This is a genomic window from Arthrobacter sp. Ha26, assembly GCF_059091705.1.
On record NZ_JBNHGX010000002.1, the window covers coordinates 558973 to 615852 of the forward strand.

Below are 56880 nucleotides of genomic sequence, written 5' to 3' on the forward strand. Positions count from 1 at the left end.
CATAACGTCCGCCGGAGCCAGGGTGCCGTTGGCGCCGGCGGAGATGATGATGTTGTTCTCGCCGCTGGAATCGACGGCGATGACGGCGACGCCGGTGGGCTCATACGAGGTCCGTACGTGCCCCACGTCCACGCCGGCACGCGCGGCGGAGGAGAGCAGCATATCGCCGTTGGCGTCCTCCCCCACCGCACCCACCAGGCTGACGTTTCCGCCGAGCAGGCTGGCGGCCACGGCCTGGTTGGCGCTCTTCCCTCCCGGATTCACGGCGAACCCGGTGCCGTGCACCGTTTCGCCGGGGCGCGGGAGGCGTTCGCAGTAGATGGTCAGGTCCGCGTTCAGGGAACCGACGACGACGATCCGCCCCGGCTCCCGGACCGCGCCTTCCGCGCCGGTGGAGTCAGCGGGTGTGCTCATTGCCCCACCTCGGCTTCAACCGGCTTGGGGATCAGCAGCGAGGCCGCGAAGGCAGCCACGGTGAGGGCCAACCCCACCACCACCACGGTGAGGTAGGACGCCTTCACGTCACCAAGCGCCGTCGTCGCCACCAGGACGGCGGGCAGCACCAGGAAGCTGAGGCCCGCACCCAGGTTGAAGGCCCCCGCGTTCATGCCGGGCAGGAAGCCGGGGTTACCGGCGGGCGAGAGGACAACGCCGAGTCCGTTGAGCATGATGTTGACCGTACCGGCGTACATGACGCCCAGCAAGACCGTGCCGGCGATCATCAGGGGCAGGCTGCTGAGGCCGAAGAACGCGATGACGGCCAGGGCAGCAATGCTGCCCAGCAGGCCGATCCGCAGCACCTTGGTGTAGCCCAGCACCGGGGCGAGCCTGCCGCTAAGCGGTCCAACGATCCAGCCCAGCAGCGCGTACGGCGTGAGGATGATCAGCGACATCTCGGTGGGGCCGATGCCGAAACCGGGGTCCGCGGCCTGGACGTAGGCAGGGACGATGCCGTTGATGACGGCGAAGATGCCGGTCATGGTCAGGGTGGTGGTCAGCAGCGGCGCCCAGGTGGAGCGCTGGCGCAGGTGCACGGTTTCCACCATCGGCTGGCTGGCCCGCTTCTCAACAGTCCAGAAAGCGTAGAACGCGGCGGCGGATACCAGGACCAGCGCCAGGCTCAACATCAGGGTGCCGGAGGTGAAGGCGCCCACCAGCTTGGCTCCTTCGTTCAGGGCGGTGAGCAGCGCACCCACGGCCACCACGATGAAGAACACGCCCAGCCAGTCCATACGGGTACCGGCGGCGGGCTTGCTTTCGCCGGCCAGGAACGCGATGAGTGCGGTGGCAACGAGGGCCAGCACCACCATGAGCCAGAAGATACTGCGGAAGCCGAAGTGCTCGGCGAAGTAGCCGCCCACGAAGGAGTCGACGCCGGCCACGCCGCCGTTGACCGCAGTAATGAGGCCCATGAGCGTGCCGTACTTGCGCGGGTTGCTGACGGCGGAGCGCAGCATGATCAGGCAGAGCGGCACGGTGGGCCCGCTGATGCCCTGGATAATGCGGCCCACGAACAGCCACGTGACGTCCGGGGCGAGGGCTGCGATGACCGAACCGACGGCCATCAGCAGCATCATGCCCACCAGGACCTTCCTGCGGCCGATGATGTCGCTCAGGCGGGGCAGGAAGAGGGAGAACAGGGCGGCGGCGGTGAAGAACCAAGTCTGGGACAGGCCGATGACGGCCTGGTCAGTGTTGAGCTCCTCGCCCATGGTCACCAGCGCGGGGCTGAGCATGGAAGCGTTGAGCTGGAAGGCGACGCAGGCGGCCAACAGGGCCACCATCAGGGCGGTGACATTGCCGCGGTTGGTCTTGGTATCGGTGAGGGTGGCAGTCATTTACTTGACCCCTCCCACGATGAGGTCCGCAGTTTCCTGGCGTTCGACGCCGGCCGTATCACCTGTGGTGCCTGCCCCGCCTTCGCCGCGTTCGACGTCGTCCGGCTCGCCGATGGCGATCAGCGCGTCGGTGACGAGGTCCCAGAACCGCCCATGGTCCAGGTCCACGGCGACGCTGGTGTGGCAGTCTTGCGGAGCGGGCGCACGGAAGTCGGCAACGGTCATGCCGAGCGTCAGGCTGCCCTGGAGTTCGATGTTGACCGGCACCTTGCGGGTGCTGACGATGCTGGGGTCGATGACGTAGGCAACGGCGCAGGGATCGTGGACGGGCGGGTAGTCGAAGCCCTGGGCGTCCTTGTAGGTGTGGGCGAAGAAATCCATCAGCTCGGTGACGAACTTGGCAGGCCCGGTGCCGATGGCCGCGATCTTTTCCACCACGTCCGGGGTGGCGAGCGCCTGGTGGGTGAGGTCCAGGCCCACCATGACCACGGGCCACTTTTCGTTGAAGACGATGTGCGCGGCCTCGGGGTCGATGATGATGTTGAACTCCGCCACGGCGCTCCAGTTGCCCACGTGGTAGCCGCCGCCCATGAGGACCACTTCCTTGACGCGTTCCACGATGCGCGGTTCCTTGCGGGCGGCCAGGGCGATGTTGGTCAGGCCGGCGGTGGGAACCAGGGTGACCGTGCCGGGCTCGTGCGCCATCACGGTGTCGATAATGAGGTCGACGGCGTGGCGCGGGTCCAGTTCGATGGTGGACTCGGGGAGGGCGGGGCCGTCCATGCCGGACTCGCCGTGGATGTCCGGCGCGGTTTCGATGCTGCGGACCAGGGGCCGGGGGCAGCCGGCGGCGAAGGGGACGCCGGTGATGCCGGCGATGGTGCCCACGGCCAGGGCATTGCGGGTGACTTTTTCGAGGGTCTGGTTACCTACCACCGTGGTGACGGCCAGCAGTTCGATGTCCGGGTTCCCGTGTGCGAGCAGCAGTGCCACCGCGTCGTCGTGGCCGGGGTCGCAGTCAAGAATGATCTTCTTGCGGTCTGGGTTTTGCCCTGTTAAGGACCGGGGATGGGTTTCCACGATGTTCTCCACGTCTTTGGGGCCCGCACTGGCAGCCAGTGACAGCCGCGCGGGGAATTGAAGCGTTCAGGAGTGATCATGGCACCGTTAGCAACGTCACGTCAAACGCTTGACGTTAGCGCAGGTCAAGCGCTTGATGCTGTGTCTGGAGAGCAATAAGAAGCCGGGCACGGTTCCGACCCAATCGAAACCCTGCCCGGCTAAAGTTTCCCCGACCCCGCAGGGTTCAGCTCACCGCAATTCGATCTCCAACGCCTGGAAATCGTCGGCGGCGTGGCGTCCCACCAGCACGCGGAACCTGCCCTGCTCGAAGTTCCAGCCGCCGTCGTAATGGCCGAATGCCTTGGCCGGGATACGGACCTCCACCGAGCCTGCGCCTCCGGGCGCCAGGTGCGTCTCGGCAAAGCCGGCGAGCCAGCGGACCGGGCGCTCCACCGCGGAGTCGGGCCGGTCCAGGTACACCTGCACTACTTCCCGGCCGGTGCGCTTGCCGGTATTTCGGACGGGAACGTGCACCGTGACGTCCTTCCCGGCGCTGACATACTGTGGCGCGTGGGCTGTTCCCAGTTCAAAGGTGGTGTAGCCCAGGCCGAAGCCAAACGGCAGGGCGGGGGCGGCTCCGCCGGAAGCTTCCTGCTTGAGCCACGCGCGGTAGCCGATGTGGATGCCTTCCGAGTACACCACCTTGCCTTCAACCGGCGTGGTGTTCAGGACGGGCACATCGGACAGGGCGGTCGGCCAGGTAGTGGGCAAACGCCCGCCCGGCTCCTTGGCTCCCAGCAGGATATCGGCGATGGCCGAACCAAATTCCTGCCCGCCAAACCAGCCCAGCAGCACGGCGCCAACCTTGTCCAGCCACGGCATCAGGACCGGCGAGCCGGAATTCACCACCACGATGGTGCGGGGGTTGGCTGCCGCGACCGCCTCGACCAGTTGGTTCTGGAAACCGGGAAGGTCCAGGTCCTTGCGGTCGAAGCCCTCGGACTCGATGGCGGCATTGGTACCCACCACCACCACGGCAACATCTGCTGCGCGTGCTGCCGCCACGGCATCGTCGATCTCCGACTGCGGATCGGCCACTACCGTTTCTTCACCCAGCAGGATCGCCGTAAACGGAATGGCCTGCTCGCCGGGCAACTGGTACTCCGCTTCGATCCGGACGCTCTGGCCGGCTGCCGTTTCGATGGCGTGGACGGTCTTAGGCGGGTCAAACAGGGCAGCGCCGAGGACGTCCGTGTCGTCCTCGATCTCACCGTTGAATACCTCGGATCCGTCCAGTGCAAGGCGGATCTGCCCAACTGTGCCGACGCCGAGGTGGTGGACGCCCGCCGTCTCCGCGGTCCAGTCGGCCTCCATCCGGATCGCGGCGGCGCCCTCAGGAATGCCCACGCCAAACCAGATCAAGTGGGAGGCCAGCCTGTCCTCCCCCGAGATTACGGCGCCATCGGCGGCTAGGAAGGAAACGCGCATCCCTGGCACTCCGGAAACGAAATTCCGCAGGGAGGCGCGGGGGAAGGCCTGCAGTCCTTCAGCCACCTTGGCGCCACGGACATAGCTGACGTCAACATCACCGGGAAGGGCGGCACGCAGTCCGTCCAGTGGCGAGACCGTGTATTTCGGCATTACCGTGGCGCTGCCGCCACCCTGGGTACGGGCTTCCGAGGCATTGTGGCCGGAGACTGCAACACTGCCCAGCTGTGCGGCGTCCAGCGGGAGGAGCCCATTCTGGTTGCGGACCAGGACGGCGCCACGGACGGCAACTTCCCGGGCCACGGCCGCACCGTTCAGCGGGGCGGGCGCGTCGGTAACGGCTGGAGTGAACCCCTCGAGTGAGCCGACGCGGGCCGCAAGGCGCAGGATGCGGACCACTTTCTCCAGGATGGCAGCCCGGCTTACCCGCCCGTCCTCGACGGCGGCGACCAGCTTGGGCCCCCAGTGACCTACGGGGCCGGGCATTTCGAGGTCCTGGTGGGCGTTGGCGGCATCCACCGAGCGGACGCCGGTCCAGTCCGAAACCACAACGCCGTCAAAGCCCCATTCGGTGGAAAGCGGGGTTTCGAGGAGCTTGTTTTCGCTGGCGGTGGTGCCGTTGATGGAATTGTAGGAGCTCATCACCAGCCACGCGCGGGCCTCGGTGATGGCGTCCTCGAATGCCGCGAGGTAGAGCTCGCGCAGGGGGCGCTCATCCACCACGCAGTCGGCAATGAAGCGCTCGGTCTCAGCCTCGTTGGCCAGGTAGTGCTTGGGGGTGGCGCCGACGCCCATGGACTGCACGCCGGCCACGTACCCGGCGGCCATCACGGCCGTGAGCCGGGGATCTTCGCTCATGCACTCGAAGTGCCGGCCGCCCAGCGGTGAGCGGTGCAGGTTGATGGTGGGGCCGAGCACTGCGTGGACGCCTTTGCGGCGGGCCTCCTGTCCCAGGACCTGGCCGTAGCGCTTGGCCGTTTCAACGCTCCAGGTGGCGGACAGGGCGGACGACGACGGGAGGGAGATGGAGTCGTGCCGCTCGTCGAAGTCTTCGCCGCGGACGCCCGAGGGGCCATCGGAGAGGACCACCCGGGACAGACCGATTGAAGGGATGGCATGAGTGGACCAGACGTCGGCCCCTGTGAGCAGTTGGATCTGCTGTTCCAGCGGGAGGTTTTCGGCCAGGTTGCGGATGCGTGCTTCCGCGTCCGGTGAGCCTGCGGGCGGAGTGGTCACGGCCGGGGACAGGGCGGGGTTCATTATTTGACTCCTTTGATGCGGGTGACGAGGACTGCGCCGATGATGCCAACGACGGCCCCGCCGATGAAGAGGGCGGGGTAGCCGCCAAGGGTGATGACGGGAAAGGCGATGGCGGGAACCAGCGATTGGGGCAGCGCCTGGGCAATGTTGAACACGCCGAAGGTCTTCGCGTTCTCGCTCTGGTTGGCAGGCAGGAGGTCGGCGATGAGGGCTACATCCACCGCTCCGAAGCAGCCGAGGCCCAGCCCGGCGATCCCTTGTCCAACAAGGACCTGATCGGTGGTGGTGCTGGTGGCGATGATGACGAGGCCAAGCATCATGATGATGGCCGAGGCGATGACCATGCCCTTGCGCTTGCCGATGCGGTCACTGATCCAACCACCTGCCAAGCTGGTCAGGACCGTGCCTGCTGAACTGACCAGGGTGGCCTGGAATACCAGGGCGGTGACGTCCGCTTCGGCAACTTTGAGATGGTCGATAAAGAAGTACGGCAGGTACAGCAGGGCGGCGCAGTAGCCAATGTAGACCAGGAACTTTGTGAGCCACGCCCAGCCCAGTCCCGGATAGGTGCGCGGATTGAAGTAGAAGGAGCCCAGGATCTCCTTCAGGTTCAGCGGCGCAGGCTTGTCGGCGAGGACGCGGTCCTTGAACGTGAAGGCAAAGGCGACGGCCAGCACGGTGCCGATAACGCCGGGCACCACGGCCATCTGCAGTGCGTTGTCGAAGAGTTGCGCCAGGAAGGCGGCGGCAACCAGGCCAATGGGAAGAGTCATTCCGATCAGGCCGGACAGGCGTCCGCGCTCGGCCGGGCCAGCCTGGTCAGGAAGTGTGGCAACCAATGCAGCGAGGGCGGCATTGAAGCTGAGCTGCGTGAAAACCCAGGCAATCAGCACGCCGTTTACATCCGTGGCGGAGCCCAACAGGAAGAGCGATGTGAGCCCGACAAGTGAACCACCGACGATCCAGGGCTTGCGCATGCCAAACCGTGAGGTGGTGCGGTCGCTGAGCCTGCCAAAGAACGGATTGGCAAGCAGTGCCACCAGGGCTCCCACTCCGGCAACCACGCTCAAGGCACCTGCCCGGGCGTCCGGCGTGGTGATTTCAGCAATCTTGATCGCAAGCACCACCAGCGCGGGTGCCAGCACGGCCATCCAAAGACCAGCGCTCGCTATGGGCATGCCGATGACGTAGGCGCGGGGCGCTTTTGCCGGTGCTCCAGATGTGCTGACGGCGGTACCGGCATTGCTGCTGCCCGAGGTCCCTCCGAGCGGAGAAGCAGCGGGATCTTGGGAAATGGTCGTTTCGGCCACATTGCCTCCTGATGAAAAAGCGACCCTCCGTTGGGCCGTGACAAGGAGCCTACACGCAAAAACCTAGTCATACTAGGTTTTTGTCATGGGTGACTGAAATAAACTGGTTTGATGCCACCATCCAAGCCGCGGGGCCAATACGCCAAGGGAGCGGAGCGCCGGGAACAAATCGTCCGCACCGCCACTGACGTCTTTGCCACGGAAGGGTTTGAAGGCGCGGCCCTGAAGCGTGTGGCCGAGCTCGTGGGAGTCAAGGAAGCAACGCTTTTCCATTATTTCCGGGGCAAGCAGGAACTGCTGACAGCCGTCCTGGCGGAACGGGACCGGCGGGGCCTGGACGCGGCAGGAGACACTGAGGTTGGGTTGAGACTCCTCGCGCCCGTGGCTGAACGGAACCGGAAGGAACCGGGCCTCACTACCCTTTACGCCGTAGCTTCAGCCACGGCCAACGATCCCGGGCATGATTCCCACGCGTACTTCCAAGACCGGTACGCCCTGCTGGTGTCAGAGCTGGGTACGGACATCCTTCGCCGGCAGGAGGCGGGTGAAGTGCGCAGCGACGTCCCGGCCGAAATGCTGGCAAGGCTCGTCATCGCAGCTTTTGACGGGCTGCAGCTGCAATGGCTCTATGACAAAAGCGTTGACATGGCCCACGGCCTGACAGAGCTCATCGACGTCCTGATGGCGCCGCCCCCCGGGACCACGCAAGAAACCACGTGACTGTGGGGCGGGCGCGGAGTCAGGAACCGCCGTCGTCCGGCTGCCCGGCCTCTTGTTGGGCCTCCGCCTGGGGATGTTCACCTTCGTGAAGTTCGCCGTTGTGATGTTCATCCTCGTGATGTCCGGCCTTCTGGCGGGCTTCCTGGAGGTGGTGCTCCAACTTCTCTTCAGCCTCCCTCCGGCGTTGCCCGACGGTCCGCATTTGCTGGGTGGTGGGTGCGGAATGTGCGTGCTGGTGCGGTCCGAGGTCCCGCGCGCCTCCCCGGGTGGTATCGCTCATAAGGGCATCGTCCCACCGGAAGCAGCGGACTGGAAGGTCCACCTCATCACACTTTTCCCGTCGCGCTTCCCGCTTCGCACAGTGCACTAAAGGTGCAGTATGATGCACTTATGGACCAAACTACTTCTGCCCTTGCCACCGCGATCGGCGCCCGCGTGCGGCACGAGCGGCAGGCGCGTGACTGGACCCTCGACCAACTGGCCGAGGCCGCGGGAGTAAGCCGCCGCATGGTGGTCAACGTTGAACAGGGGGCAGCCAATCCAAGCGTGGGCACCCTGCTTCGAATCAGCGATGCACTGGGGATCGGGCTGCCGGCGCTGGTGGACGCTCCGCGCCCCAGGCCTGTCACCGTCACCCGAAGCGGCGAGGGCGCCGCATTGTGGACCTCCGGTGCGGGTGGCCGCGGCGTGCTGGTGGCCGGGACGGGGTCACCGGATGTGGTGGAGCTGTGGGACTGGACCCTCGGCCCTGCAGACCAGCATGTGAGCGAGGCCCATGCGTCCGGAACCAAGGAGCTGCTTCAGGTGCGTTCAGGGTCCGTCACTGTAGTCGTTGGAGACGGGACCTTTGTCCTCGAGGCCGGCGACGCACTCTCCTTCCCTGGCGATATTGAGCACTCGTACGCCAACGCCGGCAGTGAGCCTGCGCAGTTCTCCCTGGCTGTCTTCGAGCCCGGCGTTGGCACGGGGCACCATCAGGAGACGGGTGGGGAGCGGCCATGACCCGGAGAACCACCATCCCCGTCCCGCCGTGGGGGCTGGCCGTGACGGCGATACTGTCCGTCCAGCTGGGCTCGGCCCTGTCAGTGAACATGATCGAAACCGTCGGTCCGGCAGGCACTGCCTGGTTGCGCCTCAGCATGGGCGCGGCCATCCTCCTGGTGATTGGCCGGCCGCCGCTGCGCTCCATCCGCCGGCCGGACGTGCTGCCGCTGCTGGGCCTCGGCGCCACCACCGGCGTGATGACGGTGGGCTTCCTCGCCGCAGTGGAGCACGTCGACCTAGGCACAGCCGTGGCCATCGAATTCCTCGGTCCGCTGACGGTGGCTGCCCTGCGCAGCCATAACCGCAGGGCCCTCGCCTGGCCCGCCCTGGCGCTGGTGGGCGTCATCCTGCTCACCCAGCCCTGGCAGGGCAGCTTCAACCTGGCTGGTGTGGCGTGGGCCGCGCTGGCCGCCGCCGGCTGGGGCGTGTACATACTGCTGACGCAACGGATCGGCGACAGGTTCAGCGGCATCGGCGCGCTCACCCTGACGGTCCCTGTCGCCGCTGTGGCGGCCGCCGTCGTCGGGATCCCCCAGGCCGCCGGCCACCTCAGCCTGGACATCCTGGTGGCCGCGGCCGGACTGGCCATCCTGCTGCCGGTGCTGCCGTTCGCGCTGGAGATGCTCGCCCTGCGCCGGATGGCGCCCGCCGCGTTCGGAACACTGATGGCCCTCGAACCTGCCGTGGGCGTCCTGCTCGGGCTGCTCATCCTGCACCAGCAACCCTCCGCCGTCCAGGTGGCGGGAATCCTGCTGGTGGTGCTCGCCGGCGCCGCCGCCCAGCGTGGCGGCCCGCGGCGTCCGCCGAAAGGGCAGGAAGCCAGCCCTGCAGACCTGGACTTCGTGGGCTGAGCGGGGCAGCCCGCCTACTACCATCGAGGTATGGAATCCGCGGAACAGGTGCAGCAGCCGGCGCGTTCGCGGCGGATCACTGCGGCAATGGTGGCAGCCCGGGCGGGCGTCTCCACCGCCACCGTCTCGCTGGTGGCCAACGGCAAAACGGCGGGGCGCGTCTCGGAGGACAATATTTCCCGGGTGCGGGAGGCCATTGCCGAACTGGGCTATGTGGTGGACGGCATTGGCAGTTCGCTGGCCAGGGGCGTGAGCTCGATTGTGATCCTGGTGGCGCCGGATATCTCCAACCCGTTCTTCGCCAAGGTCATCGCTGGGGTCCGCGAGTCCCTCGGGTCTCAGTACCAGCTCCTGCTCTCCGTCACCGACGCGGGCGAGTTCCCCGAGGCCGACGACGTGCGGCGGCTGATGTCGTTGCGTCCGGCGGGGCTCCTGGTGGACGCGCCCAACGCCGGCTTCCTCGAAGACCTCGCGTCGCCGGCACCCCTTGTGCTGCTCGACGCGCCCGGGTTGGCCGCGTATGCGCCGTCGGTGAACCTGGATGTGGCCAGCGGGGCCCGGGAACTGGCAGCGCACCTGGCGGAGTCCGGGCACCGCGAGGTGGCGTACGTGGACAGCGTCACGGGCACCGAAACGTTCAAGCTCCGGCGGGAGGCCTTTTTCGCGGAGGCCGCCGCCCGGGGCCTCACCGTTGGCGCGGGCCGCATCATCAGCACCACCATCGACGTCGGCACGGCGGCTGGGGCGTTCGCCGGCGCCTGGCCGGGGTGGCAGCGTGAGGGGGTCACCGCCGTCGTCTGCGGTACCGACACGCATGCCTATGGCGTGTTGCAGGAGGCACGGGTGGCCGGGGTGCGGATCCCGGAAGAGTTGGCGGTGGCCGGCTTCGATGACCTCCCCTATTCGGCCACGAGCAATCCGGGCCTCACCAGCGTTCACCTGCCCGCCACTCCCCTGGGTTTGAAGGCCGGGGAGCAGTTGCGCCGCCTGATGGAAGGCCAGTCACTGGAGCAGAACGAGGTCACGCTGGAGAGCTCGCTGGTGGTGCGCGGCTCCACTGCCGCCGCGGACCGCTGAAGGTTCCTGCCGCCGTTCTGTCAGTGCCCCGCCGTAAGCTGGGATTATGCCAAGTAACTGGGAGAACCTGGACGCCGACCTCCGCGAGTCCGTGCAGCGGAACGTGGAGATCTACGAGCGCGTCCGGCCTGCCCTGAAACTGGTCACAAGGGATGTCCTGCTGCAGATGCGGGACATGCTCAAGGGCACCGAGGTCACTCCGCTGTTCGTCACCGGGCGCACCAAAACGGTGGAATCGTTCAAGGAGAAGATTTCCCGTACCGAGGAGCCGCTGGAGCCGGGCGGGCCTCCTGTCCTGAAGTTCCCGGACCCTTTCCGCACCTTGAATGACATGGTGGGCATCCGCGTGATCACCAAGCTGCCGGCGGAGAACGCCGCGGTGGCCAACATCATTAAGCGCCAGCGCCAGCTGTTCGACTGCCGCGGGGACCGGGAGAAGGACATCGGCTCCATCGAATCCGGCACGTACGGGTATTCCAGCCGGCACCTCATCCTGCGGACCATCCAGAATGATGCGGTTAAGGAGTACCAGCAGGTCTTCAACCCGGAAGCCCAGCCCAACGGCAGCTACTTTTTCGAGTGCCAGATCCGCACCATCTTTGCGCACGCCTGGAGCGAGATCGAGCACGATATCCGGTTCAAGGCGGAGGACCCGCGGGCGTGGACGCCGCACTTCGACCGGCAGTTCACTGCCACCGCGGCAATGCTGGAAACCGTGGAAACGGCTTTCGCCGACCTGCACGAGCGGTACGAGGAAGTGCGCGGCTTCTGGGATACCGAGGGTGAGGGTGCGGCGCCGTTAACGCCAAACCGGATCCGGGACGTGTGGCGGACCCTGCTCCCCCACGTGGACCGGAAGGTGGACGATGATTGGGGCTGGGCGGCCGAGCTCCTGGCCGCGCATGGCCTCAACCAGACCATGCAGCTGGCCGGACTCCTCAGTGCCAACCGCATCACGGAGGTCCGCAAAGCTTTGGACCACCGCTACTCCCCCGGCCCGGACCGGCTGCTCGATGACCTCCTGCTGTGGCAGTACGGCACAAAACACATCGACCTCACCGCCGAAGCGGTGGACGCCGTCCCGCACCCCCGGCGCGACAGCCTCCTGCGGCGGCTCAAGCAGATCGAGCGGTACCGGCTGACGAAGAAGTAGGGCTGGCTGCAGTCAGCGCTTGTCGCGGTCGTCGAATTCTTCGTCCAGTTCGTAGTGCCGGAATTCGGTTTCGGGGTTCGGTTCACCGTCAACCACTACTTCATGGTCGAGCTGGCGTTGGATCTGGCTGTCCAGGACCTGCAGTTCCTGGTCCGAAACCTGTTCCAGGTCCTCCGGGAACGCGTCTTCTGGAGTGAGATGCAGCTTTTCAGTCATTTTTGGCTTGCCGCTTTCTTGCTGGGCGTAGTCGGTTCAGTGTAGCGGTGCTGGTTGCAGGAGCAGCCCCCTTTTTCCTGTCAGCAAGAAGCACCCCCGGCCGAGCCTCACCAGTCGTGGACCGTTCCGTCGATGAGGCGGTTGTAGGGCAGGTAGGCCTGCTGGTAGGGGTAGGCGGCGGCGGCTTCTTCGTTGAAGTCGACGCCGATTCCGGGCTTGTCGCCCGGGTGCAGGTAGCCGTCCACGAACGTCATGGATTGTTCGAAGACCTCGTTGGTCGCCTGCGAGTGCTGCATGTATTCCTGGATGCCGTAGTTGTGGATCGCCAGGCCCACATGCAACTGGGCCGCGAAGCCCACCGGGGAAATGTCGGTGGGGCCGTGGAAGCCGGACTTGATCTGGTACTGCGCGGCGAAATCCATCACCTTCTTCAGAGGCGAGATCCCGCCGAAGTGGGTGGATGCGGCCCGGACGTAGTCGATCAGCTGTTCCTTGATGATGGTCTGGTAATCCCACACGGTGTTGAAGATTTCACCGATCGCCAGCGGGGTGGTGGTGTGCTGGCGGACCAGCCGCAGCCCCTCCTGGTTCTCGGCCGGGGTGCAGTCCTCGAGCCAGAACAGGTCATACGGTTCCAGCGCCTTGCCCAGCTTCGCGGCCTGGATCGGGGTCATCCGGTGGTGCCCGTCATGCAGCAACGGGATCTCCGGGCCGAACTCGTTCCGGACCGCCTCAAACACCGTCGGCAGATGCCGCAGGTAGGCGCGGGTGTCCCAGTCCTCCTCCACCGGGAACGCGCCCCGCCCGGCCGGTTCGTAGTCATACCGCTCCCCCGAAGCCTGGGCCTGCGCAGCCACCCCGTACACCGCTTTGATGCCGGGACGGCGGTCTGGATCCGGATCGACTTGTACCCCAGTTCCAGGTGCTCCCGGACCGAATCAAACAACGACGGAATATCCGCGCCCGAGGCATGCCCGTAGGCGCGCAGCCCGTTCCGGGACGCCCCGCCCAGCAGTTGGTACACCGGCATGCCCGCCATCTTGCCCTTGATGTCCCACAAGGCCACGTCGACGGCGGCAATGGCCGCCATAGTGACGGGGCCCCGGCGCCAGTAGGAGCTGCGGTAGAGGAACTGCCAGGTGTCCTCAATGCGGTGCGGGTCCTTCCCGATCAGCAGCTGTGCAACGTGTTCCTTCAAGTAAGCGGCAACAGCAAGCTCACGCCCGTTCAACGTGGCATCACCAATACCGGTCACTCCGTCCTCGGTGGTGATCCGGAGCGTCACGAAGTTCCGGGACGGACTCGTCACAAACACGTCGGCGGCAATGATTTTCACGGTTGATACTGGCTTTCTTTGTTGGGGAGAGGAACAGGGTTCGGTGGTCAGCGCTGGGTGGTTCCGCTGGGCGTGTTCCCGAGCAGGGCAAGCTCGGTGCGGCTCGGCAGGCCTTCCCAGTCCCCTGCGGTGCTCACCGCGAAGGCACCCATCACGGCGCCGCGCTGCACGCGGCCGGGCACGTCCTCGCCGTCGAGCAAACCGGACAGGTACCCTGCGCTAAACGCATCGCCGGCGCCCACCGTATCGATACTGGTGACGGGTACGGCCGGAGTTTCCCACTGCCCGTCCGAGGTGTAAACGGCGGCGCCGGCGGCACCGCGCTTCACCACCACCTCGCGGACGCCACGCCCCAGCAGTTCGGCGGTCATTGCCGCTTCCAGGAAATCATGATCCCGCGGGGAAGGCGCGGCGGCTACTAAGGCAAGTTCGTCGTCGGACGCGATCAGGATCGTGGCGTGGCGGACCAGGGGCGAGAGCACCTCCGTGGCTTCTTCACGGGACCAGAGCTTGCTGCGGTAGTTGACGTCGAAGGATACGGTGATGCCCTCGGCGGCGGCCCGCTCGGCGGCATACTCAACAGCCTTACGGGACTCTGGACTGAGGGCAGCCGTGATGCCGGTCAGGTGGAGGATGCGGGCCCCGGACTGCAGGGCGCGGTCCACGTCCTCGCAGTTGAGAGTGGACCCTGCGGAACCGGAGCGGTAGTAGAAGGCGCGGGTGACGTCGGCAGTGCGTTGTTCGAGGAACATTACGCCCGTCCGCCGGATAGCATCCTCGCGCTGCTGCAGCCGCACTCCCTCGGCGCGGAGTTGGCGGAGGATGAACTCACCGTGCGGATCCGCGCCCACAACACCCGCCCAGCTGCTGCTGTGACCGAGCCGGGCGACGCCCACGGCCACATTCGATTCGGCACCGGCCACATGCATGGTCAGGGCACCACCGGCGGACAACGGTCCCGGAGAGCGCAGCGAGACCATCGATTCGCCCAGGGTCAGGAGGTCCACGGCAGGGAGTCCGACGGCGCCAGTCACCTCAGGTGCTCCGCGGCCCGGCCGTTGTACCCGGCAGCCAGGGCGACGAACCTGCGGGCGCGGTCCCGCATCGGTGCCAGGTCGCCGCCCGATGCGGAGTCACCGAACAGCGGGCCCCCGAGCCCGACGGCGATGGCCCCGGCTTCCCAGTATCCTGCTGCCTCGTCGAGGCCAACCCCGCCGACTGCGATGAACGGGATGTCCGGGAATGGATCCCGCACTGCCTTGAGGTACCCCGGGCCGCCAATCGAAGCCGGGAAGAGCTTCACTGCGGTGGCACCGCGGTTCATCGCCTCAAAGGCCTCGCTCGGAGTCAGGGCACCGGCAAGTACCGGTATGCCGCGGCCCGCGGCTTCTTCGATGGAGGGTGCCAGTGACGGCGTGACCACGAACTGTCCGCCGACAGCGGCAACATCGTCCACGTCCTGCTTCGAGAGCACGGTTCCGGCACCGACGAAACAGCCGGCCGGAGCCGCTGCCCGCACCGACCTGATGGCGTCGAGGGCACCCGGCGTGGTAAGCGCAATTTCCACGTAGGTGAAGCCCTCCTCCATCGCAGCCAGCGCGGCCTCCGCCGCCGCCGCGCCCTGCGTACCGCGCACGATCGCGACGAGCCGGCTGTCCCGGATCCCGGCCAGCAGTGCGTCGGGGGTCAGGGTGTTCTCCATGCTCGGTTTCTCCTTGATAGGGGTGTCCATCTCCGTGCCCGGGATTCGGGCTGTCACCATTCGGCGAATGCACCGTCCGGCTGGCGCCAGACCGGGCCGCGCCATGCATGCCCGCGCTTGTCTGCGGCGCGGACCACCGCCTCATCGATCTCTATGCCCAGGCCAGGGCCCGTGAGCCGTTCAATGTGCCCGTCCACAAACTTCAAGGGGGTTTTGTCCACTACGTAATCCAGGACCTCAGCGCCCTGGTTGTAGTGGATGCCGATGCTCTGTTCCTGGATCAGGAAGTTGGGGGTGGCGAACCCCACCTGGAGGCAGGCGGCCAGTGCCAGCGGTCCCAGGGGGCAATGCGGCGCCAGCTGGACCTCGTAAATTTCCGCCAAAGAGGCGATTTTGCGGACCTCGGTGATGCCGCCGGCATGGGAGAGATCCGGCTGGGCCACAGCGATTCCTGCCTGCAGTGCGGGCAGGAATTCCTGCCTGCTGTACAGCCGCTCGCCGCTGGAGACCGGTGTGGTGGTGGAGGAGGTGAACTCCCGGAGAAGGTGCGTGTTCTCCGGGACCACGGGCTCTTCGAGGAAGAACGGACGGTACGGTTCGAGCAGCGGCGCCACGCGGCGGGCATTGGCCAGGCTGAAGCGGCCGTGGAAGTCCACTGCCACGTCCCTGTGCTCGCCCAGCACCTCGCGGGCGGCAGCCACCCGGCGGACGACGCCGTCGAGCTCTGCCACCGAGGCGATGGGGCTCATCCGGCCGCTCGCATTCATCTTGACGGCGGTAAGCCCCACTTCCAGCTGTGCGCTGATCTGGTCGGCGACCTCGTTCGGTTCGTCGCCGCCCACCCAGCCGTACATCCGGATGCGGTCGCGGACGTGCCCGCCGAGGAGCTGGTGCACGGGGGTGTTGAAGTGCTTGCCGGCGATGTCCCACAGTGCCTGGTCCAGGCCTGAGACGGCACTGGCCAGGATGGGCCCTCCCCGGTAAAAGGAGCCCTTGGTCATCACCTGCCAGTGGTCCTCGATCCGGAGCGCATCTTGGCCGATCAGCAGCTCGGAAAGCTGCACGACGGCGGTGCGGACGGTTTCGCTGCGGCCCTCGCACGTGGCTTCGCCCCAGCCCACGATCCCGCTGTCCGTCTCGATGCGCACGAAGAGCCAGCGCGGGGCCACGAGGAAGGTTTCAATCCTGCTGATGAATGTCATTCGTTGCTTAACCCTTGGTGGCGCCGGCGGTGAGGCCGGAGACGATGTACTTCTGCGTGAACAGCGCAATGATCATGATCGGAATGGTGACCACCGTGGCGGCGGCCATGAGTCCGCCCCAGTCGATGCTGGCATAGGAGACGAAGTCGAAGATGGCCACCGGCAGCGTCTTGGTATTGGACCCGGAGAGCACCAGGGCAAACATGAAGTTGTTCCAGGAGAAGATGAAGGACAGGATGCCGGCGGTGGCGATTCCGGAGACGGCGAGAGGCAAGGTGATGAGGCGGAACGCACCAATGGGTGTCAGTCCGTCCACCTGTGCCGACTCCTCGAGCTCGAGCGGCAGGGAATCGAAGTAGCTCATCATGATGTAGACGATCAGCGGCAGTGCCACGAACATGTGGCTGAGGATCAGCACCTCGAATTTGCCCACCATCCGCAGGTTGGAAAACACGTAGTACCACGGCACCAGCAGCGATACGCCCGGGATAACGCGGGCCATCAGGACCACCAGGGCCGAGCGGTGCATGGTGAACCGGCTCATGGCATAGGCCGCCGGAACGCCAAGAACGATAGACAGCGCGGTGGATACGAAGGCCACCCAGAAGCTGTTGAAGATAAAGATGAAATAGTTGTTCCGCTGCAGCACGTTGGCGTAGTTCTCCCCCGTGGGCGAGAAAAACAAAGCCTTGCCGGTGTCGTAGATGTCCACGTTGGTCTTAAAGGAGGCAAGCAGCATCCAGAACAACGGGGCGATCAGGAACAGCACCACAACGATGAGCGCCACCACACGGAAGAGCTTGTAAAGGCGGGTGGGCAGGGGCTTCCGGCGGCGGTGGATCACCTGGGGTGCCGAGGCGGAGGTTTGGCGGGGCGTTGCGACGGTCATTTGCTTACCGCTTTCTTGCGCATGGTCAGCAGCCACATGGAGCCGATGATGATCATAAAGAACAGGATCAGCACCGCTGAGGACAGCCCGTACTGGTTGTAGTCGAAGCTCAGGCCGTAGGCGTAGACGTTCAGGGTCTCCACCTCGTGGAAGGATCCGCCGCCCTTGCCCTTGGTGGCGTACAGGATGTCGAAGGTCTTCAGCGCATCGATGCCGCGCAGCAGGATGGCGACAATAACGGTGGGCATCATCAGCGGCAGGGTGATGAGGAAGAAGCGCTGGAAGGAGTTGGCGCCGTCCACCCTCGCAGCCTCGTCGGGCTCGTCGGACAGTGAGGTCAGGCCGGCCAGAAGGATCAGCACCACCATGGGGGTCCACTGCCACACGTCCATAAAGATGGTGGTTCCGAGGGCGGTGTCCTGGCCCGAGAGCCAGGGCTGCGGCGGGATGCCGATCATGCCCAGCAGCTGGTTGGCGAAGCCGATGTTCGGATCAAAGATCAGGCGCCACATCATGCCCACGGCAACCGGGGTGGCCACCAACGGCAGGAGGATTGCCACCCGGACCCACTTTTCACCCCGGAAGGGGCGCCAGAGAAGCAGCGCAACGCCCATTCCCAGCACTACTTCGCAGACCAGCGCAACGCCCGTGAAGGACAAAGTACGGCCCACGGCCGGCCAGAACCGCTCCGTATCCTTGAGGACTGTCAGGTAGTTTTCGAACCCGATGAAGTCCGTTTTGGCGCGGACCGAGCCCTGCGAATCGGTAAGGCTCAGGTAAAGGGTCCAGGCGAGCGGAAAGACGATCAGGACCCCGACGAAGATCATGGCAGGGGCGGCAAAAAGCCATTTGCGGTGCCGGTTGGCCCAGGCGGAAAAGTTTCCGCTCCTGCTGGGAGGCCGGCCGGCGCTTCGGGCCGGGGCGCTGCCGGGGGCGTTCAATACAGACATGGTTCACCTAAGAGTTGGGGTGAGGTAAGAGCGGGAGCCTGCGGGACGGCACTCAGGTGCCGTCCCGCAGAGCTCTTGATGCGCTTCACGGGTTTCAAGCGCGGCGCCTGCTACTTCTTTTCGCTGTCCAGGAACTTCTGGAAGGCGTCATGGGCCGAATCAGCTGCCGAGGAGGCGTCGGCGCCGGTGATGCTGGCGACGATGGGCTCGCCCACGATTTCGCGGGCCTTGCCTACCGTGACAACCTGGGGCCGGTCATGGCCTACGCCGTTCTTGGCGCTGACCGCGATGGCATCTGCGAGGTCCTTGGGGTAGGTGGAGGTGCCTTCCGCGTTGGACCAGACAGACGCGCGGGGTCCGGGGACACCGGCCTTCTGCGCGGCCAAGGTGCGTTCCTTGCTGGTGGCCCACTGGATGAACTTCCAGGCGTTCTCCTGGTTGCTGGAAGCCTCGTTCACGGCCAGGCCCCAGGACGGGATGTTGTAGGGCTTGGAACCGGCGGGACCTGCCGGGAGCGGCGCGAACCCAACCGTGTCAGCCACCTTGGACTTGGCCGGATCAGTGGCGTTCTTGTAGAGCGAGTCTGCCTCCGTGTAGAAAGCGGCCTTGCCCTGGGTGAAGATGGCCATTGCCTCAGGCCAGCTCATGTCGGTGCTGACGTTGGCGGGACCGTAGTTCCTGATCAGGCCGCCGTAGTAGCCGTAGGCCTTCTTGGCGGCGTCCGAGTTCACGGCCGATTTGCCGCTGGAATCGGTGAAGTCGCCGCCGAAGCTGTAGAGGAAGCTCGAGAACTGGGTGACGGCTGCGGACTTGCCGGTGCGGGCGATGAACCCTGCCACGTCCGGGTTGGCGGCCTTAATGGTCTTGGCTGCGGCTTCGAGCTCCTCCATGGTCTTGGGAACCTGGAGGCCCGCCGTCTGGAGCAGGTCCTTGCGGTAGTAGAGGACTTCGCGCTCAGTGATGATCGGGACGCCAACCACCTTGTTGTCAACGGTGGTGGCCTTGACCGGGCCTTCCTGGTAATCCTTCCAGTCCCAGCCGGAATCCGAGGAGACCTTGTCGGTCAAATCGGCCAGGTAGCCGTTCTTGGCGAACGCCTTGCCCTCCTGGAGGGGGCGGTACATCATCACATCGATCTCATCGCTGCCGGCGTTGAGCTTGACGTTGTACTGGTCGGAGAGCTGGTCTTCGCCGAGCTGGGTCAGTTCCACCTTGAGGCCGCTGGACTGCTCGAATTCGGGGATGGCGGCCTTGATGCCTTCGGTCCAGACGTGGTTGGCCAAGGTGACCCGGACGGTTCCCGATTCCTTGGCGTCATTGCTGCCGCCGCCACCGCTGCAGGCGGTCAGCCCGAGCGAAAGCGCTGCGGCCACTGCCGCGTACTTCATTACTGCACGTCGCTTCATTACGACTCCCTTATTCCAATGGCCGGCCTGCCAGCCGGGGGCGCGGACGCTTCTTTACGTCTGCTCTGAGTGTGAGCATAGGCTCATAAGTCAGACTTAGACAAGCCCTTTCTACCCGGCAGTATGATTTACGAATGAGAATCCCGAAGGTGGCCTCCTCTACGGACCGGCACGCGGCGTTGGTACATACCTTGGGTCTTGCCATTGCCGACGGGCGTCTCGCCCCGCACTCCATCCTGCGGCTCGATGAGCTCGAGGAGCAGCAGAAAGTATCGCGGTCAGTGGTGCGGGAGGCAGCCCGGGTGCTTTCCTCCAAGGGCATGCTGGAATCCCGGCGCCGCTTCGGCACTGTAGTTCAACCGGAAGAAGCCTGGAACCTCTACGATCCGGAGGTGATCCGGTGGCGGCTTGCCTCGTCCCGCCGGCTGGAGCAGCTGCAGTCGCTGAATGAGCTGCGTGGCGCGGTTGAACCACAGGCGGCCCGCCTCGCGGCCGGACGCGTCGGCTGGGATGCCGGCAGTGAACTTGTAGCCCTTGCAGCACGGTTGTGGGCGGCAGGCCAGCAAGGGGACCAGGAGGAATTCCTCCAGCTTGACGTGGAGTTCCATGCAGCCGTGCTCAAGGCCTCAGGCAACGCCATGTTCGCCCAACTGCAGAACCTCGTGACCGAGGTCCTGACAGGCCGGACGGAACACGGATTAATGCCGCATCTTCCCCATCACGAAGCCCTGCAGCTGCACGTGGATGTCGCCAGCGCCATCCAGCGCGGGGAGGCCGCTGCAGCGCATACGGCCATGAGCAGGATCGTGGAGCAATCTACGGAAGAGATGAGCCAGATCTGGTCCAGCAGCCACGACGATGGCAACCATCAGCCTGCCCCTTCAGACCAGGCATGAAGTAGGCTGGCCTGCCGGCGACGAATCGCGGCCATCCAGGCTCAGAGATCGTCGTCAAGCCGGGCCGTGAGTATCCTGTTGGCGGTGACCTGCAGGATGCCGAGCGACTCCTGGATCAGGGGCGAAGTGATGCTGCCCTTACGTACCGCAGCGACAATACGGCGGGCGGGTTTTCCCTTGCCCGTAATGCGCAGTCTGATCACGTTTTCGGCGTTGTGCAGGGGCGCCAGCCGCGGCAGCAGGCCTACACCCAGGCCCGCACCGACGAAGGCGATCTGGGTTTCCCATTCAACGGCCTCATGAGCAATCCTCGGTGTCACCCCGACTGCCGTGAACGCCGCGGTGAACAGGGCATGGTAAGTGGAACCGGCGGCCTCGGTGATCCAGGGATCGGACGCCAGCTCTTCGAGCGTCACCGTTTCCCGCGATGCCAGCGGATGGTCGGAAGGAATGATTACGTCCAGCGGATCGTCCAGCAGAACGGTCTGCTCGAAGCGCGGGTCGTCCTCAATATAGGTGTCGGACTGCATCGCGACGATGACGGCGAGGTCGATTCGTTCCGCAACCAACAAGTCGAAGCAGCGGGCCGGGTCAGCCTCGAGTACCTGCACCTCCAACAGGGGGCGTGTCGAGCGCAGGGTGGCGGCCAGCGGCGCGAGCAGCTGTGCCGCCGCAGTGGAGAATCCGCCAAGCCCAAACCTGGACTGCACCTGGTCTCCGGCCTGCATGGCGGCGGCGCGCAAGCTCTCCCATTCCGAAATGAGCGCGTCCGACCCCTCCACCAGATAGCGGCCTGTGGCCGTCAGCCGCACCCCCCGGCCGTCCTTCGTCAGCAGCTGCATTCCAAGCACACGCTGGAGCTCCCGCAATTGCGCGGAGACGGCGGAGGGAGAGTAGCCGGTAAGCTCCGCGGTGGCACCAACGGTGCCACACCGGGCAAACACCCGAAGTGTTATTAGCCGTGGATCAATCATGCACTCATTATGCAGGGTTATTTCCTAAATCTTGCGCTTTTGTTGCAGATCGATCGTCCCTAATCTCGTGACTAGAAGCTTTTCGTAACGCCGGTCACCCCACCCGCTTCGTGGTCCCCGGAGTCCACCAGTTACTCAGCCCTCCCGGGAGGAAATACATGTCTACTCAAGTGAACGTACCCCTCAATTCGCGCGGAAAACTCGCTTCATCTTTGCCTGCAGAGCAGCTGGCGGAGATTACCGAGTTGTTCGCGTTCCGGCGCAATGGGTATTCCCTCGATGCACCCTTCTACACCGACCCGTCGGTCTTCAAGATCGACATGGAAGCCATCTTCGGCCAGCACTGGATCTTTGCCGGCAGCGTTGCCGAGCTGCCGGAGCCGGGCGACTACATCACTGTCGACTACGGCCCCTACTCCCTGATCGTGCTGCGCAACGACGACGGAGGCGTGAACGTGCTGCACAACGTGTGCCGCCACCGCGGTGCCCGCGTCCTCACGGAAGCTGCCGGTTCCACCGGAAACCTGGTCTGCGGCTACCACTCCTGGACCTACTCCCCGGAGGGCAACCTGATCCACGCCTCCGCTCCCGGTGAAGCCAAGTTCGACAAGAACTGCTTCGCCCTCAAGCGCGCGCACAGCCGTGAGGTTGCCGGCCTCATCTTCGTCTGCATTGCCAACGAACCGCCCGCCGACTTTGACGAAACGTCAAAGATCTTCGAGCCCTACCTCGCGCCCCACGACCTGTCCAAGACGAAGATCGCCTACCAGCAGAACATCATCGAAGAGGGCAACTGGAAGCTCGTCATGGAGAACAACCGTGAGTGCTACCACTGCGACGGCCACCCGGAGCTGGCCTGCTCCCTCTTCCCCACCTGGGGCCTGACCGAGGGCCTGATCCCCACCCACCTCGAGGAAGTGTGGGACCGCAACAAGGAAGCCCAGGCCTCCCTCGAGGAGCGCTGCCGCCGCTACGGACTGCCCTACGAGGTCGTCGAGGAACTCGACACCCGCATTGCCGGAATCCGCATCTCCCGCGAGTCCCTGGACGGTGAAGGCGAATCCTTCTCCGCTGACGGGCGCCGGCTCTCCAAGAAGCTGCTCGGCGACCTGCCGGACTTCCGCCTGGGCCGCTGCTCCATGCACCTGCAGCCCAACAGCTGGTTCCATTTCCTCGGCGACCACGTCATCACCTTCGGCGTCTTCCCCATCAACGAACACCAGTCGCTGGTCCGCACCACCTGGCTGGTGGCGGACGACGCCGTGGAGGGCGTGGACTACGACCTCGACAAGCTCACCTACACCTGGAAGCAGACCAACCTGCAGGACAAGGCGTTCGTGGAACTGTGCCAGCAGGGTGCCGCCAGCCCCGCCTACGAGCCCGGCCCGTACATGAAGAGCGAATACCAGGTGGAGGCCTTCATCAACTGGTACGTCCAGCGTGTGCAGGAGCACTTGGCATGATTGACGTCCTCACTGAGACGCCCGTCCGGGAACCACAGCGTATCCGCGGCCTTGAGATGCCGTGGAACAGGGTGATGGGCAGCATCGAAGGACCCGCCAGCGCTGCCCGGGCCCTGGGCCCGTGGCATCCGCAGGAGTTCATGGCTGAATGCGTCGAGACCGTTCCCGAGGCCGGCGGCATGATGACCTTCGTGTTCCGCCGCTGCGACGGTGCGCCGCTGGCGTTCCGTCCCGGCCAGTACGTGAACATCGCCTTCCCGGTCAACGGTGAGGACCAGGAGCCGGTGGACCGCAGCTACTCGCTGTCCAGTTCGCCCACGAAACCGTGGACCTTCAGCGTTACCGTCAAGCGCGACTCCGGCGGACTGGTTTCACCGTGGGTGCACGAGCACGTCAGGCCCGGCACCGTCCTGGACATGCTGGGACCCGTTGGGGCATTCCACCTGCCCGATGCCGACAGGCGCGCCCGGTACCTCTTCCTGGCCGCCGGCGCGGGCATCACCCCCATTATGTCGATGTTGCGGACCATCCACTCCCTGCCCGGGACCGCCGACGTTGTGGTGCTTTACCACGGCGCGGAAGCCGGCGGCTTTGCCTTCCACAGGGAGCTGGCCTACATCGCTTCCGTGGACTCCCGCGTCAACGTCTTCTACGCCCTGGGCGACCGCGGCAGGCCCGAGGACTGGGAAGGGTTCAGCGGAAGGCTGACCTCAGCCATGATCGAGGAGGTGGCCCCGGACGCAAACGGCCGGCAGGTGTACGCCTGCGGCCCCGAGGGTTACCTGAACACCGCCACTGAGCTGCTCAAGAAGGTGGGCGTCGACGACACCTCCATCTACGTGGAGTTCTTCTCAGGTGACCGGCAGACCCTCCTCGAATACCAGGCAGAGATCGCCCTTGCATCGGACATCGCTGAGGAGATCGCTGAGGAAATCGCGGATTCTGCCGAGGACTACTACGAAAGCCAGCCCGCCGCGTTCGGGCTTTACGAGCCCGGCTACGACGAGAATGGAACCCTGCAGGCCACGGGGCTGCCGCTGGAAAACGCCGACGCGGGTGCACCGGCTTCTACAGAGGCAGCCGTTGCAGGCACGGCCGCGTCGGAGGCCGGGACCCCCGACGCATCCAGCTTCGACACCGTGGGAACGGGAAGCCTCACCCTGTCCTTCATGCGCACCGGAATCAACGTGCGGATCGACCCTGAGGAGCACATCCTTGAGGTGGCCCAGCGCGCGGGCGTCCGGATAGGCGCCAACTGCAAGGAAGGCATGTGCGGTTCCTGCAAGGTGGTCAAGCTTTCCGGAGAGGTCGAGATGAACCACCAGGGCGGTATCCGGGCACGGGAAATCACCGCTGGCAAGTTCCTGCCTTGCTGCTCCACCGCGCGCACCGATATGGTGATCGACGCCTAGACGGAGTCTCCAGCCCTCGGGAGCACCAACATCTGCGGCCGCGGACCAGCACATGGTCCGCGGCCGCACCTGCGCCCCGGCAGGTCTGTTCTTAGGGCACGGGATCCCCGGCATTCCCAGAGTTAATGTCGGCTGGACATGTCGCCACAGATGTCATTGCCTACCAGCCCCGCTCAGCGAGGCGGTGGGGTTGCGCGATCTCGTCCACGTTGATGCCCACCATGGCTTCGCCCAGGCCCCGCGAAACCGCAGCGATGACGTCCGGATCGTCATAATATGCAGTTGCCCTCACAACGGCGGCTGCACGCTGCGCGGGGTTGCCGGACTTGAAGATGCCGGAGCCCACGAAAACACCGTCAGCGCCGAGCTGCATCATCATGGCAGCGTCGGACGGGGTGGCGATGCCGCCGGCGGTGAACAGCACCACGGGAAGCTTGCCGGTTGCAGCAACTTCCTTGACCAGTTCGTACGGAGCCTGCAGTTCCTTCGCCGCGACGTACAGCTCGTCTTCGGGAAGCGCGGCGAGCTTGGCGATCTCGGAACGGATCTGGCGCATGTGGCCGGTGGCGTTGGAAACATCGCCGGTGCCGGCCTCGCCCTTGGAGCGGATCATGGCCGCGCCCTCGTTGATGCGGCGCAGTGCCTCACCGAGGTTGGTGGCGCCGCAGACGAAGGGAACGGTGAAGTTCCACTTGTCAATGTGGTTGACGTAATCGGCCGGGGTCAGGACTTCGGACTCGTCAATGTAGTCCACGCCCAGTGACTGCAGGACCTGGGCCTCAACGAAGTGGCCGATCCGGGCCTTGGCCATGACAGGGATGGACACGGCGTCGATGATCGCATCGATCATGTCCGGATCGGACATGCGGGACACGCCGCCCTGGGCGCGGATATCGGCTGGAACGCGTTCCAGGGCCATCACGGCCACGGCACCCGCGTCTTCGGCGATGCGGGCCTGTTCGACATTGACGACGTCCATGATGACGCCGCCCTTGAGCATCTCGGCCATACCCCGCTTCACGCGGCTGCCGCCTGTGAGGACAGTGGGCTCGTACGGGAGTGGTTTTCTGGTCATTTCTCGCTCCAAAAGGGGCCGGGCGCCTAAGCAGGCAGGCAGCTGTGTTTACGGTAAAGAGCCCCGGGCATCCATGGACACCCGGGGCTGGAGGCAACTTCAGCGGTTCAGCACTCGATGACGTTCACGGCGAGGCCTCCGCGGGAGGTTTCCTTGTACTTGGTTTTCATGTCGGCTCCTGTTTCGCGCATCGTTTTGATGGCTTTGTCCAGGGAGACCTTGTGGCTGCCGTCGCCGTGCAGGGCCAGGCGGGCGGCGTTGATGGCTTTGACGCTGGCGATGGCGTTGCGTTCGATGCAGGGGATCTGCACCAGCCCGCCCACCGGGTCGCACGTCAGGCCCAGGTTGTGTTCAATGCCCACCTCGGCGGCGTTTTCCACCTGGGCAGGCGTGCCGCCCAGCACTTCGCAGAGCCCGGCGGCGGCCATGGAGCAGGCGGAGCCCACCTCACCCTGGCAGCCCACCTCGGCGCCCGAGATGGAGGCGTTGATCTTGAACAGGATCCCGACGGCGGCCGCAGCGAGCATGAAGCGGACCACGCCGTCGTCGTTGGCGCCGGGTACAAACTTCACGTAGTAGTGCAGTACCGCCGGGACGATGCCCGCGGCACCGTTGGTGGGGGCCGTGACGATGCGGCCCCCGGCCGCGTTCTCCTCGTTAACCGCCAGCGCGAACAGGTTCACCCATTCCATGGCCCGCAGCGGGTCCGTCTCGCCTTTGTCCGCCGTCAAGGTCTGGAATAACGACGGCGCGCGGCGGCGGACATTGAGCCCGCCGGGAAGGATTCCTTCCGCGGCGCAGCCGTTGTCCACGCACTCGCGCATCACCGCCCAGAGTCCCAGCAGTTTTTCCCGCAGCTCCGCTTCGGTCCGCCACACCAGCTCGTTGGCGAGCATCACGTCGGAGATGGACATGCCTTCGCGGCTGCAGATTTCCAGGAGCTCGTCCGCGGTGTTGAACGGGTAGGGAAGGACTGTGGAGTCGGCCACCACGCGGTCGCCGGCGTCTGCGTCCCCGTCAACCACGAAGCCGCCCCCAATGGAATAGAAGCTTCGTTCGCTCAGCACGGCCCCTGAATGGTCCAGCGCCCGGAACGTCATCCCGTTCGGGTGCGCCGGGAGGGTCTTGCGCCGGTGCAGCACCACGTCCTCGTCCCAGTTGAAGTCCACCCGGTGGCCGCCGTCGATCCAAAGTTCGGCGTCCAGGGCGGCGGCTGCCACCTGGTCATCGGCGGTGGAGGTGTCCACGGTTTCAGGATCCAAACCCTTGAAACCCAGGACCACGGCTTTGTCCGAGCCGTGGCCCCGCCCGGTGGCGCCAAGGGATCCGAACAGTTCGGCCTGGACCCGCGTAGTGGAGCTCAGGTGTCCGTCGCCTTTGAGTCCGTCGGCGAACAACTTCGCTGCCCGCATCGGGCCCACCGTGTGTGACGACGAGGGCCCGATGCCAACGGAAAACAGGTCCAGGACACTGAGCGCCATTTAGGGGACCTCAGGGGAGGCGTACTCCCGCATCGCGTCGAGGAGCCAGCGGCCCAGGAAATCGGCGAACGAGGCGCGGGGGAAGATCCGGAAGGACTCTTCGCCGGTCTTCCACAGCACCACGGGGATGTTGCCGATCTCGGTGGACAGCGCCGTTCCGGCCCTGAGGACGCGGGGGTGCAGGTCCAGGGAGCAGCCCTTTTCCAGGACGGCGCGCGCCCGTGGGCCGGTGAGTTCGAAGGTGGTGCGGTTGGCGGAAAGGTCCACCACCTGGCCTTCGCCGTCCGCCAGGGACTCGCGCAGTGCCTGGATCAGGTCGCCGCCGAGGGACTCGTGTGCGTCCGTCGGTGCCACCACCAGGAACTCTTCGGGTCCGAGCCACAACACCGAGGTGGCGCCGGTGCCGTTGACGGCGCCGCAGGCTGCGGGCAGGCCGCCAGTGACGGAAGCTACGCGCTGTCCGGCGGCACTGTCCCTGTCCACCCGGAGGCCCACCATGGTCAGGAAGGGCACCTCGGACAGTTCCACCACGCCGCGCACGGAACCGGTTTCAAAGGCTTCGCGAAGCTGTGCGGCGGGGCTGACACGGAGGGAGAGGTTCTTCTCGTAGGAGGTTGCGGGTGCTGCTGTTTCAGCCATCTTTGCGGGTCCCTTCGGTGTCAAAAAGTACGGTTTCGCCTACGACGACGTCCACCAGCTGGTCGCCGGCGGCTGCCACCAGCGTTTCACCGATCCGGTTGCGGCCGTTCTTGATCAGTGCCAGGCCGAATGACCTGCCCAGTGCTGCGCTGTGGTAGCTGGAGGTGACGAAGCCTTCCATCGGAACCGGCCCGTAGGCGGGATTGGTGGAGCGGCCCTTCTCCACCAGCTGGGTGCCTTCCGGCAACCGGATGCTGCCGTCAACAGGCAGGACGCTGACCAGGTGCTTGCGGTCCTCCCGCTGTCCGTCAACCCGGGCGTAGGAGCGCTTGCCGATGAAGTCCTTGGCCTTGGAGACGATCCATTCCATTCCCGCGTCCTGCGGGGTGACGGTGCCGTCAGTGTCCTGGCCGACGATCGGGTAGCCCTTCTCCGCGCGGAGCACGTGCATGGTTTCGGTGCCGTAGGGGGTGATGCTGAATTCGGCGCCGGCGGCGGCCACGGCCTCCCACGTGTTCAGCCCGTACCAGGACGGCACGTTGATCTCGTAGGCCAGTTCCCCGGAGAACGAGATCCGGCAGACCCGGGCGCGGACACCGGAGGCGAGGGTGGTTTCGCGGAAGGTCATGAACGGGAAGGCGTCGGTTTCGAGCCCGCCGTTCGCGGCCAGTTCCGGTGCCACCTTGGCGAGGACGGCGCGTGATTTGGGCCCGACGACGGCAATGGTGCTCCACTGTTCGGTTACGGAGGTGCAGTGCACGTCCAGTTCCGGCCACTCCGTCTGGAGCCATTCCTCCAGCCAGTCCAGCACCTTGGCGGCGCCGCCGGTGGTGGTGGTCATGAAGTAGCGGTCCTCGTCCAGCCGCAGGGTCACGCCGTCGTCGAAGATCATGCCGTCTGGAGTGCACATCACGCCGTAGCGTGCCGAACCGGGCGCGAGCTTCTTGAACGCGTTGGTGTAGATCCTGTTCAGGAATTCGCCGGCGTCCTTGCCCCGGATCTCGATCTTGCCCAGGGTGGTGGCATCCATGAAGCCGACGGAATCGCGGACGGCGGCGCACTCGCGCAGCACAGCAGCGTCCATGTCCTCCCCGGCCTGCGGGTAGTACCAGGGCCGCTTCCACTGCCCGACGTCCTCGAACAGGGCTCCCTTGGCGACGTGCCACGGGTGGATGGACGTGACGCGGGCGGGGTCGAACAGTTCGCCGCGCTGCCGTCCGGCCAATGCCGCGAACGCCACCGGGGTGAAGGGTGCGCGGTAGGTGGTGGTGCCGATGTCGCCGATGCCGCGGGAGGCTTCGCCCGCTGTCCGGAGCGCAGCGGCGATCACGCCGATCGCATTGACGCCCGAGGTCTTGCCCTGGTCGTTGGCGGTGCTGATGGAGGTGTACCGCTTGATGTGCTCAACGGACCGCATGCCGGCCCCGGTGGAGCGGAGGACGTCAGCTACTGACTGGTCGCGCTGGAAGTCCACGAAGTGGTGGTGCCAGTCGTCCGGGGTGCCCTGCTCACCCGGGACCAGCCAGAGCTGGCGGGTGGGGGCAGAGGCCTTCGGCTCGCTGAGCTGGGCGGGCTGGATGCTGGTGCTGAAGCCCGCGGCGATTGCGGCTGAAGCGCCGGCGGAGACCCCTTCGGCGAGGCAGTCCGCGAGGTCAAAGCTGCCGCGGCCCGAGCCGATGATCTGCTGGTTGGGGACCACGGTGCTGGGCACGAAGGCGGCCAGGTCGTCGTCCCAGCGCAGCTTGCCCTGCCGTTGGGAGTGCAGGTGCACCAACGGGCTCCAGCCGCCGGACACAGCCAGCAGGTCGCAGGCGATCTGCTCGACGCCCGAGGTGAGTTCGTCGTCGTCGTTAATGCTGCGGACGGTGACGCCATCCAGGCGGCCAGCGTCTGTGCCGGTGCCGGTGCCGTCGGCGCTGGTGTTGACCACCGCGCTGCCGATCAGCACGCGGGTGCCGGCCTCGACGGCGGCAGCTGCCACGGCGGTGAGCTGCGGGCGTGCGTCCACGACGGCCGCAACCTTGACGCCGGCGGCGCGCAGGTCCGCGGCCAGGGCGAAGGCGCTGTCGTTGGTGGTGCTGATGACCACGCGCTGGCCAGGTGCCACTGCATAGCGGTTGAGGTAGCTGCGGACAGCGGAGGCGAGCATGATGCCCGGGCGGTCATTGTTCTCGAACACCAGCGGGCGTTCGTGGGCGCCGGGAGCGAGCACCACCTGGTTGGCACGGATGTGCCAAATCCGCTGCCGGGAGACCCCGGATGCCGCGGGGGAAGACAGGTGGTCGGTGCGGTTCTGCACGGCGATGACGTAGTTGGCGTCGTAGGCACCGAAGGCGGTGGTGCGGTTCAGCACGGTGGATTCGGCGCCGGAGACCAGCTCGGCCTCGACGTCCGCCACCCACTCCAGGGCCGGCTTGCCTTCGATGGTTTCAGCCAGTTCAGGGGCGGTGGAGCCGGAGAGGAGCGAACCGCCCAGTTCGGGCTGGTCGTCCAGCAGCATCACCCGGGCGCCGCTGCGGACTGCCTCGCGGGCCGCTGCCAGGCCGGCGGGGCCTCCGCCGATGACCAGTACGTCGGTGTGGACGTACTTCTTGTCGTACTCGGCGCGGTCATCTGCCGGATCCAGTTTGCCGAGGCCGTTCAGGTACTCCGCCTTGAGCCCGTCCACCAGGGTGACGGTGGTGGCGGGGAGCATGGATTCGGCCACGTGGCCGGGGAAGCGCGGCTGCACCTTGACCAGGGCGTTGGCTTCCTCCACTCCAGCGGACATGACGCCGCGGGGACGGTCCTCATAGAGCGAGTTGCCGGCGGCGATCCGGCCGTTGGCGATCAGGGCGGAGGCGAGGGTATCGCCGGGGTGGCCGGTGAACTCTTCGCCGTCCACCGTGAAACGCCAGGAGACGGTGCGGTCGATGCGTCCGCCGGCGGCGAGGCGGGCATTCTGGGAAGTCACTTGGTTGCTCCTTCCGGGGCGGTGGGGCTGGCGGGGGCGCTGCTGGTGCCGGAAATGTCCGGGGCTGCAGTCCCTGTGGTGGTGCTGTCAGCGGCGGTGCTGGCAGTGCCGGTTTCGGTGGTCGGCTTGCCAGCGGCATCCGGCCGGGGCGAACCCATCGGGTAGACCGCCTGGATCTCGTAGGTGACCGTGTCCCGGAGCATGTTGAACCACTGGCGGCAGCCGGTGCTGTGCAGCCAGCGCTCGGCGAACGCGCCCTTGGTGTTGTCCCGGTAGAACAGGTACTCGGCCCATTCCCGGTCGGTCAGTTCGTTCGGGTTTTCCGGATAGGCCACGTGGGCCTGGCCGCCGTAGTGGAACTCGGTCTCGTCACGGGAGCCGCAGTTGGGGCATGAAATGAGGAGCATGTCCAGACTCTCTTCTAGTGGGCCACGGCGGCGGCGCCGTGTTCGTCGATCAGCGCGCCGGTTTCGAAACGCTCCAGCGAGAACGGCTTGTTCAGTTCGTGGGGCGATCCCGTGGCGATGTTGTGCGCAAAGGTGAGGCCCGCGGCCGGCGTGCCCTTGAAGCCGCCGGTCCCCCAGCCGCAGTTCACGAACATGTTTTCCACCGGGGTGTTGCCCACGATCGGGGAGGCATCCAGTGTGGTGTCCACGATGCCGCCCCAGGTCCTGAGCACGTGTGCCCGGGCGAAGATGGGGAAGAGTTCGACGGCGGCGGCCATCTGGTGCTCGATCACGTGGAAGGAACCGCGCTGGCCGTAACCGTTGTAGGAATCGACACCGGCGCCCATCACCAGTTCGCCCTTGTGGGCCTGGGACACGTAAACGTGAACGTGGTTGGACATCACCACCGTGGGGTGGACCGGCTCGTGCAGTTCGGAAACCAGCGCCTGCAGCGGGTGGGACTGGATGGGGAGGCGGAAGCCGGCCATCTCGGCCAGGACCGAGCTGTGTCCGGCGGCGGCGAGGCCAACCTTTTCAGTGTTGATGGTGCCGCGGTTGGTCTTGACGCCCACCACGCGGTTGCCGTCCTTGACGAAGCCGGTGACTTCGCAGTTCTGGATGATGTCCACGCCCATTTCGTCGCACTTGCGGGCGAAGGCCCAGGCCACGTGGTCGTGCTTGGCGATGCCTGCGCGCGGCTGGTAGGTGGCGCCCATGACGGGGTAGCGGATGTTGTCGCTGATGTTCAGGATGGGGCAGAGTTCCTTGACCTGCTGCGGGTCCAACCACTCGGCGTCCACGCCGTTGAGCTTGTTGGCTCCGACGCGGCGCATGCTTTCGCGGACGTCACCGAGGGTGTGGGCTAGGTTCATCACGCCGCGCTGGCTGAAGAGGAAGTCGTACTCCAGCTCCTCAGGCAGGATTTCCCAGAGCTTGAGGGCGTGCTCGTAGATGGCAGCGCTCTCGTCCCAGAGGTAGTTGGAGCGGATGATGGTGGTGTTCCGGGCCATGTTGCCGCCGGCCAGCCAGCCCTTTTCCAGGACCGCGATGTTGGTCATGCCGTGGTTCTTGGCCAGGAAGTAGGCGGTGGCCAGGCCGTGCCCGCCGCCGCCCACAATCACGGCGTCATAGGAGGACTTGGGCTCGGGGTTCCGCCAGAGGAATTCCGGGTGCTCGGGAAGCACATCAGCCATCATGCCACCTCGTTCACGTCAGAGGAGAGGTTGGGGTACAGGGGGAACTTTCCGGCCAGGATTTCAACCCGCTGCCGGAGTTCTGCCGCGGTCTCGTCGCTGAACTCGCGCTTGAGTGCTGCAGCGATAATGTCGGCGACCTCGGTGAATTCTGCCTTCCCGAACCCGCGGGTGGCCAGCGCCGGCGTACCGATACGAAGACCGGAAGAGACCATCGGCGGACGCGGGTCGAACGGCACGGCGTTGCGGTTGACCGTGATTCCGATCCGGTGCAGGCGGTCTTCGCCCTGTTGGCCGTCCAGTTCCGAATTGCGCAGGTCCACCAGGACCAGGTGAACGTCGGTGCCACCGCTGACTACGGTCACGCCGGACTCTGCAACATCGGCCGACAGTATGCGTTCTGCGATGATGCGGGCACCCTCAAGGGTGCGTTCCTGGCGGTCGCGGAAGGCAGGCTCAGCGGCGAGCTTGAACGCAACTGCCTTCGCGGCAATGACGTGCTCCAGCGGGCCGCCCTGCTGTCCCGGGAAGACCGCGGAGTTGACCTTTTTGGCGATGTCGGCGTCGTTGGTCAGGATCACGCCACCGCGCGGGCCGCCAAGGGTCTTGTGGGTGGTGCTCGTGACGATGTGGGCGTGAGGCACGGGGCTGGGGTGGAGGCCGGCGGCCACCAGGCCCGCGAAGTGTGCCATGTCCACCATCAGGTAGGCGCCCACCAGATCCGCGATACGGCGGAACTCGGCGAAGTCCAGCTGCCGGGAGTAAGCGGACCAGCCGGCGACCATCAGCTTCGGCTTGTTCTCAACCGCCAGGCGCTCCACTTCAGCCATGTCAATCAGCATGGAGTCCTCGTTGACTCCGTACGGGACCACGTTGTAGAGCTTGCCGGAGAAGTTGATCCGCATCCCGTGGGTCAGATGGCCGCCGTGCGCGAGGTTCAACCCCAGGATGGTGTCGCCGGGCTGGATCAGGGCGAACATCGCCGCCGCGTTGGCCTGGGCACCCGAGTGGGGCTGTACGTTAGCGAACTCGGAGCCGAACAATGACTTGAGGCGGTCGATGGCCAGCTGCTCCACCACATCAACATGCTCGCAGCCGCCGTAGTAGCGCTTGCCCGGGTAGCCTTCGGCGTATTTGTTGGTCAGGACGGATCCCTGCGCCTCCATCACGGCAGTCGGCGCAAAGTTTTCGGAGGCGATCATTTCCAGCGTGCCCTGCTGGCGCAGGAGCTCCTGCTGAACGGCGGCGTGGATCGCAGGATCGGTCTCTGCGAGCGTACGGGTCAGAACGTCGACCATTTTTTCTCCTCTGCTACCTAATATCCTGTTGATATATTAGTTTCGTGAGTCAAGTATGCTATCCATCACAATGAGTGTCAACAGATTCTTCGAGTCAGCACGGAGATGCGTGAAGCGCGGCTTGGGGGCCGCGCTTCCCTTGGGTGCAGAAAGGAGGCTCAGGTCAGGTGAAGAGCGCCTTGCGGACGGCGTCCTCGAAGCCGCTGACGTGGGTCCTCGCGAGGTCAGCCGCCCGCGCTTCATCGCCGTCAATCACTGCGCCCAGCAGGTCCAGATGCTCATGCACGTGGCGGGAGAGGTCCGGGAGGCGATCCAGCACCATGCACCAGATGCGGGTGGCGAGATTGTCATAGCGGATCAGCACGTCTTCGAGGTGGGGATTGCCTGCCGCTGCGTAGATGCCCTGATGGACGCGCGCATCCAGGCGAAGGGTTTCCACCACAGGGGCCGCCTGGGTATCGAAAGCCTCAACGGCCCGCATCACGCTGCGCAACTGCTCCCGCTGCTCCTCAGTGGCCACCCGGGCGGCCCGGGAGGCGGCGAGCGGTTCAAGCTGCGTCCGGATTTCGGAAATGAAAGCAAGGTCGGTTACCTCCACCCGGGTGGCAAACGTGCCCCTGCGCGGGTAGGAAACCACCAGCCGGTCAAGCTCAAGCCGTTTCAAAGCCTCACGCACCGGGGTCCGCCCCATGCCGAGGTCCCTGGCGAGATGGTCGTCATTAAGCAGATCGCCAGGTTTGATGTCGAGCATGAGCAGCCGGTCGCGGATGCGCCCGTACGCCATGTCCGCCAAGGACGTCTTTACCGCGTCTTGCGCAATTGCCACAGCTTCAACTGCCATAACCTGGACCCTTTCCCTTCAAGCCAAACAGGCTATTGACCTCGCCCACTGACCAGTATACGCTGATTCCCAGCCGTAATATATCAGTACCGCATTTGAAAATATATCTAACGGGAAGATACCCAAAGGAGGAGACATGACCCTGGTGGCAACAGACTCAACGACCAGCACGCTGGCTCAGACCGACCCCGACGTGAAAGACCAGACCCAGAAGTTCGTACTCACACTGTCGTGCGTCGAACGTGCCGGCATCGTCCAGGCGGTCACCACTTTTCTCTTCGAACGCGGCTTCAACATCGAAGAGCACCAGCAGTTCGATGACGGCCTCCGCGAGACGCTGCACCTGCGCACGGCATTCTCGGGTTCCCCCGAGTACACGCCGGAGAGGCTCGAGGAGGAGTTCAGTGCAATCGCGGACCGCTTCGAGATGAAGTTCAGCTTCCATGACCAGACCAAGCAGCGCATCCTGGTGATGGTCTCCAAGTTCGGCCACTGCCTCAATGACCTGATCTTCCGTTGGCGCGGCGGAAGCCTCGGCGGCGACATCGTGCTCGTGGTTTCCAACCATGAAACCCACCGTGCCATGGCCGATGCCGCCGGCCTGCCCTTCGTTTACCTTCCCGTGACCCCCGAGACGAAGGCAGACGCCGAACAGCGCCTGCTGGACCTCGTCGACGAGCACAACATCGACCTCGTAGTGCTCGCCAGGTACATGCAGGTGCTCTCCGACGACCTCTGCCGCTCCCTGGAAGGCCGGGCCATCAACATCCACCACTCCTTCCTCCCCGGATTCAAGGGAGCACGCCCCTACCACCAGGCGTACGATCGTGGAGTCAAACTGGTCGGCGCCACTGCCCACTACGTGACTGCTGAACTTGATGAAGGGCCAATCATCGAGCAGGAAGTCATCCGGGTGGACCACAGCTACGGGCCCACCGCACTCTCGACAGTCGGGCAGGACGCGGAAGCCCTGGCACTCTCCCGCGCCGTACGGTGGCACTGCGAACACCGTGTGCTGCTGGACCAGACCAGCACAGTTGTGTTCCGGTAAGCAGCACCACCACATCAGCTTCAGACAACACACGAAAATCAGCAGGAGAAACCACATGGCTTCGACGCCAAGCATTGTGATTATTGGAGCGGGAATCGTCGGCACCAACCTGGCCGACGAACTGGTCGCGCGCGGTTGGAACAACATCACCGTCCTGGACCAGGGGCCCCTGAACATGCCTGGCGGCTCCACGTCCCACGCCCCCGGCCTTGTCTTCCAGACAAACCCCTCAAAGTCCATGGCACTTTTCGCCAAGTACACGGTGGAAAAGCTTTTATCCCTCGAAGAGGATGGCCAAAGCTGCTTCAACCAGGTGGGCGGCCTGGAAGTCGCCACCACGGAAACGCGCCTCGCGGACCTGAAGCGCAAGCTTGGGTACGCAGCGTCATGGGGCATCGAAGGCCGGATCCTTTCCCGCGAGGAATGCAAAGAGCTCTACCCGCTCCTCAATGAGGAAGACATCCTCGGCGGCCTCCACGTCCCCAGCGACGGCTTGGCCCTGGCCGCCCGCGCAGTCCAGTTGCTGATCAAGCGCACCGAAGCCGCGGGCGTCAGGTACTTGGGCAACACCACCGTGACCGGGATCGAGCAAGTTGACCACCGCGTAACAGGTGTCCAGACGTCCGACGGCGTTATCCCCGCCGATATCGTCGTCTCCTGCGCCGGCTTCTGGGGCGCCAAGATCGGCGAGATGATCGGGATGTCCGTCCCGCTCCTTCCGCTGGCACACCAGTACGTCAAAACCACTCCAGTGCCCGCCCAGAAGGGCAAGAACGAACTGCCCAACGGCGCTGCCCTGCCCATCCTCCGCCACCAGGACCAGGACCTTTACTACCGTGAGCACGGCGAGCGCTATGGAATCGGCTCCTATGCTCACCGCCCCATGCCGGTGGACCTTGATGAACTGGGCAACTACGAACCCAGCAGCATCAGCGAACACAACATGCCGTCCCGCCTGGACTTCACGCTGGAAGACTTCCTCCCGGCCTGGGAAGCCACCAAACAGCTGCTCCCGGCCCTTCGGGAAAGCGAAATCGAGGACGGCTTCAACGGCATCTTCTCGTTCACCCCGGACGGCGGTTCGTTGGTGGGTGAGTCCAAGGAATTGGACGGCTTCTTCGTGGCCGAGGCTGTATGGGTGACGCACTCCGCCGGCATCGCCCGTGCCGTGGCCGAACTGCTCACCACAGGCAAGTCCCAGATCGACCTGGGCGACTGCGACATCCACCGCTTCGAAGACGTCCAGCTGACCCCCGAATACGTGAGCGAAACGTCCCAGCAGAACTTCGTGGAAATCTACGACGTGATGCACCCGCTGCAGCCCAAGCTCTCGCCGCGGAACCTGCGGGTCAGCCCCTTCCATGCCCGCCACAAGCAGCTCGGCGGCTACTTCCTGGAGGGCGGCGGCTGGGAACGCCCCTACTGGTTCGAAGCCAACGCCGAACTCCTCAAGGAGATGCCGGACGAATGGCAGCCGCCCGCACGCGATGCCTGGTCCGGGATGTACAGCTCCCCCATCGCCGCCGCCGAAGCCTGGAAGACCCGCACCGCGGTGGCCATGTACGACATGACTCCGCTCAAGCGCCTTGAGGTCTCCGGTCCCGGAGCGATGAAGCTGCTGCAGGAGCTCACTACCGCCGACATGTCCAAGAAGCCCGGGGCCGTCACCTACACCCTCCTGCTGGACCACGCCGGCGGCATCCGGAGCGACATCACCGTGGCCCGCCTGAGCGAAGACACCTTCCAGCTCGGAGCCAACGGAAACATCGACACTGCCTACTTCGAGCGGGCTGCACGCCACCAAACGGAAAACGGAACCGCCAGCGACTGGGTCCAGGTCCGCGACACCACTGGCGGGACCTGCTGCATCGGCTTGTGGGGACCCCTCGCCCGGGACCTCATCAGCACCGTCAGCAGCGACGACTTCTCCAACGACGGCCTGCGCTACTTCCGGGCCAAGAAGGTGGTCATCGGCGGCGTCACCGTCACCGCCATGCGGCTGTCCTACGTAGGCGAGCTGGGCTGGGAACTGTACACCAGCGCAGATAACGGCCAGCGCCTGTGGGACGCACTGTGGAAGGCGGGACAGCCGTTCGGCGTGATCGCTGCCGGCCGGGCCGCGTTCAGCTCACTGCGGCTGGAAAAGGGCTACCGCTCCTGGGGCACCGACATGACCACCGAGCACGACCCGCTGGAAGCGGGACTGGGTTTCGCCGTGAAGATGACCAAGGAAGACTTCGTCGGCAAGGCAGCACTGGAAGGCCGGACCGAGGAAAACTCTGCCCGGCGCCTGCGCTGCCTGACGGTCGACGACGGCCGCAGCATCGTGCTGGGCAAGGAACCTGTCTTCTACAAGGACCAGGCAGTTGGCTACGTCACGAGCGCCGCGTACGGCTACACCGTGGCCAAGCCGATCGCCTACGCGTACCTGCCCGCCGCCGTCTCGATTGGTGACTCGGTTGAAATTGAGTACTTCGGCCGGCGCATCCAGGCCACGGTCACGGCGGATCCGCTCTACGACCCCACCATGACCAGGCTCCGCGGCTAACAGCCGCCGGCCAAGGAGGGCACGCGGCCCGGACTCATTCCCTCGCAACGGGAGTCCGGGCCGCTGCTTTTCCATGGCCCCTCCCACGCCCCAGCCAGTGGACCCGAGCTTCAGCCCAGGAAGACACATGATCAGTTCAGAAACAGTAAGCGACTACCTCGCCAGGCTTGCCTCGCGCGAACCCACCCCAGGCGGCGGCGCAGCAGCGGCTCTCCACGCCGCCCAGGGGGCAGCCCTTGTGGCCATGGTGGCCAGGTACACCACAGGCACGAAATACGAGCAGCACGCCGAACTCGTCACAAGGATCATCAGTGCAGCCGACGGACTGGTAACACAGGCCCTGCACCTCGCGGACGCCGACCAGCATGCCTTCCAAGGCGTCATCGATGCGTACAAACTGCCGGCCGGTACTGATCACCTCAAGGCGGCACGAACAGCAGCCATCCAGGACGCGCTAATCCTGGCCGCAAAAACACCGGCACAACTGGTCCTCGTTGCCGGCGCAGTCGTGGACCTTGCCACCGAACTGTTCGAGGTGGCCAATGCCAACGTGATCAGCGACATCGCCGCTGCCGCAGACGCCGCCCGGGCTGCGGCCACCACTGCACGGGTGAATATCGACGTCAATGTCGTGGCCATCAAGGACACCGCAGCCCGTTCCCGGCTGGCGGACCAGACTGACCGCCTTGAGGACAAGGTCATCCTGGCGGCCGACGCGCTCGTGCAGCGTGTACGCGAAAGGATTCTCCGTTGAGCACCACACTCCTTTCCGGACGCGACCTGGCAAAGCTCATTCAGCAGAAGGCCAACGACGAAGCCCGGGACCTCGAATCTGAGGGCCTGTGCCCCACCCTTGCAGTGGTTGTGGCCACCGACGACGGCTCCACGCACTGGTATGTGCGGTCCCTTGAACGGGCTGCAGAAAGGGCAGGCATCAACTGCCGGATCGTGGACCTTGGACAGGACGCGTCAGGAGAAGTACTGGCCTCAGTCCTGAAAGACCTCAGTGCTGAGCCATCCGTCAACGGCATCATCCTGCAGACGCCGCTGCCTCCCGGCGTCGATGCAGATGCCCTTGTTGGGCACATTGCCCCCGGAAAGGACGTCGACGGCGCGAATCCCCTGAGCCTCGGCCGCCTGGCTGTGGGCCAGCCCTCGTTCGCCCCTGCCACCGCCCGGGCCGTGGTTGAGATCCTTGACCACTTCGAGATCCCGGTGGCGGGCCGGAACGTCGTCGTGATTGGTCGTTCGGCCGTCGTCGGCAAACCGCTGTCCCTGCTGCTGTTGGAACGCGACGCCGCGGTCACCGTCTGCCACTCCAGGTCAGGGCCGCTGGAGAAATACACAAAGACGGCCGACGTCGTGGTGGTCGCCGCCGGGCGCACCGGCCTGCTGAACGGGGGCCATATTTCCGCCGGGGCTGTAGTGATCGACGTCGGCACCAACGTCCGTCCCGACGGGTCCCTCGTGGGGGATGTGGACGAGGTCAGCGTCCGGGGCATCGCCGGCGCGCTGACACCGGTCCCGGGCGGCGTGGGCTCGGTCACCACGTCGCTCCTTCTCCTGCACACCGCCGAGGCGGCGCGGGAACAGTCGCGTGCCTTGGTCCGGGGAACAGCCGGCTGATCCACGGCGGGCACTCCCGCTTTCCCTTGGGACCAGCGTTGTCTCCGCGCCGTGCAGATCCTGTGAGCGGTCTGCACGGCGTGGACCGCGTGTCCTGCCAGCGGGTTACAAAACGGCCCTGATCAGGTTCTCGAAGTCGGTCACATGCTTGGTGGTCAGCAGGGAAGCAGCTTCGGAATCCCCTTCCGCGATGCACTCGAGCAGCTCAATGTGCTGGGCAATATGCTCGGATACCGGAGGAAGTTTCTCCAGCACAAGGCTCCAGATCCGCGTCGCCAAATTGTCGTACCGGATCAACACATCTTCAAGATGCCGGCTCCCTGTGGCCCGGTAAATCATCCGGTGCACCCGCATGTCCAGGCGCATCAGGTCCCGTTGGGAGTGCATCCCCGGCAGGATCTCTCCCACTTCCCTGGCAAATTCTTTGATCTCCTGTCGAAGCTGTGGGGACGCCATCCGGGCAGCCCGTGCCGCGGCCGCAGGCTCCAAAAGCTGCCGGATTTCAGAGATTTCAGCCAGATCCGTGATGTCCACCCCTGCGGCGAAGGTGCCCCGGCGCGGATATGCCACCACCAGATGGTCGCTCTCAAGGCGTTTCATGGCCTCCCGGATGGGCGTCCTCCCCACCCCCAGCCGCCTGGAAATTACTTCGTCATTCAATGGCTCGCCGGGCTTGATGTCCAAGACGATCAATTCATCACAGAGCACCCTGTAGGCGAAGTCGGCGAAGGACTCGTCCTCCTGCCTCGTCGGCACGAGCGATCCCCCAACATCCGACGGTAGTTCTCCACCGCTTGCCATTTTCAAGTCTCCTCCCGGTGCACGGTTGAGCCTTGACGCGAAGACTCCGTGTACATAGTATTCCTAGAACTGATATATCAATATTCCATCATAAAAATGTCAATGGGCCCCTGGTACTGGTTGGAGATCTGCTCCGGCAGGGAATCCTGCGGTGGTATCCAGGAACGGAGAGTAATGAGCGAGGAAGCTGTTGCCAACGTACGGCTCGAAGTGGTTCCGTCTGCCGACCTGCTCACGCAACTCCCCTTGGCGTTGGAAACCACGGGATCCGTGAGCGTGACCTGCCTGCCGCACCACGGGCCTGCCCGGACCGTGCAGGCGTCTGTGAACCTGGCGCGCCTGGGGTACCACACTGTCCCGCATCTCGCGGCCCGCAGCATCACGGGCGAGGCAGAACTGCATTCGCTGCTGCGGCAGCTGCAGGAGGTCGGCGTCTCTGAGCTGTTTCTCGTCGCCGGCGACCGGCGCACGCCCGCCGGCCCCTACAGTTGGAGCGGACAGCTCCTTGAGGCCGTCAAGGCTTATTCGCCCGACTTCTCCGTTGGAATCAGCGGTTACCCGGAAGGCCACCTGCAGCTTAGCCAGGAGCAACTTACCAGCAGCCTCCTCGCGAAAATGCCCTTGGCGTCCTCCATGGTCACGCAGATGTGCTTTTCCGCCGAGGCAATCAGCCGGTACCTCCGGACACTCCGCAGGAGCGGCATCCAGCTACCGGTATGGGTTGGAGTCCCCGGTCCGGTCTCCGTCAGGAAACTGGTATCCCTCGGAGCACGCCTGGGAGTCGGCCGCTCCCTCAAGCTCGCCCGCGGGACAGGTATGGGGGGAGCCCTCTGGCGGCGGGACGACTTCCTGAGCTATGACAGCGGACGACTGATCCGCGACGTTCACGGGGAGTTGGCGGGCGATCCCCTCTTTGCAGGGTTCCATGTCTATACCTTCAATGACCTCGGCCGCGTGGCTGGCTTCCTGAACGATCTGCCACCATTGCTGCCCACCGCCACGCCAGCCCCAGGCAACACATCCATTCCACTGTTTCCTGCCACGATCTGAAGGGAAAGATCACATGGCTTCAAAAGCCCCCAAGCACAATATCGACGAGTCAAAACTGAGCCTGACGAAGCCCAAGACCACCGCCGTCGGCATTCCGGCTGTTGCGAACGCGCTGAAAATTTCCCTGGAACAGATGGGCCCACTGCGCAGCATCCAGACACTCCTGGCAGTCAACCAGGTGGACGGCTTTGACTGCATGGGCTGCGCGTGGCCAGAGCACGAAAAGCGCAATGCTGCGGAATTCTGCGAGAACGGCGCCAAGGCAGTGGCTGAAGAAGCCACGCGCCGTCGGGTCACGCCTGAATTCTTCGCACAGCACTCCATTGCGGACCTGAAGACGCGCGACGACTACTGGCTGGGCCAACAAGGGCGGCTGACGCATCCGATGCTCCTGGACGAAGGCGCAACCCACTACAGGCCCATCGAGTGGGACGACGCGTATGAGCTGATCGCCCAGGAGATCAGGGACATGGAGCACCCTGACCAGTCAGTCTTCTACACTTCCGGCCGGACCTCGAACGAGGCAGCCTTCGCCTACCAGCTCCTCGTTCGGGGTATCGGGACAAACAACCTGCCGGACTGCTCCAACATGTGCCACGAATCGTCCGGCTCGGCCCTGGTGGAAACGATTGGCATCGGCAAAGGCTCCGTCAGCCTCACCGACCTCGAGACGGCGTCGCTGATTTTCGTGGCCGGCCAAAATCCCGGCACCAACCACCCGCGCATGCTCAGCGCGTTGGAAAAGGCGAAGAAAAACGGCGCCGTCATCATCTCCGTGAATCCGCTGCCCGAGGCCGGGCTCCTGCGGTTCGAGAATCCGCAGAACATTTCCGGCATGGTTTCGGGCACGCAGCTTACCGACGATTTCCTGCAAATCCGAGCAGGCGGCGACCAGGCCCTCTTCCAGGGGTTGGGCAAATACCTTCTCGAAGCCGAAGCCCAGGGCCGCAACACCCCTGGCCTGCCCACCGTGCTGGATCATGAATTCATCAGGGACCACACCGTTGGTATCGACGAATACCTGCGGTACCTCGAAAAGGCCGAGTGGGACGACATCGTCGAAGCAACAGGATTGACGCTTGAACAGATAAAGTCCACCGGCGAGCGCCTCCTGGCCTCGAACGCCACCATCGTCTGCTGGGCCATGGGCCTGACCCAGCACAAGCACTCCGTACCTACCCTCCGCGACGTGGTCAACGTCCTGCTCCTCCAAGGCAACATCGGCAAGCCAGGAGCCGGCGTCTGCCCCGTCCGCGGCCACTCCAATGTCCAGGGTGACCGCACCATGGGCATCTTCGAGAAGATGCCGGAGAACTTCCACGACCGGCTTGACCACGAGTTCAAGTTCCACTCCCCCCGGGCGCACGGCTTCGACACCGTGGCCGCAATCCGCGCCATGCGGGACGGCAAAGTACGCGTCTTCATCGGCATGGGCGGCAACTTCGTGCGGGCGGCTCCGGATTCCGAGGTCACGGAACAGGCGCTGGCCAACACCCGCCTGACGGTGCAGATCTCCACGAAACTGAACCACTCCCACGTCTCGACGGGCCGTCGTGCGCTGATTCTCCCGACGCTGGGCCGTACGGAGAAGGACACCCAGCGTACAGGTGACCAGAGGGTGACCGTGGAGGACTCCATGAGTGCTGTCCATGCCTCCCGCGGACGCCTTAAGCCGGCCAGCGAGCACCTGCACTCCGAGGTGGCAATTGTGTGCAACATTGCCCACAAAGTCTTCACCGGCAGCGACGGCCTCCCGCTGGCCAACGCCCCCAAAGCAGACTGGCTCGCCATGAGGGACGACTACTCCGTCATCAGGAAACACATCGAGGCGGTCCTTAGCGGCTTCGAGAATTTCGAGGAACGTATCCAGAATCCTGGCGGGTTCGTCCTTCCACACCCGCCGCGGGACGCCCGGAAGTTCGACACCGCTTCGGGCAAAGCCCACTTCACCGGCAATGAACTGGAATTCATCCGTGTCCCCGCGGGGCGGCTCGTCCTTCAGACCCTGCGCTCCCACGACCAGTACAACACCACCATCTACGGCAAGGACGACCGGTACCGCGGCATCCACGGCGGCCGCCGGGTTGTCCTGATCAACGCAGAAGACATAGCTGAGCTGGGGTTCGCGGACGGGGACATGGTTCATCTCATCTCAGAATTCCATGGGACCGAACGCCGGGCCGAGAATTTCCGCATCGTTTCATACTCGACGCCCAAGGGCTGCGCGGCAGCTTACTACCCGGAAACCAATGTCCTCGTGCCGCTTGACTCGGTAGCCGACACCAGCGGCACGCCAACGTCCAAATCCGTGATTGTGCGGCTTGAGCGGGCCGAAGCGTGAGCGCTGCCGTGACCACAGAAGCCACTGTTGCCCGGGGTGTGGACGGGCCGAGGGTGGAACGTGCGGTCCGCGAGTACCTTCTGGCCATCGGTGAGGACCCCGAGAGGCCCGGGCTGGCGGACACACCGGGCCGCGTAGCCCGCGCCGCCGCGGAAATGTTTGGCGGGCTCCATGAGGATCCCCTTGCCGTCCTGGACAGGACTTTCGACCTCGGCCACGGTGAAATGGTCATCGTCAAGGACATCCCGTTTTATTCAACCTGCGAGCATCACCTGGTCCCGTTCCATGGCGTGGCGCACGTTGGCTACATCCCGTCCGCCGAGGGGCTGGTCACCGGTCTCAGCAAGCTGGCCAGGCTGGTGGATGTCTTTGCGCGCAGGCCCCAGGTCCAGGAGAGGCTTACCACCCAGGTGGTGGACGCTCTGGTGGCATCGCTGCGGCCGTTGGGGGCAATTGTGGTGATCGAGTGTGAGCATTTGTGCATGTCAATGCGGGGCGTGCGTAAGCCCGGGGCAAAGACCATCACATCTGCGGTCCGTGGTGAACTGCGGCTGCCGGCGGCCCGCGCCGAAGCGTTGAGCCTGATCCACGGCCGCTGAAGAATCTCTGGACAGGCCCGCCCGGCTGCCATACGATGTATCTGATATATCTTTGATGGGCAGATAAAAATATCACCACTGTTTCTGTTCGTTTGACGTCCTTCGCCTTGGCGAAAGATGAGCTGTCCCGTGCCCGTGAATGGTGCTTCGGTGGCCTGAAACCTGGGGAGGTATCCTCATCGAAGCACCGCTTTCGGGCAACGGGGCAGCGCCGGCAATTTTGCCGGACGAGTGCAAGGCAATCCGACACGGCAGGCCTGGCACTAAATCCCAGCACCACCCCCAGTAACCCAAAGGAGTGTTCATGTCAGGAAACAGAGCGGTCGCCTACAAGGAACCCGGTGTCGTTGAGATCATCAACACCGACTACCCGACGTTCGAACTCAAGGACGGTCCCGGCGTCAATCCGGCCAACGTGGGCCGGAAAGTTCCCCACGGCGCGATCCTGCGAACGGTGACCACCAATATCTGCGGCTCGGACCAGCACATGGTACGGGGCCGGACCACTGCTCCCAAGGATCTCGTCCTCGGCCATGAAATCACCGGCGAAGTGGTGGAAGTCGGTCCGGACGTGGAGTTCATCAAGGTGGGAGACATCGTCTCCGTACCCTTCAACATCTCCTGCGGCCGTTGCCGAAACTGCAAGGAGCGCAAGACCGGCATCTGCCTGAACGTCAACCCGGACCGCCCGGGCAGCGCCTACGGATATGTGGACATGGGCGGCTGGGTGGGTGGCCAGGCGGAATACGTGCTGGTCCCCTACGCTGACTGGAACCTGCTCCGGTTTCCGGACCGCGACCAGGCCCTGGAAAAAATCATGGACCTGACCATGCTTTCCGATATCTTCCCCACCGGCTTCCATGGCGCCGTTACCGCCGGAGTGGGTGTCGGGTCCACCGTTTACATTGCCGGCGCCGGCCCTGTTGGCCTGGCAGCTGCCGTGGGCGCGCAATTGCTGGGTGCCGCCGTCGTGATTGTCGGTGACATGAACGACGACCGCCTGGCCCAGGCCCGCTCCTTCGGGTGCGAAACGGTGAACGTCTCCAATGGCGATCCGAAGGACCAGATCGAGCAGATTCTTGGTGTTCCCGAAGTGGACTGCGGCGTCGACGCTGTGGGCTTCGAGGCCCGCGGACACGGCAAGGACGCCTCCCATGAAGCGCCAGCCACCGTGCTGAATTCCCTGATGGACATCACCGCCGCAGGCGGGGCCCTGGGCATTCCGGGTCTGTACGTCACCGGCGACCCCGGCGGAATTGACGAGGCCGCCAAGCACGGTTCGCTGTCGCTCTCGCTCGGCACGGGATGGGCAAAGTCGCTGTCCTTCACCACCGGCCAGTGCCCTGTCATGTCGTACAACCGCCAGCTGATGATGGCGATCCTGCACGACAAGGTCCAGATCGCCAAGGCAGTAAACGCCACAGCGATCCCGCTTGAGGACGCACCGCGCGGTTACGCGGAATTCGATGCCGGTTCGGCAACAAAATTCGTGCTGAACCCGAACGGGTACGTCAAGGCGTAGAACCGGCTGAAAGGGCCGGGGACCGGGAAGCAAACACCACCTGGTGCATGCTTCGCGGTCCCCGGCATCTGCCGGCGCATCACTACCTTCAGAAAAGGGGCACCGTTGCTCGCCCAGGAAATCGCCACCAGCGGTTGCACTCCAGAATTGCATTCTGCCGGGAGCTCTTCCCGGCATCCCTCCCCTACTTGGCCGGAAGCGCGGCAAATCGCTTTCGATTGCGCGTCGCCGCTCGCGCCTGTGGAGGTCTCCCTCCCCTTGGCACCAGGCCACACTGTGACCCGCGACGTCACCGCCCTCCAGGCACTCCCGCATTACGACTCCTCTGCCATGGACGGCTGGGCCGTCAACGGCAGCGGTCCCTGGGTCCTCGCCGAGCGTGGGTCCTTTTTGTCCCCCGGGTGTGCCAGCGTCATAGCCACAGGCGGACTTGTACCTGCCGGCGCCCGGTCGATACTCCGCAAGGAAAGCGGCGAGATCCACCACCATGCTGACGGCCGCACTCTACTGAGGCTCAACAGCAATGCAAAAGATGGCGAACCGCGGCCAGGCCAGCACATCCGTCCTTCGGGTGACGAAGCTGCGGCCGGTGAAGTCCTGATCCCTGCCGGCACACCACTGAATCCGGGGCACATCGCCCTGGCGGCCGTTGCTGGCCACGACAGTCTTCAGGTGCAGCCCAGGCCGGTGGTCGGAATCGTACTGACGGGTTCCGAAGTGGTCACCGCAGGCATTCCGGATCCAGGCCGGGTCAGGGATACCTTTGGTCCGCAGCTGGGAACAGTCATTGCCATGCTGGGAGGCACGCCAGCAGGTCCCGTGCGCATCGGCGATACCTACACTGAATGGCTGACCGCACTTGGTGGTTCAGAACCATTCCCGGGCCGGATGCCGGACGTCACCATCACCACCGGCGGAACCGGCTGTTCCGAAACCGATCACTTCCGCGCCGCCGTCGCTGCCCTGGGCGGAAAACTGCTGCTGGACGGCATAGCGATGCGGCCCGGCCACCCGGCAGTCCTGGCCGCGCTCCCGGGCGGCCGCTTCGTCGTCGGACTGCCCGGTAATCCACTGGCGGCAATGATGGCCCTTACCACTATCGGGGAACCGCTGCTGGCGGCACTCGGAGGCCGCCCACTGCGCGCCGTCGGGGAGGCGACGTCGGCTGCTGACATTGATCCATCCCCGGGCCGTACGCGGCTGATTCCGTGCAGGTTCATCGAGGGGCTCGCCTTCCCCGCCACGCATACCGGGTCCGGCATGATGCGTGGACTGGCTTGGGCCGAAGGTGTCATGGCTGTTCCCCCCGGCGGAGTCCGGTCCGGCGGGCCGGTTCCCGTGCTCCCCCTCCCCTGGACGCAGCCGAACGAGACGATCGTTTCCACCAACCGAGCACGGAGCACCGCATGGCACGCATGACACAGCGCCGCAAGATCCACCGCTTCCACCTGGACGATTCCGGCACCCAGTCCCCGGTACGGTTCAAGGAAGACATACTCGCCGCTGAGGAGCCCCTGGAAATCCGCATCGGCGGCCGTTCTTTCGCTGTCACCATGAGGACCCCCGGGGATGATTTCGATCTGGTCGCCGGGTTCCTGGTTTCAGAAGGCATCATCCGTTCCGGCCCGGACCTGGTATCGCTGCGCTTTTGCGCCGGGGATGCCGGGGGAGAACAGACGTACAACGTGATCGAGGCGCAGCTGCGGCCGGGTGTAGCCATGCCTGACACCATGCGGCACGTCTACACCTCCAGCTCCTGCGGCATCTGCGGGACGGACTCGATTGATGCCGTCCGCAAGACCCTTCACTTCGATCCGGCCCAGGACGCGCTACGGATTCCCGTCGATGTCCTCGCCGGACTGCCCGAGCGGCTTCGCGAGGCACAGGCAGTGTTCGACAAGACAGGCGGCGTGCACGCGGCCGGCCTGTTCCGGGTCACCGGCGCCAGCCCCGAGCTGCTTTGCCTCCGGGAGGATGTTGGACGCCATAATGCCGTGGACAAGGTTGTGGGGTGGGCGCTGCGCCAAAATATGTTGCCTTTGAGCGGCACCGTCCTGCAGGTTTCGGGACGGGCTTCCTTCGAGCTTGTCCAGAAGGCCGCCATGGCCGGCATTCCCGTCTTGTCCGCCGTGAGCGCGCCCTCGAGCCTGGCTGCCGACCTTGCCGTGGAGACCGGATTGACGCTGGTTGGGTTCAGCCGGGGACACAGCCTGAATGTGTACGCCGGCCGCGAAAGACTGGTTAGCCCGCAGAAGAGTAGCCGGGAGGAGAGCTACGCCTTGCTTTGACGTTGTCCCCGCCGGGACCAGTGGGACCCCATCGAGAGCCTTACGGCAGTGTCGGTCTAGGATGAAACAAGATGACGCGGATGGGCGGCTGCCCTCCGCTCTTCACACACCGGCATGGACCACGACACGAGGCATGATGGCCGCACGCAACGACCCGGACACAGAGAAGGACGCAGATGCACACGCGGGAGGCGTCCAATCAGTGGATCGCGCCCTCCAGATCCTGGAAATCCTGGCCCGGGAAGGAGACGCCGGCGTCAGTGAAATCGCCGAGGAGATGGGCATCCACAAGTCCACCGTGTCACGGCTGGCGGGCTCCTTGGTTGGGCGGGAGCTGGTGCGGCAGAACAGCGAACGTGGAAAGTACCAGCTGGGATTTGGCATCCTGCGCCTCGCGTCGTCCATCCCGGGCAGGCTGAGCGTAGTTCACGAAGCCAGGGAGGTTCTGGAGAGCCTCGCAGCGTCCTATAAGGAAACGGTCAATCTGGCCGTGCTGCGGTCGAATTATGCCGTCAACGTGGACCAGGCGATGGGACCGTCCACGCTGGCCACCTATGACTGGGTGGGCAGCCTGACCCCGCTGCACGCCACGTCCAGCGGCAAAGTGCTGCTCGCTGCCCTGTCTGCCGACGAAAGGGACACCATCCTTAAAAAGATCGGCCTGCCCGCCCGCACACCACGCACCATCACCAACCGCTCGGTGCTGGAGAAGCAGTTACTGGACGTCGCCCGCGATGGCTATGCCGTGGTTCACGAGGAGTTTGAGATCGGGCTGACGGCGGTCGCAGTGCCCGTCTACAACCACCTGGGACACGTCATCGCCGCCGTAAGTATTTCCGGCCCCGCCTTCCGCTTCACGCCGGAAGAGCAGCCAGGGCTTATTGACGGCCTCCGCGACGCAGGGCTGACTATCAGCACCAAAATGGGCTACCGACGCCGATAAGCCCGGCCCTTGGCTTCCACTGGGGACAGCAAGCCGGCCTTGGCGCAGGCGCGAGCACCCCATGGCGTCCTCCGTGCTTCCGGGCCTTGACCCGTCCCTGAGGTTTCGGCGGTCCAGCCTCAGGTCTATCGCAGTACTCGGTAGCACCCGCCCCGGTGGCCCGCGGCCTCCCACCCCGTGCCACCGGGGCCCCCTTACCTCCCCACGCATCAGGAAAAGTAACGACATGACTTACCGCAACGACCAGGAACAGACCTCCGGATCAGCACCGAAGGCGGGGCCCCTGATGAAACAGCCACCGCCCCGGCTGTGGAGATTGCCGCGGCGCTGGAAGGTTTTGTCGCCCACGCATCCGGACATGGAGCGTCTGGTGTTTGATATCGGCTCTTTGAAAAGGGGGAATCTGCTTAAGTCCTGGTGCGGCGGGCCCCATTGCAAGGGCGGTGTCGCCAGAAACGGCGGGTAGGACGCGCCCTGCAGTTGGCGGAGGCTAGGCGTCGAAATGGGTCCGGACGCCGGGGTCGGCGGTCAGTGATGTGACTACCGCTGCCGCGACGACATCGAGGAGCTTTTCGTTTTGGGAATTGGAAGCGATTTCAGGATCGGCATCGCTAATTCCTCGCTGCAGCGGTGCCATGGTTGCGCCCGCTTCCCCGTCGGCAGCACGGCCCGAACTGGTCGCCTGCGAATCTTACGAAAACCTTTCGCCTACTGTGCGCATAACAGTCACGAGCCTTGAGCAAAGTTTCGCATCCTTAGAGCAGGATCGGTGAAACCGCAAATGGCAACGAAAGTGCAGGTACTCGAAGTGGCAACCAGGGCAGAAAAAGCTAACTACAAGTACAGCGACTTTTACTGTCTCATGTCACTGGCAGACTTCACTGCATACATCTCCACTGATGACTGCGATGGCGATGGCCGGATGGCTATCAGCTTCGCGGACGAGGCCGCCTGACTTCCGCGGTATCCCCGTCAAGCAAAGGCACGTCCTGGCGGTGTGGGCTAGTCATTATCCAAGACGCCGTCCTTCACCCGACCGTATTGTGAGGTGAGTGTTCTGAACAGGCTCGCCCACCAGGAGGTGTCACCAGCATCTTCAACAAAGAGCCGAGCTTGACGGGCGGGCTGCCGCAGTCGTGGACATCGTCCTCGAGTACGTTTTCAGCAACCATTCCGGCAGCGTCAAAATGTCCGAGGCAGCGGCGATGTAGGAATGCAGGAAGTTTCCTTCTCGAAGTATTTCAAACGCGCCACAGGCCAAAACTTCAGCGACCTGGTCCGCAAACTTCGCCTGGCCCACGCACGGCGCCTGCTGGAACGCAGCGATAAACCAATCTCCGACATCTGCTACGAGGTCGGCTTTACCAACCTCTCCAACTTCAACCGGCATTTCATGAACGACGCCGGGGAAACGCCGCGGACCTACCGCCGGCGCGTCCAGGAAGCTTAGTCAGCGAAGGCGCCCGTGCTCATGGCCGCACCGGCATCCCGTCAGCTGAGCGCAGCCCCTGATCGTTGTGCGTCGGCCTCAAACAGAAGGTCCTTCCCTAGAGTGTGGCCGACATCCGCATGCACCGAGTGGAAGAAGGAAACGCCTGGACAGAGGCAAAACGAAGTTCGTATTCGCTCTTCTTTGTTGGGCGCTCAACCTTCTCGTTTTTTGCCATATTTTAGGGACGCTCTACGCAGGCTCGGCGTAGTAGTAACCGAGGTGTTCGTCCATTCCGCTTCCACCGCATGGTTTCGCTCAGATGATTCTCCCCGCCAGGTTTCCTTGCCGGGGTGATTCGGGCCTGTAATCAAGAAGCAGACCTTTGGCCCTGCGGGAGGCGTGTTTTCAGCGTTCATCCCGAACAGGACCAGGAGCCTACCGTGTTCTGAGTGCCTCGGCGGCGACCTTCAGGCGGCGGGTGGAGGCCAAACCCAGGTGGTAGACGTGCAGTTCGCTGCTGCCTGCAGCCGCCAAGGCTGCCCATTCCTGCCGCATGACATTGGGGTCAGCGACCTTTGGTGGCAGCGCAAGCACATAGGAGCCCACGCAGGCTCGGGGTGCCGCGGAGCGGACCGCGGCTACTGTGGCAGTTCCCTGTGTTTCGTCTCCCCAACACGGGACGACGGCGGTGATGTCTTCGAGGCGGGGCCACAGCTGGCTCCGCCGGAGTGCGTCTACCGGGACGAAGGGCCCTGTGGACCAAGGGTCAGGCGAGGTATGCAGCGAGAGCCTCGGCCACGTTCCGGAGGCCGCAATGACAGCCAGGCAGGCGTCCAGCAGGTTTGCCGTGGCATTCCACCTGACTTCCAGCAGCGGCAGGAACTCCTGGGCCTGCCTGGCTGTTTCGGGTGTGACCTGCGGATCATCCTCTTGCAAAATGGCCTCTCGCACCCGCCGTTGCGCGGTTTCCGCGGCAAGTCCGTGTGACTCGTACGATATCCGGCATCCGCGGCAAAAGCACACTGAGAGGAGCGCTTGAACCCACGGAGAGTACTCGGCACCGTCAGTTTTTTCGTGTTGGCTCTGGTGTCCGTAGCCCAGGGGGCCGACCGCCTCCAAAATTAGCCCGTCCGGCTGTCCGTGCCGCAGTACCTGCTCCACCAGGGTGGCAGCGTAGTCGCGGACTTCTGGATGTGAGGGGCACAAAGCATGATGGTATGTTTCACCGAAGGCGTTGGTGGCACAATACTCGGGATGTTCGCTGCCCACCGCACTCGAATGGGTCAGGACGGTCCACGCATCGACGGGAATCCCGGCTTGCCGCAGAGCGGCCGCTGCCGCCGCAAAAGAGCGGTCGGTTCGGGTCCATTCTGCGGCATTGGCCGGCGTCAGCGGCCGGCCGTCCCAAGCATTGCCCACCGGCACATACAAAGCCGCGGAACGTGCGTCTACCACGCGGCGCTCAGGATGCCGGGGTGTTGCTGCCCGGACCGAGTGGTAGGCTGCGGCCAATGCCACCCGGTCCACCCCAGTGGCCTGGATCCAGGAGACGGCGCCGGGGTCGCCCAGGACATCCCAGGGATAAAGGTAGCCGGTGACGTTCCGGATGTGGGCGATCACCAGCGGGGAAGGTCAGCGGTGTACTCCGGGACAAAGCGCTGCATGTAGCCAGTGTCATCCCTTGCGGTCATCTTTGCGTCCAGGTACTGCTGGTGGAGTTCGGCCAGCTTGTCCCGGTCGAGTTCAACGCCGAGGCCCGGCCCGGCCGGGACAGGTACACTGCCGTCAACGAAACGCAGGGCGCCGGGTTTGACGACGTCGTTGTGTCCGTTCCAGGGGTAGTGCGTGTCGCAGGCGTAGGTCAGGGCGGGGGTGGCTGCGGCCACGTGGACCATGGCGGCAAGGCTGATGCCGAGGTGCGAGTTTGAGTGCATGGACAGTCCTATCCCGAACGTTTCGCACAGCGTGCCCAGTTCGCGGGTGTGCCGGAGACCGCCCCAGTAGTGGTGGTCGCCCAAAATCACCTGCACTGAGTTCAGTTCCACGCTTCGCTTGATGTGGTCAAAGGCGACCACACACATGTTAGTGGCCAGCGGCATGTCCGCGGTTGCTGCCACCTGCCCCATTCCCTCAAGGCCGGGAGTGGGGTCTTCCAGGTACTCAAGGAGCCCCTCCGTTTCTTTTGCCACCCATTGAGACGTTTCCACGGTCCACGCGGTGTTGGGGTCGAGGCGCAGCGGCAGGTCGGGGAAGGCTTCACGGAGGGCGCGGATGGCTTCGATTTCTTGGGCGGGTGGAAAGACGCCGCCCTTGAGTTTGATGGATTTGAAGCCGTATTCACCAACCATTTTTCGGGCTTGTCGCACAAGGCCTTCCGGATCGAGGGCTTCGCCCCACTCATCCGCTATGGCCGGCTTGCCGTCCTGGGCCGGGTGCTCGGCCCACTTGTAGAAGAGGTAGGCACTGAAGGGGACTTCGTTTCGGACGGTGCCGCCGAGAAGTTCGCTGACGCTCCGGCCGGTGGCGTGGCCCTGGATATCCAGCGCTGCCACTTCGAAGGCCGAAAAGACCGAGGAACGCTCAAAGACCGAGAGTCCTGCGGGCAACGCCGCCATAATCTGCTGTTCCATCAGGGACGTATCAAAGACACTGAGGCCCTTGATGGCATTTGCACCGACAACCAGATTGTCCAGTCTGCTTTGTCCGCCGGCGCATTCGCCCAGGCCCAGCAGTCCGTTGGCGGTCCGGACCTCGATCACCACGCGGTGCACTAGCGGTTCGTGGACACCCACGGCGTTCAGCAGCGGGGGGTCGGAGAACGCAATCGGGGTAATGGTGATGTCGGTAATTCTCAGGTCTGCCGTCGTAGGCGTCTGTGCGGCCGCATGGATGGTGCTGGTTTTCATTGAACTTCTTTCGTGGGGTGGGCGGACGGGCTGGGCTGGCCTAGCCTTTGGTGGCGCCTGCTGTAATGCCGCGGATCATGGAGCGCTGCAGGAAGAGGTACACCAGCAGGCTGGGGATCATGGCCATAACGGCGCCAGCCAGCAGGACGCCGGGTCCAACCGTGGTGTCGTTGCGGAGCACGGAGAGCGCAACGGTCAGTGTGTAGTCGCTCGGATCATTGGCGGCGATGAGGGGGAGGAGGTATTGGTCCCACACCATCATGAAGCCGAAGATTCCTATGACGCCCAGAGCTGGCTTGCAGAGCGGAAGAATGATGGTGAACAGCATGCGGAATTCGCCCACGCCGTCCAGCCGGGCGGCTTCCTCGATCTCGGCGGGGATCTCCTTCATAAACTCGCTCATGATGAAGATGGAGAAACCCCAGATGCCCACCGGCAGGATGACGGCCAGCACGGTTCCGCGAAGGCTGATTCCCAGCAGCGGGAGGTCGCCGAGCACCAGCGAAAGCGGGATGCCGATGACTTCCTCCGGCAGCATCATGGTCAGCAGGACCAGGAGCAGGAGGAGCGCCTGGCCGCGGAACTTCTTCCGGCTCAGGCTGTAGGCGGCTGATACGGACACGGTCATCTGCAGGAGCAGCCCGCCGCCGGCGACCACCAGGGAGTTCAGGAGGTAGCCCCAGAGCCCCTGCTGTGCCGCTGCCTCGAAGTTGGCCAGGGTGAACGTCTTGGGCAGCAGCGTGATCTCGGTGGGGCTGCTGTTCCGGTCGAAAGCGCCGGAGATGATGGCGGCGAAAGGCAGTGCGAAGATGCAAAAACACCAGGACGCACAGCACGATGCGGAGCAGCATGTTGATGCCAAAGCCGGGTGACCAGCCAAGGGCTGAGTCAAAGCGGGAGGACGACGACGGCCGCTTGGTCCCTGCCGGCTTGCGGGTTGTGGTGATGCTCATCGTTCTGCCTTTCTTCGGGCCAGGAGCTGGGTGCCCACTGTCAGCAGGAGCGTGACCACCAGCAGCAGGACCGCCGCGGCGGAGGCCACGCCGATGTCGTTGCGCTGGAAGCCCAGCGAATACATGCGGGTCATCCAAACTTCGGTGGATCCGGCCGGGCCGCCGCCGGTGAGGACATACACTTCGGTGAAGCTTCGGAGGCTTCGGATGGCGGCCAGCGTCAGGACGATCACGATCGCCGGGCGCAGCGCCGGCAGCGTGATGTAGCGCAGGCGCTGCCAGACGGTTGCCCCGTCTACGCCGGCGGATTCGTACAGGGCCCGGTCAATGCCTGCCAGGCCGGCCAGGATGATCACCATGTTGTATGGGGCACCACTCCAGATGCCAACGATGGCGATGGACGATAGTGCCGTGTCGGTGCCGTTCAGGAACTGCAGGGGTCCCAGGCCCACCCAGCTGAGGATGCTGTTCAGCGGTCCGTCTGCGGTGGGGAAGTAGAGGATGCGCCAGATTTCCCCCACCACGGCCAGCGCCGTGACCACCGGCAGGAAGATGGCGGTGCGCAGGAACCACAGGGACTTTGCCTGTCCCTCGAGGAGGAGGGCCAGGACAAAGCCGACCACCAGGGCGCCGATGGTCTGGGTGAGCCCCAGGATCACCGTGTGGCCCAGGGCGTCCATGAAGCGGGCGTCCGTGAGGACGCTGGCGTAGTTGTCGAAGCCAACAAAAACGTCCCCTAGGAAGGGCTGGACCTTGAAAAGGCTCAGCCGAATGCCCTCCACCATGGGAATGAATTTGAAGTACAGGGCCAGGACGGCCGCGGGAAGCAGGAACACCGAGATGGCCAGCACGTGGGCCCGGTTGCCCTTTCCGCGGCGCGGGGGCGTGGTGGATCGCGTGGCCTGAACCGGCGTTACCGCCGGCTTTGTTGGTGCAGCGGTCATGACTTGGCGTTCTGGCTCGTCAGCTCGTTGTTGATGGCCGTGTCAAGGTCCTTCAGGCCTGATGCCACGTTGTCTGCACCGCAGTCGGAGACGATCTTGTTCAGCGCCTCGGCAGCAACCTGCTTGATGGGCACGAAGTTGATTGCGGACGGGAACGCCTTGGAGGAGTTTTTCAGGGCATCCTGGACTACGCCCCAGCGGGGGTCGTTGTATACGGCAGCAGCATCAACGTCGCTGTTGACCGGCACGCGCACGATCGGCTGCTTACCCGCCGTCATGCCTGCCTTCTGGCCATCGGCGGACACCAGGTAGTTGATGACCTGTTTGGTTTGCTCGGGCTTTCCGTTGCTGGCCGTGACGTAGATGTTTTCGCCTTCGGCCAGGACGGTGTTGTCCACGGAACCCTTTGGGGTCTCGATGACTTCGTATTTGTCCTTGCCCAGGGACGTGTCAAAGGAGGAGAAGTTGTACGGGCCGGTGAGGATGATACCGGTCTTGCCGGTCTGGAAGAAGGGCGATGCGACGCTTGTGGCGGCGGTGAGCGCCCCTGGTTGGGTGTTGCCTGGAGTGCAGAACTGCTGCTTGATCCAGGTGACGCCTTTCCGGGTTTCGTCACTGGAGGCGGTGGCCGCAAACTTCCCGTTGCCCTCGTCTTTCAGGTAGGCGCCACCGTCCTGCCATAGGTATGACGACGCCCACCACCCCAGATAGCCGCGTTCCGTGGAGCCCGGAACGGTCATGCCGTAGGTATCGGCCTGGCCGTTGCCGTCAGGGTCTTGGGTGGCAAAAGCGGTGGCGAGTTTTTCCAGGTCCTCCTGGGTCTTGGGAACCGGCAGTCCCAGCTTTTCCCGCCAGTCCTTGCGGATCATCGTCACCATCGTCTGTCGTGAAAACGGGACACCGTACGTCGCCCCGTCCAAGCCCTTGGCCTCGTCCCAGAGGGTATCTGCAATCTTGGCGTTGCCCTCAACAGTCGACTTGTCCACCTTCACCAGGTAGCCCTGCGCAGTGTAGTTGCCCAGGGCCGCCGAATCGTTGATCACGATGTCGGGAAGTTTCTTCGATGCGGCGCGGGTCTGGAGCTGCTGGTCCAGGTCCGGGACGCCTTGAAAGTTCACCTGCACCCCGGTCTTGGCGGTGAATTCCTTGAACATGGCGGCGTACGTGGTTGCTGCATCGGTGCCCGCCCTGGCCCAGATCTCGATGGGTTGGCCGTCATTCGCGGACGCGGGCTTTGAGGAGCCTGCGCTGCAGCCGCTAAGCAGGGCGGCAGTGGCAACGGTAAAGGCAAGGGCTCCGTGGGAGTGGGACCTGAACTTTGAATCCACTCTGATTCTCCTTTTACATATGTGAAATGCTATTATCATGTGAAACGTACTTCATGAGAGTATGATCAGGATCACACGCTGTCAACCATCGGAGGAATCTTGTCTGCAGCACCAGGTACAGTGACCATCGCCCTAACCGGTGGGGCAGGTATGATGGCCACGCTGCTAAGGCCCTACCTTGCCGACGCCGGCTATTCTGTCCGGCTGGTGGACCTTGCGGCCGCCCCGGATCCCTGTCCCCGCGAATCTGTGCATGTAGGTTCGATAACGGATCCGGAGTTCATGGCGGCCGCCCTCAAGGGGGCCACGGCAGTCATCCACCTGGGCGGGCTGCACCGCGAGAAAACGTGGGCGGAACTGGTGTCCACCAACA

General features: G+C 64.6%; 51 protein-coding genes and 1 pseudogene (2 of these 52 cut by a window edge). 22 read left to right on the forward strand and 30 right to left on the reverse strand.

Going from position 1 to position 56880, the window contains the following annotated elements; translation table 11 throughout:
* The 5 genes from AC5RVY_RS08185 to AC5RVY_RS08205 form a co-directional block, all read right to left on the reverse strand.
* Nucleotides 1-414, reverse strand: the 5' end (the start) of a protein-coding gene (locus AC5RVY_RS08185) for a ribokinase (protein WP_493954191.1). It extends 582 nt beyond the left edge of the window; the window shows 414 of its 996 coding nt (coding positions 1-414); its start codon is at nt 412-414; its stop codon lies off the left edge, out of view.
* On the reverse strand, nt 411-1838 hold the full coding sequence (gene uriT, locus AC5RVY_RS08190; RefSeq protein ID WP_493954192.1) for a uridine transporter UriT: 1428 nt from the start codon (nt 1836-1838) through the stop codon (nt 411-413). The genes AC5RVY_RS08185 and uriT overlap by 4 nt, the downstream gene beginning before the upstream one ends.
* Entirely contained in the window at nt 1839-2918 is a 1080-nt protein-coding gene (gene uriH, locus AC5RVY_RS08195) for a uridine-preferring nucleoside hydrolase UriH (protein ID WP_493954193.1), read from the reverse strand.
* A 231-nt stretch (nt 2919-3149) separates the two neighbouring features.
* Complete coding sequence (locus tag AC5RVY_RS08200; protein WP_493954194.1) at nt 3150-5648, reverse strand: beta-glucosidase family protein; 2499 nt, start codon at nt 5646-5648, stop codon at nt 3150-3152.
* On the reverse strand, nt 5648-6958 hold the full coding sequence (locus AC5RVY_RS08205; RefSeq protein ID WP_493954195.1) for an MFS transporter: 1311 nt from the start codon (nt 6956-6958) through the stop codon (nt 5648-5650). Before AC5RVY_RS08205 ends, AC5RVY_RS08200 begins: the two co-directional genes overlap by 1 nt.
* Before the next feature lie 111 nt (nt 6959-7069).
* On the opposite strand from AC5RVY_RS08205, the gene AC5RVY_RS08210 reads away from it, so the two are divergent.
* Nucleotides 7070-7678 (forward strand): TetR/AcrR family transcriptional regulator, encoded by a 609-nt coding sequence (locus AC5RVY_RS08210; protein ID WP_493954196.1) that lies wholly within the window; start codon nt 7070-7072, stop codon nt 7676-7678.
* 19 nt (nt 7679-7697) lie between these two features.
* Here AC5RVY_RS08210 and AC5RVY_RS08215 read toward each other — a convergent pair whose 3' ends face one another.
* Nucleotides 7698-7958 (reverse strand): hypothetical protein, encoded by a 261-nt coding sequence (locus AC5RVY_RS08215; protein ID WP_493954197.1) that lies wholly within the window; start codon nt 7956-7958, stop codon nt 7698-7700.
* 110 nt (nt 7959-8068) lie between these two features.
* Between AC5RVY_RS08215 and AC5RVY_RS08220 the strand changes: the two genes are divergently transcribed.
* From AC5RVY_RS08220 to AC5RVY_RS08235, 4 genes are read left to right on the forward strand one after another with little or no spacing between them, the layout of a single operon-like run.
* Nucleotides 8069-8680, forward strand: a complete 612-nt coding sequence (locus AC5RVY_RS08220; RefSeq protein WP_493954198.1) for a helix-turn-helix domain-containing protein — start codon at nt 8069-8071, stop codon at nt 8678-8680.
* Nucleotides 8677-9573 carry an EamA family transporter gene (locus AC5RVY_RS08225; RefSeq protein WP_493954199.1) on the forward strand — a complete coding sequence of 299 codons (897 nt, stop codon included), beginning with the start codon at nt 8677-8679 and terminating at the stop codon, nt 9571-9573. Before AC5RVY_RS08220 ends, AC5RVY_RS08225 begins: the two co-directional genes overlap by 4 nt.
* Nucleotides 9574-9603: 30 nt before the next feature.
* Nucleotides 9604-10650 carry a LacI family DNA-binding transcriptional regulator gene (locus tag AC5RVY_RS08230; RefSeq protein WP_493954200.1) on the forward strand — a complete coding sequence of 349 codons (1047 nt, stop codon included), beginning with the start codon at nt 9604-9606 and terminating at the stop codon, nt 10648-10650.
* A 46-nt stretch (nt 10651-10696) separates the two neighbouring features.
* On the forward strand, nt 10697-11803 hold the full coding sequence (locus tag AC5RVY_RS08235) for a GTP pyrophosphokinase (RefSeq protein WP_493954201.1): 1107 nt from the start codon (nt 10697-10699) through the stop codon (nt 11801-11803).
* A gap of 12 nt (nt 11804-11815) precedes the next feature.
* Here AC5RVY_RS08235 and AC5RVY_RS08240 read toward each other — a convergent pair whose 3' ends face one another.
* From AC5RVY_RS08240 to AC5RVY_RS08275, 8 genes and pseudogenes are all read right to left on the reverse strand, one after another.
* Nucleotides 11816-12019 (reverse strand): hypothetical protein, encoded by a 204-nt coding sequence (locus AC5RVY_RS08240; RefSeq protein ID WP_493954202.1) that lies wholly within the window; start codon nt 12017-12019, stop codon nt 11816-11818.
* A 107-nt stretch (nt 12020-12126) separates the two neighbouring features.
* A pseudogene (gene manD / locus AC5RVY_RS08245) lies at nt 12127-13355 on the reverse strand (D-mannonate dehydratase ManD).
* 47 nt (nt 13356-13402) lie between these two features.
* On the reverse strand, nt 13403-14389 hold the full coding sequence (locus AC5RVY_RS08250) for a sugar kinase (RefSeq protein ID WP_493954203.1): 987 nt from the start codon (nt 14387-14389) through the stop codon (nt 13403-13405).
* Nucleotides 14386-15057 (reverse strand): bifunctional 4-hydroxy-2-oxoglutarate aldolase/2-dehydro-3-deoxy-phosphogluconate aldolase, encoded by a 672-nt coding sequence (locus AC5RVY_RS08255; protein ID WP_493954204.1) that lies wholly within the window; start codon nt 15055-15057, stop codon nt 14386-14388. The genes AC5RVY_RS08250 and AC5RVY_RS08255 overlap by 4 nt, the downstream gene beginning before the upstream one ends.
* A gap of 53 nt (nt 15058-15110) precedes the next feature.
* A complete protein-coding gene (gene dgoD, locus AC5RVY_RS08260) occupies nt 15111-16259 on the reverse strand; it encodes a galactonate dehydratase (protein ID WP_493954205.1) in 1149 nt (382 codons plus the stop codon).
* A 7-nt stretch (nt 16260-16266) separates the two neighbouring features.
* Nucleotides 16267-17148 (reverse strand): carbohydrate ABC transporter permease, encoded by an 882-nt coding sequence (locus tag AC5RVY_RS08265; protein WP_493954206.1) that lies wholly within the window; start codon nt 17146-17148, stop codon nt 16267-16269.
* The gene (locus AC5RVY_RS08270; protein WP_493954207.1) at nt 17145-18098 is read right to left on the reverse strand and encodes a carbohydrate ABC transporter permease; all 954 of its coding nucleotides are present in this window, start codon (nt 18096-18098) and stop codon (nt 17145-17147) included. The genes AC5RVY_RS08265 and AC5RVY_RS08270 overlap by 4 nt, the downstream gene beginning before the upstream one ends.
* Before the next feature lie 110 nt (nt 18099-18208).
* A complete protein-coding gene (locus AC5RVY_RS08275; RefSeq protein ID WP_493954208.1) occupies nt 18209-19504 on the reverse strand; it encodes an ABC transporter substrate-binding protein in 1296 nt (431 codons plus the stop codon).
* Nucleotides 19505-19638: 134 nt separating this feature from the next.
* Between AC5RVY_RS08275 and AC5RVY_RS08280 the strand changes: the two genes are divergently transcribed.
* Nucleotides 19639-20400, forward strand: a complete 762-nt coding sequence (locus AC5RVY_RS08280) for a FadR/GntR family transcriptional regulator (RefSeq protein ID WP_493954209.1) — start codon at nt 19639-19641, stop codon at nt 20398-20400.
* Between the two features lie 41 nt (nt 20401-20441).
* Here the strand turns inward: AC5RVY_RS08280 and AC5RVY_RS08285 are convergent, their stop codons facing one another.
* Nucleotides 20442-21374, reverse strand: coding sequence for a LysR family transcriptional regulator (locus AC5RVY_RS08285; protein WP_493954210.1), 933 nt, complete (start codon nt 21372-21374; stop codon nt 20442-20444).
* 158 nt (nt 21375-21532) lie between these two features.
* Between AC5RVY_RS08285 and AC5RVY_RS08290 the strand changes: the two genes are divergently transcribed.
* Both AC5RVY_RS08290 and AC5RVY_RS08295 read left to right on the forward strand, forming a co-directional pair.
* The gene (locus AC5RVY_RS08290) at nt 21533-22837 is read left to right on the forward strand and encodes an aromatic ring-hydroxylating oxygenase subunit alpha (protein ID WP_493954211.1); all 1305 of its coding nucleotides are present in this window, start codon (nt 21533-21535) and stop codon (nt 22835-22837) included.
* Nucleotides 22834-24249, forward strand: a complete 1416-nt coding sequence (locus tag AC5RVY_RS08295) for a ferredoxin reductase (protein WP_493954212.1) — start codon at nt 22834-22836, stop codon at nt 24247-24249. The genes AC5RVY_RS08290 and AC5RVY_RS08295 overlap by 4 nt, the downstream gene beginning before the upstream one ends.
* Nucleotides 24250-24409: 160 nt before the next feature.
* On the opposite strand, the gene pdxS is transcribed toward AC5RVY_RS08295, so the two are convergent.
* The 8 genes from pdxS to AC5RVY_RS08335 all read right to left on the reverse strand — a co-directional run bounded on the left by pdxS (nt 24410) and on the right by AC5RVY_RS08335 (nt 34175).
* A complete protein-coding gene (gene pdxS / locus AC5RVY_RS08300; RefSeq protein WP_493954213.1) occupies nt 24410-25324 on the reverse strand; it encodes a pyridoxal 5'-phosphate synthase lyase subunit PdxS in 915 nt (304 codons plus the stop codon).
* 107 nt (nt 25325-25431) lie between these two features.
* Nucleotides 25432-26805: an L-serine ammonia-lyase gene (locus tag AC5RVY_RS08305; protein WP_493954214.1), complete on the reverse strand. Its 1374-nt coding sequence runs from the start codon at nt 26803-26805 to the stop codon at nt 25432-25434.
* Nucleotides 26806-27444: a sarcosine oxidase subunit gamma gene (locus AC5RVY_RS08310; RefSeq protein ID WP_493954215.1), complete on the reverse strand. Its 639-nt coding sequence runs from the start codon at nt 27442-27444 to the stop codon at nt 26806-26808.
* Nucleotides 27437-30397, reverse strand: coding sequence for a 2Fe-2S iron-sulfur cluster-binding protein (locus tag AC5RVY_RS08315; protein WP_493954216.1), 2961 nt, complete (start codon nt 30395-30397; stop codon nt 27437-27439). Before AC5RVY_RS08315 ends, AC5RVY_RS08310 begins: the two co-directional genes overlap by 8 nt.
* Nucleotides 30394-30804, reverse strand: a complete 411-nt coding sequence (locus AC5RVY_RS08320; protein WP_493954217.1) for a sarcosine oxidase subunit delta — start codon at nt 30802-30804, stop codon at nt 30394-30396. Before AC5RVY_RS08320 ends, AC5RVY_RS08315 begins: the two co-directional genes overlap by 4 nt.
* A 14-nt stretch (nt 30805-30818) precedes the next feature.
* Nucleotides 30819-32039, reverse strand: coding sequence for a sarcosine oxidase subunit beta family protein (locus tag AC5RVY_RS08325; protein ID WP_493954218.1), 1221 nt, complete (start codon nt 32037-32039; stop codon nt 30819-30821).
* Complete coding sequence (gene glyA, locus AC5RVY_RS08330) at nt 32036-33334, reverse strand: serine hydroxymethyltransferase (protein WP_493954219.1); 1299 nt, start codon at nt 33332-33334, stop codon at nt 32036-32038. Before glyA ends, AC5RVY_RS08325 begins: the two co-directional genes overlap by 4 nt.
* Before the next feature lie 163 nt (nt 33335-33497).
* On the reverse strand, nt 33498-34175 hold the full coding sequence (locus AC5RVY_RS08335) for a GntR family transcriptional regulator (protein ID WP_493954220.1): 678 nt from the start codon (nt 34173-34175) through the stop codon (nt 33498-33500).
* A gap of 136 nt (nt 34176-34311) precedes the next feature.
* Between AC5RVY_RS08335 and purU the strand changes: the two genes are divergently transcribed.
* The 4 genes from purU (at nt 34312) to AC5RVY_RS08355 (ending at nt 39400) form a co-directional block, all read left to right on the forward strand.
* Nucleotides 34312-35226 (forward strand): formyltetrahydrofolate deformylase, encoded by a 915-nt coding sequence (gene purU, locus AC5RVY_RS08340; protein ID WP_493954221.1) that lies wholly within the window; start codon nt 34312-34314, stop codon nt 35224-35226.
* A 55-nt stretch (nt 35227-35281) separates the two neighbouring features.
* The gene (locus AC5RVY_RS08345; protein WP_493954222.1) at nt 35282-37774 is read left to right on the forward strand and encodes a GcvT family protein; all 2493 of its coding nucleotides are present in this window, start codon (nt 35282-35284) and stop codon (nt 37772-37774) included.
* A gap of 127 nt (nt 37775-37901) precedes the next feature.
* Nucleotides 37902-38528, forward strand: coding sequence for a cyclodeaminase/cyclohydrolase family protein (locus AC5RVY_RS08350; protein WP_493954223.1), 627 nt, complete (start codon nt 37902-37904; stop codon nt 38526-38528).
* Nucleotides 38525-39400: a bifunctional 5,10-methylenetetrahydrofolate dehydrogenase/5,10-methenyltetrahydrofolate cyclohydrolase gene (locus AC5RVY_RS08355; RefSeq protein ID WP_493954224.1), complete on the forward strand. Its 876-nt coding sequence runs from the start codon at nt 38525-38527 to the stop codon at nt 39398-39400. Before AC5RVY_RS08350 ends, AC5RVY_RS08355 begins: the two co-directional genes overlap by 4 nt.
* 105 nt (nt 39401-39505) lie before the next feature.
* On the opposite strand, the gene AC5RVY_RS08360 is transcribed toward AC5RVY_RS08355, so the two are convergent.
* Nucleotides 39506-40156: a GntR family transcriptional regulator gene (locus AC5RVY_RS08360; RefSeq protein WP_493954225.1), complete on the reverse strand. Its 651-nt coding sequence runs from the start codon at nt 40154-40156 to the stop codon at nt 39506-39508.
* A gap of 219 nt (nt 40157-40375) precedes the next feature.
* Between AC5RVY_RS08360 and AC5RVY_RS08365 the strand changes: the two genes are divergently transcribed.
* The 7 genes from AC5RVY_RS08365 to AC5RVY_RS08395 all read left to right on the forward strand — a co-directional run bounded on the left by AC5RVY_RS08365 (nt 40376) and on the right by AC5RVY_RS08395 (nt 48944).
* On the forward strand, nt 40376-41251 hold the full coding sequence (locus tag AC5RVY_RS08365; RefSeq protein ID WP_493954226.1) for a methylenetetrahydrofolate reductase: 876 nt from the start codon (nt 40376-40378) through the stop codon (nt 41249-41251).
* 13 nt (nt 41252-41264) lie between these two features.
* Complete coding sequence (locus AC5RVY_RS08370) at nt 41265-43592, forward strand: FdhF/YdeP family oxidoreductase (RefSeq protein ID WP_493954227.1); 2328 nt, start codon at nt 41265-41267, stop codon at nt 43590-43592.
* 8 nt (nt 43593-43600) lie between these two features.
* Complete coding sequence (folE, locus tag AC5RVY_RS08375; protein WP_493954228.1) at nt 43601-44191, forward strand: GTP cyclohydrolase I FolE; 591 nt, start codon at nt 43601-43603, stop codon at nt 44189-44191.
* A 304-nt stretch (nt 44192-44495) separates the two neighbouring features.
* Nucleotides 44496-45713: a formaldehyde dehydrogenase, glutathione-independent gene (gene fdhA, locus AC5RVY_RS08380; protein WP_493954229.1), complete on the forward strand. Its 1218-nt coding sequence runs from the start codon at nt 44496-44498 to the stop codon at nt 45711-45713.
* Nucleotides 45714-45860: 147 nt separating this feature from the next.
* Nucleotides 45861-47132 (forward strand): molybdopterin molybdotransferase MoeA, encoded by a 1272-nt coding sequence (locus AC5RVY_RS08385; protein WP_493954284.1) that lies wholly within the window; start codon nt 45861-45863, stop codon nt 47130-47132.
* Nucleotides 47120-48001 (forward strand): formate dehydrogenase accessory sulfurtransferase FdhD, encoded by an 882-nt coding sequence (gene fdhD, locus AC5RVY_RS08390; protein ID WP_493954230.1) that lies wholly within the window; start codon nt 47120-47122, stop codon nt 47999-48001. The genes AC5RVY_RS08385 and fdhD overlap by 13 nt, the downstream gene beginning before the upstream one ends.
* 136 nt (nt 48002-48137) lie before the next feature.
* The gene (locus AC5RVY_RS08395; RefSeq protein ID WP_493954285.1) at nt 48138-48944 is read left to right on the forward strand and encodes an IclR family transcriptional regulator; all 807 of its coding nucleotides are present in this window, start codon (nt 48138-48140) and stop codon (nt 48942-48944) included.
* A 490-nt stretch (nt 48945-49434) separates the two neighbouring features.
* Here AC5RVY_RS08395 and AC5RVY_RS08400 read toward each other — a convergent pair whose 3' ends face one another.
* The gene (locus AC5RVY_RS08400; RefSeq protein WP_493954231.1) at nt 49435-49581 is read right to left on the reverse strand and encodes a hypothetical protein; all 147 of its coding nucleotides are present in this window, start codon (nt 49579-49581) and stop codon (nt 49435-49437) included.
* Nucleotides 49582-49725: 144 nt separating this feature from the next.
* Here AC5RVY_RS08400 and AC5RVY_RS08405 point away from each other — a divergent pair, with 144 nt between their 5' ends.
* Together AC5RVY_RS08405 and AC5RVY_RS08410 are read left to right on the forward strand one after the other, a co-directional pair.
* Nucleotides 49726-49899 carry a hypothetical protein gene (locus AC5RVY_RS08405; protein ID WP_493954232.1) on the forward strand — a complete coding sequence of 58 codons (174 nt, stop codon included), beginning with the start codon at nt 49726-49728 and terminating at the stop codon, nt 49897-49899.
* 258 nt (nt 49900-50157) lie between these two features.
* Nucleotides 50158-50394, forward strand: a complete 237-nt coding sequence (locus AC5RVY_RS08410; RefSeq protein ID WP_493954233.1) for a helix-turn-helix domain-containing protein — start codon at nt 50158-50160, stop codon at nt 50392-50394.
* A gap of 417 nt (nt 50395-50811) precedes the next feature.
* On the opposite strand, the gene AC5RVY_RS08415 is transcribed toward AC5RVY_RS08410, so the two are convergent.
* The 5 genes from AC5RVY_RS08415 to AC5RVY_RS08435 form a co-directional block, all read right to left on the reverse strand.
* Complete coding sequence (locus AC5RVY_RS08415) at nt 50812-51996, reverse strand: hypothetical protein (RefSeq protein WP_493954234.1); 1185 nt, start codon at nt 51994-51996, stop codon at nt 50812-50814.
* On the reverse strand, nt 51993-53282 hold the full coding sequence (locus AC5RVY_RS08420; protein ID WP_493954235.1) for a glucarate dehydratase family protein: 1290 nt from the start codon (nt 53280-53282) through the stop codon (nt 51993-51995). The genes AC5RVY_RS08415 and AC5RVY_RS08420 overlap by 4 nt, the downstream gene beginning before the upstream one ends.
* 40 nt (nt 53283-53322) lie before the next feature.
* Nucleotides 53323-54162 (reverse strand): carbohydrate ABC transporter permease, encoded by an 840-nt coding sequence (locus AC5RVY_RS08425; protein WP_493954236.1) that lies wholly within the window; start codon nt 54160-54162, stop codon nt 53323-53325.
* 69 nt (nt 54163-54231) lie between these two features.
* The gene (locus tag AC5RVY_RS08430; RefSeq protein ID WP_493954237.1) at nt 54232-55179 is read right to left on the reverse strand and encodes a carbohydrate ABC transporter permease; all 948 of its coding nucleotides are present in this window, start codon (nt 55177-55179) and stop codon (nt 54232-54234) included.
* A complete protein-coding gene (locus AC5RVY_RS08435) occupies nt 55176-56507 on the reverse strand; it encodes an ABC transporter substrate-binding protein (RefSeq protein ID WP_493954238.1) in 1332 nt (443 codons plus the stop codon). Before AC5RVY_RS08435 ends, AC5RVY_RS08430 begins: the two co-directional genes overlap by 4 nt.
* A 99-nt stretch (nt 56508-56606) precedes the next feature.
* Between AC5RVY_RS08435 and AC5RVY_RS08440 the strand changes: the two genes are divergently transcribed.
* Nucleotides 56607-56880, forward strand: partial view of an NAD-dependent epimerase/dehydratase family protein gene (locus AC5RVY_RS08440; protein WP_493954239.1) — the beginning only. 560 nt of this gene lie beyond the right edge of the window; 274 of the gene's 834 nt are visible here — the first part of the coding sequence; it begins with the start codon at nt 56607-56609; its stop codon lies off the right edge, out of view.

Excerpts from the sequence above, each read along its gene's own strand:
- AC5RVY_RS08350 (WP_493954223.1), top strand. The coding sequence starts at position 37,902 with ATGATCAGTTCAGAAACAGTAAGCGACTACCTCGCCAGGCTTGCCTCG.
- AC5RVY_RS08310 (WP_493954215.1), bottom strand. The coding sequence starts at position 27,444 with ATGGCTGAAACAGCAGCACCCGCAACCTCCTACGAGAAGAACCTCTCC.
- AC5RVY_RS08365 (WP_493954226.1), top strand. The coding sequence starts at position 40,376 with ATGAGCGAGGAAGCTGTTGCCAACGTACGGCTCGAAGTGGTTCCGTCT.
- AC5RVY_RS08320 (WP_493954217.1), bottom strand. The coding sequence starts at position 30,804 with ATGCTCCTCATTTCATGCCCCAACTGCGGCTCCCGTGACGAGACCGAG.
- AC5RVY_RS08400 (WP_493954231.1), bottom strand. The coding sequence starts at position 49,581 with ATGGCACCGCTGCAGCGAGGAATTAGCGATGCCGATCCTGAAATCGCT.
- AC5RVY_RS08255 (WP_493954204.1), bottom strand. The coding sequence starts at position 15,057 with ATGGAGAACACCCTGACCCCCGACGCACTGCTGGCCGGGATCCGGGAC.
- AC5RVY_RS08410 (WP_493954233.1), top strand. The coding sequence starts at position 50,158 with ATGCAGGAAGTTTCCTTCTCGAAGTATTTCAAACGCGCCACAGGCCAA.
- AC5RVY_RS08370 (WP_493954227.1), top strand. The coding sequence starts at position 41,265 with ATGGCTTCAAAAGCCCCCAAGCACAATATCGACGAGTCAAAACTGAGC.
- glyA (WP_493954219.1), bottom strand. The coding sequence starts at position 33,334 with ATGGTCGACGTTCTGACCCGTACGCTCGCAGAGACCGATCCTGCGATC.
- AC5RVY_RS08430 (WP_493954237.1), bottom strand. The coding sequence starts at position 55,179 with ATGACCGCTGCACCAACAAAGCCGGCGGTAACGCCGGTTCAGGCCACG.
- AC5RVY_RS08335 (WP_493954220.1), bottom strand. The coding sequence starts at position 34,175 with ATGGCAGTTGAAGCTGTGGCAATTGCGCAAGACGCGGTAAAGACGTCC.
- AC5RVY_RS08275 (WP_493954208.1), bottom strand. The coding sequence starts at position 19,504 with ATGAAGCGACGTGCAGTAATGAAGTACGCGGCAGTGGCCGCAGCGCTT.
- fdhA (WP_493954229.1), top strand. The coding sequence starts at position 44,496 with ATGTCAGGAAACAGAGCGGTCGCCTACAAGGAACCCGGTGTCGTTGAG.
- dgoD (WP_493954205.1), bottom strand. The coding sequence starts at position 16,259 with ATGACATTCATCAGCAGGATTGAAACCTTCCTCGTGGCCCCGCGCTGG.
- AC5RVY_RS08295 (WP_493954212.1), top strand. The coding sequence starts at position 22,834 with ATGATTGACGTCCTCACTGAGACGCCCGTCCGGGAACCACAGCGTATC.
- pdxS (WP_493954213.1), bottom strand. The coding sequence starts at position 25,324 with ATGACCAGAAAACCACTCCCGTACGAGCCCACTGTCCTCACAGGCGGC.
- AC5RVY_RS08220 (WP_493954198.1), top strand. The coding sequence starts at position 8,069 with ATGGACCAAACTACTTCTGCCCTTGCCACCGCGATCGGCGCCCGCGTG.
- AC5RVY_RS08395 (WP_493954285.1), top strand. The coding sequence starts at position 48,138 with ATGGCCGCACGCAACGACCCGGACACAGAGAAGGACGCAGATGCACAC.
- AC5RVY_RS08200 (WP_493954194.1), bottom strand. The coding sequence starts at position 5,648 with ATGAACCCCGCCCTGTCCCCGGCCGTGACCACTCCGCCCGCAGGCTCA.
- AC5RVY_RS08280 (WP_493954209.1), top strand. The coding sequence starts at position 19,639 with ATGAGAATCCCGAAGGTGGCCTCCTCTACGGACCGGCACGCGGCGTTG.
- AC5RVY_RS08285 (WP_493954210.1), bottom strand. The coding sequence starts at position 21,374 with ATGATTGATCCACGGCTAATAACACTTCGGGTGTTTGCCCGGTGTGGC.
- AC5RVY_RS08305 (WP_493954214.1), bottom strand. The coding sequence starts at position 26,805 with ATGGCGCTCAGTGTCCTGGACCTGTTTTCCGTTGGCATCGGGCCCTCG.
- AC5RVY_RS08210 (WP_493954196.1), top strand. The coding sequence starts at position 7,070 with ATGCCACCATCCAAGCCGCGGGGCCAATACGCCAAGGGAGCGGAGCGC.
- AC5RVY_RS08235 (WP_493954201.1), top strand. The coding sequence starts at position 10,697 with ATGCCAAGTAACTGGGAGAACCTGGACGCCGACCTCCGCGAGTCCGTG.
- AC5RVY_RS08265 (WP_493954206.1), bottom strand. The coding sequence starts at position 17,148 with ATGACCGTCGCAACGCCCCGCCAAACCTCCGCCTCGGCACCCCAGGTG.
- AC5RVY_RS08345 (WP_493954222.1), top strand. The coding sequence starts at position 35,282 with ATGGCTTCGACGCCAAGCATTGTGATTATTGGAGCGGGAATCGTCGGC.
- AC5RVY_RS08420 (WP_493954235.1), bottom strand. The coding sequence starts at position 53,282 with ATGAAAACCAGCACCATCCATGCGGCCGCACAGACGCCTACGACGGCA.
- AC5RVY_RS08215 (WP_493954197.1), bottom strand. The coding sequence starts at position 7,958 with ATGAGCGATACCACCCGGGGAGGCGCGCGGGACCTCGGACCGCACCAG.
- AC5RVY_RS08230 (WP_493954200.1), top strand. The coding sequence starts at position 9,604 with ATGGAATCCGCGGAACAGGTGCAGCAGCCGGCGCGTTCGCGGCGGATC.
- purU (WP_493954221.1), top strand. The coding sequence starts at position 34,312 with ATGACCCTGGTGGCAACAGACTCAACGACCAGCACGCTGGCTCAGACC.
- AC5RVY_RS08240 (WP_493954202.1), bottom strand. The coding sequence starts at position 12,019 with ATGACTGAAAAGCTGCATCTCACTCCAGAAGACGCGTTCCCGGAGGAC.
- AC5RVY_RS08290 (WP_493954211.1), top strand. The coding sequence starts at position 21,533 with ATGTCTACTCAAGTGAACGTACCCCTCAATTCGCGCGGAAAACTCGCT.
- AC5RVY_RS08405 (WP_493954232.1), top strand. The coding sequence starts at position 49,726 with ATGGCAACGAAAGTGCAGGTACTCGAAGTGGCAACCAGGGCAGAAAAA.
- uriT (WP_493954192.1), bottom strand. The coding sequence starts at position 1,838 with ATGACTGCCACCCTCACCGATACCAAGACCAACCGCGGCAATGTCACC.
- fdhD (WP_493954230.1), top strand. The coding sequence starts at position 47,120 with ATGGCACGCATGACACAGCGCCGCAAGATCCACCGCTTCCACCTGGAC.
- AC5RVY_RS08225 (WP_493954199.1), top strand. The coding sequence starts at position 8,677 with ATGACCCGGAGAACCACCATCCCCGTCCCGCCGTGGGGGCTGGCCGTG.
- AC5RVY_RS08325 (WP_493954218.1), bottom strand. The coding sequence starts at position 32,039 with ATGATGGCTGATGTGCTTCCCGAGCACCCGGAATTCCTCTGGCGGAAC.
- AC5RVY_RS08270 (WP_493954207.1), bottom strand. The coding sequence starts at position 18,098 with ATGTCTGTATTGAACGCCCCCGGCAGCGCCCCGGCCCGAAGCGCCGGC.